The organism is Pseudodesulfovibrio mercurii (assembly GCF_000189295.2).
GTDB lineage: Bacteria > Desulfobacterota > Desulfovibrionia > Desulfovibrionales > Desulfovibrionaceae > Pseudodesulfovibrio > Pseudodesulfovibrio mercurii.
In genome coordinates this window covers 2,384,474-2,440,379 of sequence record NC_016803.1, presented here as the reverse complement: position 1 = coordinate 2,440,379, position 55,906 = coordinate 2,384,474, and the positions used below count along the sequence as shown (strand labels likewise).

Genomic DNA, 55,906 nt, shown 5'->3' with positions numbered 1-55,906 from the left:
GGAACCTTGCACGGTCTTCGGCACGAAAGGTTTCATCAAATGTATGTGAATCACGCGGGCTTTGAGCCGCCCAACCAGCACGAGAGCGTGCAGGTGTTCCAGGAGGCAGCCCAGGCAACGGTCGGGGACGAATGGCCCCGGCTCGACAACGAAGCGCGAGACGCCATCGAGGAAGCGGCAGGGCATTCCCCCGGTCGCCGTGACATATCGAACGCCTATCTGGGCAGTTCCTATTAGATGCGGCCCCGCCATTTCCCGGCGGGGTCGTTTTTTTATTCTTTTCCCCCTCCAGCCGTTTGACTTTGCGCATGCCGGGAGTGTTGAACTGGTGTGTTGAGCGTCAGGATGTCCGGCTCGACGAAACCGGTTGAAGGTCGTGAACGTGGATGATGTGTTGACGGTTAAACAAGTTGCCCAGCTTTTGGGAATTTCCGAAAGCCTTGTCAGGCGTCGCGATATGAAGGTCCGCCTGAAGGCCTTCATTGTCGGGTCGCGTGGAATCCGGTTTCGCCGGGAACACGTGGACGCCTACGAGGCACGGAACACAGTGGGAGCATCGGATCAGCCAGACGATATCCCCATGCCTAAAAAGCGGCAGCGGAAGAATTTGACCGACAAACACAAGCTATGGCAGCGTGAATCCCGGTAAGCGGCCTTCCCTATTAAGGAGAAAGGACAATGCCTTATAAGGAAGGAAAACGGTGGCGTGGGGCCGTGCGGTACACACCCACCGACGGGTCGCGGCAGATCAGGCGCACCCAGCTCTTTGACAAAATGAAAGACGCGGAAAAATGGGAAAACAAGACCCGAGAAGCCTTGGAGCTCGCCGATGCGGAAAAACGAAAGGACATGCATCGCGTGGGCCTGGAAGTCCTGGTCGGGGATTGGGCGAATGCCTACATGGATTACGCCACGGCCACATGGTCCAAGGGAAGCTGCTCGGACAAGCGCCTTGCGTTTCGACGGTTGTTCGAAATGACGGCAAGACCGACACAGCTGGTTCATGAGATCAGCCCTGTGGTGGCCCTGAACCACCTGAGTCGGCTCAAGCAGCAGACCACGGGGAACACGGCCAATCGGGACCGGAAAAACCTTGCCGCCGCCTGGAAGTGGGGTGCGCGGTATCTGGGAATGGACAAGACGAATCCGTTCCGATCCGTGGACAAGTTCCCAGAGCAGCGCCACCCGAGGTGGGTTCCGCCCCTTGAGGACTTCCGCAAGGTCGTGGATGCGGCAACGCCCTTGCAACGGCAACTGCTTCTGCTGGCGTTCCACACGGCTGCCCGCCGGGGCGAATTGTGGAAGCTCAAGTGCTCGGAAGTCAATCTGGCCACGGGCATGATCGGTTTCTGGACCAACAAGCGCAGAAGCGGGAATGCCGAGTTCGACGAGCTGCCCATTTCCGACATGCTCAGGGCGCACCTGGCGGAATGGATGCTGATGTCCAGGGACGAGGAACTGGTGTTCGGAAGCCGGTTCGAAGGCCTTCTGGACATCAACAACCGTTGGCTGCGGCGGCTGTGTGCCGATGTCGGCGTGAGGAACTTCGGTTATCACGGAATCCGCCACCTGTCCGCCAGCATCGCCATCCATAACGGGGCGACCATCGTGGAAGTGCAGCAGTTGCTTCGTCACAAGTCCATTGCGACGACCCAGCGATACATCCACAAGGTCAAGAAAAGCACCGGCGCGGTGGATGCCTTGGATGCGGCCTGGCGGAATGACGGGGACAGGGAATCGCCCGCCCTGAAGTTGGTCCGGTGATGCTGACGTGGCGCTCGAGCCACGCGGACGAGCCACGTAAACAAGAAACGGGTTACGGCATTCACCGTAACCCGTTGATTTGTCTTGGCGTCCCCAAGGGGGTTTGAACCCCTGTTGCCGGCGTGAGAGGCCGGAGTCCTAGGCCACTAGACGATGGGGACGCATTCTGGTGGGTCGTACTGGGCTCGAACCAGTGACTCTCTGCTTAAAAGGCAGATACTCTACCAACTGAGTTAACGACCCATGACCCTTCAGGGAAGGTATGAGTATCCATTTGGGATTGTGGTGTCAAGCATATTCTGCAACTTGCGGGAGATGTAATTTTGTCCTTGCAACTGATCGGAATATCTGTAAATTTAAAGTTTTTCTTGCAAAAATATTCTGCCGTGTTATAGTCCCGCTCCCCGTTCAAAACGGGTATCAAGCCACCAAGGAGCACACATATGACACGAAAAGACCGCACCGAGGGAATCTATTCCCGCCGCGAGGTGCTCGACGAGTCCGAGCGCAGGCAGTACTGCCAGTTGCAGCTGAAGGAGCTGCTCTCCTACGCCTACCGTTACTCCGAGGACGTCAAGAAGCGGTTCGACCGCGCCCAGTTCAACGTGGACAAGTTCCGCACCCTGAACGACCTGAAGCATATCCCCATCATCAAGAAAAAGGAACTCATCTTTCTCCAGTCCATGGGCCCCCGCCTCGGCGGGTTGCTGACCAAGGACCTGGGCGAGCTGCAGCGCGTGTTCCTTTCCCCCGGTCCGATCTTCGACCCCGAGGACCGCTCCGAGGACTACTGGGGCTGGACCGAAGGCTTCTACGCCGCGGGCTTCCGCTCCGGCGACCTGGCCCAGATCACCTTCAACTACCACCTCGCGCCCGCGGGCCTCATGTTCGAGGAACCCCTGCGCAACCTGTCCTGCGCCGTGGTGCCCGCCGGGCCCGGCAACACCAACTCCCAGATCGAGATCATGCAGAAGCTGCGCGTCACCGGCTACGTGGGCACGCCCAGCTACCTCATGCACCTGGCCCAGAAGGCCGAGGAAGCGGGCCTGTCCCTGCGCAAGGACCTGTTCCTCGAAGTGGCCTTCGTCACCGGCGAAAAGTTCTCCGAGAAGATGCGCTCCACCCTGGAAAAGAAGTTCGACTGCATCATGCGCCAGGGCTACGGCACCGCCGACGTGGGCTGCATCGGCTACGAATGCTTCCACAAGTCCGGCCTGCACCTGTCCAACCGCGCCTACGTGGAAATCTGCCACCCCGACACCGGCATCCCGCTCAAGGACGGCGAGGTCGGCGAGATCGTGGTCACCGCCTTCAACCGCACCTACCCGCTCATCCGCCTGGCCACCGGCGACCTCGGCTACCTGGACCGCGCCCCGTGCGCCTGCGGCCGCACCTCCCCGCGCCTGGGCGGCATCGTCGGTCGCGTGGACACCACCGCCCGCATCAAGGGCATGTTCGTCTACCCCCACCAGGTCGAGCAGGTCATGGCCCGGTTCGAAGAGGTCAAGCGCTGGCAGATCGAAGTCACCAACCCCGGCGGCATCGACGAGATGATCCTGTCCATCGAGGCGGGCCAGTTCAACCAGGAGGACGAACTCCTCCACCTCTTCCGCGAAAAGATCAAACTGCGCCCCATCCTCAAGGTCCTCGCCCCCGGCACCCTGCCCCCGCAGATCCGCCCCATCGAAGACAAACGCACCTGGGACTAACCGCGCACTGACGCTATCAATAAAACCCCGCCCGACGGCCAAGCCGTCGGGCGGGGGTTTTTTTTTGATGCCTACGAATGAGGACAGCAGCGATCGGCCAGGGGGGAACTTTGGGGAAAAGTTTCCCCCCTGGACCCCCCTTCCAAACTTTTTGTCGCCGCGTTCGCGGGGTCGGTCGCGGTGGGCCGTGCGGTTTTCGCGAACAGGTTTCCCGACCCGTTGATATCTTCGCCAATTCGCACGGTCCCCCGATTCCCGCCCCGCGAAGCGGCGCCAAAAAGTTTAGGAAGGGAGAGGGGATGGGGGGTCCGGGGGAAGGGGAGAGGGGAACCCTTTGAGAAAAGGGTTCCCCTCTCCCCTTCCCCCGGCCGCCGGAGGCATTCTTCCTCCTAAGCCGGTTGGTGGAGCATCTCTTCGGGCAGGCCGAAGACCTTGGGGGTGAAGCGGACGTACCAGGCGGCGGACTGGACCTGGACGATGTAGGCCATGGCGATGACCAGGGCGGCGTCCGAGCCCTGTGCGCCGAAGGCGTTGATGGCGATGGCCAGGGCGATGGACAGGTTGCGCATGACCGAGCCGTAGACCAGGGCGATGGCGTCGCCGCGCGGCAGCAGGGATTTGCCGATGACCGTGGAGAGCAGGAAGTTGAAGGCGTAGAGCAGGATCAGCGGCACCAGGATGTCCACGAGCACGCCGGGCGCGGCCGCGATGGTCTTGGCCTTGAGGGCCAGGGCCACAAACACGATGCCGAGCACGCCCACCGTGGACAGCCCCGGGAACTTCGGCCCTATGTCGCGCTGGAACGTCTGCTGCCCGTAGCGCTTCACCAGCAGCCGCTGGGTCAGGTAGCCCAGGAGCATGGGCAGGAAGACGATGAACAGGATCTGCTTGAACACGGCGGGCAGCTGCATCTCGATGGTCGCGCCCATGAGCGTCTTGACGTACAGCGGCGTGGCCAGGGACCCGACAATGAGCCCGATGACCGTCATCTTGACCGCGGCGGACATGTTGCCCTTGGCGAACCCGGTCCAGGAGATGGTCATGCCGCTGGTCGGCACCAGCCCGGCCAGGAGCAGCCCCAGGGCCATGTACGGGTTGTCCTTGAAGAAGAGGAGGCCGACGCCGAAGGTCAGGAAGGGAATCAGCCCGAAGTTGATGAGCTGGGTCAGGAATTGCGCCTTGGCGTCGCCCCCCTCGAAGACCTTCCGTACCTTGAGCGTGACCATCATGGGATAGACCATGAGGAAGGTGAACGGGATGATCGCGCTCTTCAGCCAGCCGGTGTCCGCCCACAACCCGTAGGCGAACCCGGCAAGCATCATCGCGGGAATGGCGTAGATCAGGTTCCTGGTCAGTTTCTGCAATAATTTGAACATGAAAACTCCTCGTAAAATCTATTCCTGGCCCGATCCGGCCATCTCGGTGGCGCGGCACTCGGGGTCGGAACAACAGGGGGCCTCGCCGTCGCGGTAGACGACCACCCCGCTGCGCACCGGCTCGACGATGTACCGCCTGGAACATTCCTCGCAATTGACGTAGAAGGGGGCGTAGCCGTCAAACTCGCCCGCCTCGCGGGCGGCGTTGCAGTACGGACAGTGAATGGTTGCGCTCATGGGGTCCTCCTTGCTTTTTCTCGTTTTCGCCCCCAAACTAGGCCCAAATCGCGCGTCACACATTGATCTCGATCAACGATCAGCATTTTTTCGGGGATTTTTATGCAGCCCATCGATCTCAAGAACGAAATCCGCGCCTTTCCCGTCTTCGCCCGGCTCGATGAGACCCAGCTCGACCGCATCGCCTCCCACGCCGAGGTCCTGCGCTTTCCCAAGCGCTCCCTGTTCTTCAGCGAGGACAACTCCGCCCAGGGACTGCACGTGCTCCTGTCCGGACAGGTCAAACTCTTCCGCCTGGCCGAGGACGGCAAGGAACAGACCATCTTCGTCTTCGGACCCGGCGAACCCTTCTGCCTCTGCTCCACCTTCTCCGACGGCAAACTGCCCGCCAACCTCGGCGCCCTCGAAGACAGCCGCGTCCTGTTCATCCGACCCAAGGAATACGAACGCCTCGTGCGCGAAGACCCGTCTATCCTCCTGACCATGATGCGGGTCATGTCCCGACGACTCAAGGACGCCATGGACATGATCGACTCCCTGTCCCTCAAACAGGTGCCCTCGCGACTCATGGCCTACTTCGAAAGTCGACACCAAAACGGCCGCGTCACCCTCGACCTCTCCCAACGCGAACTCGCCAAAATCATCGGCATCACCCCCGAAGCACTCTCCCGTACCCTGCGCAAAATGGCCGACAACGGCGAGATCGCCATGGACGGCAACGACATCCTCCTCCCCCACGCCGAGGCCTGACCTCCGCCACGGGGGATGCCTCCGGCGGCCGGGGCGCTGCCCCGGACCCCGCCAGAGAACCCTTTGAAAAGGGTTCTCTGGACTCTCCCAAACTTTTTGTGTGCCTTCGGCAGGGGCGTGCGGACGCGGGGAGGTGTGCGTGTGGGGAGAGGAGGGGTAGCGGAAGAGTGGGAGATCGTTGGCGGGGGATTGGCTGGGGGCGGGCAGGCGGTGTCCCGAAGGGTTCGCGCCGGGCGGCCCTCCGGGGCCCGTGGCCACCCGGCGCGAACCCTTCGGGACGGTTGCCAACGCCGCAGGCGGGGATGGCGGGACGCATTATGAAGGTTTAGCGGCGTTGGTAATCGGTGGCGAAGCGGTAGATATAGTGAGCTATTTCTTTCTTAAAGAAAAACACCCGCCCGAAATCGCGCACAGGCACGGCGGAAGGCGTCCCGCGCCAGCCTTCCTCCGCCGCACACACTCCGAGCGCAGCGAGGCAATGGGATTCTCAAGGCCCTCGGCCTTGAGCGGGGCCGCGTCGGGTCTTAGGCCGAGCTTGCTCGGTCTTAGAGCCGTCGACAGCAGCGATAGGGCAGCGCCCTGGTCTCCCCGAAGGGGCCGCCGGAGGCTCCCCCGGAAGGGGCTCCCGGAGGGCCGCCGGAGGCCTTCCCCGCACGCCGTCCCGTCCGTCTGCCCTGTTACAGGTCGACGAGTTCGACGTCTTTTTCGGCGATGGGGGTGCCGAGGAAGCGGGAGCCGGTGCGGGCGAAGCGGGGGACGTCGTCGGTGGTGAGGTAGCGGGTGGAGCCGCAGCCGTTTTCGGGCCGGTTGAGGCCGAGTCGGTCGAGTTCGCGGTACACGGTTTCGGCGGTGGTGGCGGCGGAGTCCACGATGGTGGTGTGTTCGGGGACGACGTTGCGGATGGCCGGTGCGAGCAGGGGGAAGTGGGTGCAGCCGAGCACGAGGGTGTCGGGGATGACGGGGTGTTCGGTGCCGGACGCGGGTTTGAAGATGGGGTCGAGGTAGCGGGCGGCCACGGCTTCGGGGACGTGTCCGTCGGTCCAGCCCTCTTCGGCCAGGGCGACGAACAGGGGGCAGGGGTGGCCAAGGATGCGGGCCTGGGGGTTGATGGCGTGGATGGCGCGCTGGTAGGCCCCGCCCGCGATGGTGGATTCCGTGGCGATGACGGCCACGGCCTGGTTGGTGGTGGCCTGGCAGGCGGCGCGCGCGCCGGGATCGACCACGCCGATGACGGGCACGCCGGGGTTGGCCTCGCGCAGGGCGTCCAGGGCCACGGCCGAGGCGGTGTTGCAGGCCACCACGAGCAGCTTGATGCCGCGTTTGATCAGTTCCGCGCCGCACTGCACGCCGTAGCGGGTGACGGTCTGGGGCGACTTGGTGCCGTAGGGCAGCCGCGCGGTATCGCCGAGATAGAGGACGTCCTCGCAGGGCATGCGTTCGCGCAGCGCCTTGAGCACGGTCAGCCCGCCCACGCCCGAATCGAACATGCCGATGGGCAACTTTGCCTGATTCTTCATCTTCTTTGACTCCCTGGGATGCGGTTTTCCGCCGCGCCCAAAAGTCTACACATTTCCATGAAAATGTCTAAACCAATCGTGGGCACGGGGTCGGGCCCGGCGGATCAGTCGTTCTTGGAGTAGCCGAGCGTCTTCTGGGCCCAGGTGCGGGCCTGGATGTAGAGCAGTTCGGCCTGTAGGGAGTCGATGGAGAGTTTCTTCAGGCGCTGGGTGGTCTCTCCCCACTGGCCGCGTTCGTAGCTGGTGGCCAGGCGCAGGAGGTCGTAGAGGTCGCCGGTGCCGTTCAGGGCCTGGGCCACGGATTCCTCCAGGGGCAGGGACTTGAGGATATCGTTCATGTGCATGCCGAGCATGGCGTCGAGCAGGGAGAACAGGCCGGTCATGAACAGGGTGTCGGGCTCGCACACGGGCCGGTTGGAGCAGGAACAGACGGATTCCAGGAATTTGGCCCGGTGCACGGCCAGGTAGGCCAGTTCCCCGGCCCTGGGCGACGGGTTGAGGTCGGCGATGATCACGCTGCGTAGCCACTGCTTGGCCCGGATCATGCCCATCATGTCCATGGCCCGCTTGGCCGAGGTGATTTTCTCGGCCAGGCCGAACCCGGCGGAGTTGACGTAGCGGAACAGGCGGTAGGTCAGGCTCGGGTCGGACTGGAGCACGGCGGCCAGGCGGGCGGGTTCGAAGTCCGGCTTGGCCAGTTCGCCGAGGATCTGGAGCTTGGTGGTCTCGTTGGCGGTCAGCTTGCGGCCGGGGATGATCTCCGGGCGGCTGAAGAAGAATCCCTGGAACAGGGTGAAGCCCATGTCGCGCAGGACCTTGAAGGTCTCGTTGTCCTCGACCTTTTCGGCCAACAGGGTGGTATCGGCGGGCAGGTCCCGGAGGGACCGGCCGATGCGCGCGGGGTCGCTGTTCTGGGCCAGGACGTCCACCTTGACGATGTCGGCCAGCTCCAGGAAGGGGCGCAGCTCGTCCTGTCCGACGAAGTCGTCCACGGCCAGGGTGTAGCCCGCGTCCTTGAGCCGCCGGGTGGCGGCCAGGGCGGCCCTGCTCGGCCGGACGTTCTCCAGGATCTCGACCACGCAGCGGTCCTTGGGCAGGGCGAACCCGGCGTCTTCCACGAGCAGTTTTTCCGGGAAGTTGATGAGGATGCGGGCGGCCTGGTCCATGCCATCGGTGGCCAGGGTCAGGCCGTCGGCGATGACCGAGGCCGTGGCCTGGGACTCGTCGCCGATCACGGCCACGTTGTCGCGGCCGGTGCGGAAGAGCAGTTCGTATCCCCACACGGACTCGTCGGGCGTGAAGACCGGCTGGCGGGCGATGAACATGGATTCGAAGGCCTGGGTGTCGCGGTTCATGCGTTGTCGTCTCCCTTGGTGGCCCGGCGGAACAGGGGCGGCCGGACGGCGGCCGTCAGCAGAGCGGTTCCTGGTTGTTGCTGCGGCGGAGTCTGGCCACGAATTCGTCCAGGTTCGCATTGCATTCGGCCAGTATCTTGTCCAGGTAGGCCAGGTTGCGGTCGATGGCCTCCCGGTAGAGGTCCTTGTCCACGTTGCGCCAGGACCGGAAGTAGGCGAGCATGTGGCGGTCCACGCCCTTGAATTCGCGGTCCAGCCGCGGGCGGGCCACGTCCTTGTAGAAGGAGCGGGTCTTGATCACCAGGTCGAAGGCGCTGTCGTAGCCGGGCAGCCTGGCCTCCTTGAATTCCTCGAAGAGCAGGAGGAGCTTTTCCAGGTAGTAGCGGTCCGCGATCTGGGCCAGCAGGTCGGCGGTGCCGGTGAAGTAGCCCATCAGGCGCATGGTCTCGGTGCGGAAGGCGATCCTGGAGGGCGGCATGGCCAGGATGGTGCAGCGGATGCAGTCGGCGATGTCCTCGATGTCCTGTTCGGACAGGACGTTGTCCAGGTAGCCGCGCATGAACAGGATGGACCGCTCCTCGTGGCCCACGGTGTGCTTGGCCCCGGTGCCCCGGGTGTCGTCCACGTCCTGGATGAGGCCCACGTCGTGGAAGAGCGAGGCCAGCAGTCCCTTGAGGCAGTCGGCCTCGGTCAGGGGCTCGCCCTGGACCATGGCCCCGTAGAGCAGGCGGGCCGAGGCCAGGACCACGGAGCAGGTGTGCTCGAAGTTGTGGTAGCGGGTGTTGCTCGCCCGGTAGCCGGGGTAGCGGCCCGCGAACAGGTCCTCCACGTCGGCGAAGGCGGTGCGGAACAGGGTGGCGTCGCAGTCGGGAAAGAGCGCCCGCATGAGGTCCTCGGTCTCCCGCCGGACGCACTCGGCGTCCACCGGATCGACGAAGTCGTACAGTTTCATGTCGGATATGGTCATGGGCCTACTTTTCCCGGACCTCCACCCACTTGTCGCGGATGGCCTTGATCACGTCGAAGATCTCCAGGAAGATTTCCACGACCTCGGGGTCGAAGTGGGTGCCCGCGTCCTTCTCCAGTATGTCCAGGCACTTCTCGTCCGGGAAGGGGTCCTTGTAGGACCGGGGCGAGGCCAGGGCGTCGTACACGTCGGCCACGGCGCAGATGCGCGCGGACAGGGGGATGTCCTCGCCGTTGAGGACGGCGCCGCCCAGGTCCGGGGACTCGTGCCAGACCTGGTCCAGGGGGATGGAGGGGTAGCCGGGTGCCGCCCATTTTTCGTGGTGGCACAGGGCGATCTCCATGGACATGCGGTCCAGCTCCGAGGTCTGGTTCCGGAAGAGCCGGGCCCCGTAGACCGTGTGCCATTTCATGATGTCGTATTCCTCGGCGGTCAGCTTGGCGGGCTTTTTGAGGATGGCGTCGGAGATGCCGACCTTGCCCACGTCGTGGAGCATGGCGGCCAGGCGCAGGTTGTCGCGGGTCCGCTTGATCTCCTTTGCCGAATGGCCCCGGCGGGCGGCCCAGGTGCCGTAGATCTCGGCGCAGTACGCGCCCACCCGCTGGACGTGGGCCCCGGTCTCCGAGGGGTCGCGCAGCTCGGCCATCTGCATCATGCGCAGGATGAGCTCGCGGTTCATGATGCCGCGTTCGATGGCCACGGCCGCGTTGTTGCAGAACAGCGGGATGTAGGTCCTGGCCGCGTCGGAGAAGGGCACCACCGCGCCGGACTCGTTCTTGGCGTTGATCAGCTGCATGACCCCGACCAGGCGGCTCTCCTGGGCGATGAGCGGGATGGTCAGCATGCTGGTGGTCCGGAAGCCGGACTTCTCGTCAAAGGACTTGTTGAAGGAGAAGGGCAGGGTCGGGTCGAGCTCGTAGGCGTCGTCGATGGCCAGGCTCCGCCGGGTCTTGGCCACGTAGCCCACGATGGACTGGTCGCCGATGGGGATGCCGAAGTTCTGGTACAGGGCGGCGTTGGCGGCCTCGGCCTTGAACAGGGTGTCGTTCTGGACGTAGCTGAAGATCAGCCGGTCGTCCTCCACCAGGTAGATGGACCCGGCGTCGGCCCCGGAGAACTGCCTGGACTCGTAGAGAATCTTGTCCAGGATGGTGTCCACGTCCTTGAGCTGGTTGACCTCGTCCGTGATCTTGAGAATCGTCAGGACCGCGTCGTCGCGCCCCGCCAGTCGTTCCATGTCCATGTCCTCTCTGCGTTGATGCTTCTTGAGATATTCCCCATTCCCGGAGGAAAATCAAATGATCCCTGGGCCGGACCGGGCATCCCGTCCGGACCGGCCCCTCGGATCACTCGGGGCGGCGTCCTAGATTTCGGGCACGCCCTTGGGGATGAGGCAGACCAGGACCATGGGGGTGTCGCCGGTGTTGACCACGTGGTGGACCTCGTCCGGGGCCACGTAGACCACGCTGCCGGGGCCGAGGGGCAGCTTCTCGCCGTCCCTGACCACGTAGCCGGTGCCCGCGTGGTAGAACTGCTGGTGCTCCCACGGGTGGGCATGGGGCGGGATCTGCGCACCGGGTTCGAGCTCGATGACCCGCATGCAGAAGTTCACGTCGTCGTCTGCCTTGCCGATGACCACCCGGCCGGTCACGCCCGGTCCGGCCACCTTCAGTTCCACGGGGTCCACGTCGGTATAGCGGATAACCTTCATTGTCTGCTCCTGTAGGGTTGGGGTTCGGCCTGGCCCGGAAACCGGGCGCGGCCGATCCAGGCTAGCACACCGGGGATGCGGACGCCAGCCGCGCGCACGGCCGGCCGACGGATGGCCGGGAGGCGGAAGTCGGACGGCGGGTGGGACGGAAAACGGGACGGACGGTCGGACGGGAGATCGGGCGAAATGGCGGACGGCCGTGGAAAACGGCCCGCCGGTCGGTACCGGCGGGCCGCGTTTCGTCTAGCCCAGGAGTTCGGCCAGGTCGGCCTCGGGGGTGGAGATGGGGGCGATGTTGTAGTTGTCCACCAGGTAGTGGAGGACGTTGGGGGTGATGAAGGACGGCAGGGAAGGGCCGAGCTTGATGTTCCTGATGCCCAGCGCCAGCAGGGACAGGAGGATGGCCACGGCCTTCTGCTCGTACCAGGACAGGACCAGGGAGAGAGGCAGGTCGTTGACCCCGCAGTCGAAGGCCTTGGCCAGGGCCAGGGCGATCTGCACGGCGGAGTAGGCGTCGTTGCACTGGCCGATGTCGAGCAGGCGCGGGATGCCGCCGATGTCGCCGAGCTGCTTGTCGAAGAAGCGGAACTTGCCGCAGGCGAGCGTCAGGATGACCGTGTCGGCCGGGGCCTGCTCCACGAACTCGGTGTAGTAGTTGCGGCCGGGCTTGGCCCCGTCGCAGCCGCCCACCAGGAAGAAGTGGCGGATGTCGCCGGACTTGACCGCGTCGATGACCTTGTCGGCCACGGACAGGACCGCGTTGCGGGCGAAGCCGGTCAGGACCGACCCCTTGTCCTCGTCCCCGGCGAAGCCGGGCATGGCCAGGGCGCGCTCGATGACCGGGGTGAAGTCGTCGTTCTTGACGTGGACCGCGCCGGGCCAGCCCACCAGGCCGGTGGTGAAGATGTTCTCGATGTAGTGTTTGGGGTCCTGGATGCAGTTGGTGGTCATCAGGATGGCCCCGGGGAAGGCGGCGAACTCCTTGCGCTGGTTCTGCCAGGCGGTGCCGTAGTGCCCGGCCAGGTGCGGGTACTTGTGCAGCTCGGGATAGCCGTGGCAGGGCAACATCTCGCCGTGGGTGTAGACGTTGATGCCCGTGCCCTGGGTCTGCTTGAGCAGGGTTTCGAGGTCCTTGAGGTCGTGGCCCGAGACCAGGATGGCCTTGCCCGCGGTGGGGCCGAGCTTGACCTCGGTCGGCACGGGGTGGCCGTAGGTGGAGGTGTTGGCGTCGTCCAGCAGCTCCATGGCCCGGATGTTGATGCGCCCGCACTCGAGCCCGGCCTCCACGGCCTGTTCCAGGGTCAGGTCCGTGGCCAGGGTGGCGGCCAGCAGGGACTGGATCTTGGCGTAGAGTTCGTTGTCCTCCCTGCCGAGGATGGCCGCGTGGTCGGCGTAGGCGGCCACGCCCTTGAGGCCGTAGGTCAGGGTGTGCTTGAGGGACTTGATGTCCGGGTCGGGCTCGGGGTCGTGCTCGATGCCGACCCGGCGGCCCTGCTCGATCAGGCCCAGGGTGTTGAGGGCGGGGACCAGCGCGGCCGGGCCGTCGAAGGCGACGCCGGAGAGCCGTGCCTTGAGCGCTTCGCGCAGGACCACGCATTCGTTGATCAGGGCGACGAACCGGGCGTCGTCGAAATTCACGTTGGTCAGGGTGGAGAAGACCGCCTTGACCGTGAAGCGGTTGACCTCGGGGTCCTCGATGCCCTGTTCGCGGGCGGCGCAGGCCACCTGGGAGAGACCTTTGGTCAGGTGGAGGAGGAGGTCCTGGAGGGTCGCGGTGGAATCGGTCTTGCCGCACACGCCGATCTTGGTACAACCGCCGTTGGCGGCTTGTTCGCATTGGTAACAAAACATGGGTTGGCTCCTTGGTTTCGGTTGGTTGCTTTCGCTGGGTCCAGGTGTAGGCCGGATGACGGGGCGGCGGTATGACTTGAGTCAAAAACGGGAAGAAAAATCGAAAAAAGAACCGCCATCCCCGCCCCCGCACGCCGGGTTGTGGAACGGGCGTGAAAGGGCTACCTTCCCGGCATGACGCGAACAATCACCGTATGCCTGGCGGACGCCTTCACCACGCAGCCCGGCAGGGGCAACCGCGCGGGCGTGGTCCTGAACGCGTCGGGACTGTCCGACGAGGCCATGCAGGCCGTGGCCGCCCTGGTCGGCGTGTCCGAGACCGCATTCCTGTCCCCCGCGCCCGATGGCGCGGACTTCGACCTGGTGCAGCGCTATTTTACGCCCGAGGTGGAGGTGCCCACCTGCGGACACGCCACCATCGGGTCGCACTTCGTACGCGCCCGGACCTTGGGCATGACCCACGGCCGGGTGCGCATCCGGACCGGTGCGGGCGTGCTGCCCATAGACATCGAGACCGTGGACGGCGCGCTCAAGGTAACCATGACCCAGGGCGCGGTCACCTTCACTCCGCCCTACGGCGCACGGACGCGCGAGGCCATCCTGGCCGCCCTGGGCCTGGGGCCGGACGACCCGGCGGAGGGGTTGCCCGTGCAGGAGGTCTCCACCGGCCACTCCAAGGTCATGGTCCCCATCCGGTCCGTGGCCGTGCTGGACCGGCTCGAACCGGACATGGCCGCCCTCAGGGCGCTCAGCCGCGAGATCGGCTGCAACGGCTATTTCGTCTTTGTCCTGAACGACGCGGGCGACGACTGCCTGACCAGCGGACGGATGTTCGCCCCGGCCGTGGGCATCGACGAGGACCCGGTCACGGGCAACGGCAACGGCCCGTGCGGGGCCTACCTCTCCCGGTACGGCGTCCTGCCCGACCGGCCGGTCTTCGGCTACCTGGGGCGCCAGGGCGTGGCCATGGGCCGGGAGGGCCTCATCGAGGTCACCGTGACCCGTGACGAAAAAGGCCCGTACAAGGTGCAGGTGGGCGGCACGGCCGTGGAGGCGGGGCGCATGGAGATCGAACTTTCCGACAATGACGGCAGACTTGCCGCACATATCCTGTAATACAAGCGAGGCATTGCATGCGGACCAGACTGGATCACATCGTCATCGCGGCCACGGACATGGAGCGGGGCGTGAGTTGGGCCGAGCGGGCGCTGGGCGTTCGCGTGCCGCGCGGCGGGGTGCACGAGACCATGGGCACGCGCAACCACGTCATGCGCATCGGCGAGGAGATGTTCCTGGAGATCATCGCCATCAACCCGGACGGGCCGGTCCCGGCCAAGCCGCGCTGGTTCGGCCTGGACGACCCGGCGGTGCGCGAGCGGCTGGACCGGTCGCCCGCCTTCCTGGCCTGGGTGGCCAACACCGACGACCTGGACGCCTTCCTGGGCGCGGCCACGGTGTCCTTCGGCAAGGCCACGCCGGTCAGCCGGGGGGAGCTGAACTGGCGGTTCGCCCTGCCCTCGGACGGGCGGCTGCTGGCCGGGGGCATGCTGCCCTACGCCATCCAGTGGCAGACCGAGGCCCATCCGGCCCTGGCCATGCCCGACCTGAACTGCCGGCTGCTCGGCCTGGACATCTACCACCCCTACCCCGAGTGGCTGGGGGCCATCCTGGACGCTGTGGGCCCGGTGGACATGGTCGAGGTGCATCCGCTGCCGCCCCTGGAGCTGCCGCGCATGGCCGCGCGCATCGACACCCCGGAGGGCGTCCGGCTGCTGGAGACCCTGCCCGGCCGGTGCGGCTGTCCGTCGCGTCGGGGCTAGTCGCGCGACGACTTTATTTATTTCCGCGCATTTGATAGAGAACGGACGATTCGCCTTGCCGCAGGGGTCGTCATGCTACAACCGGTTCGCTCCTCCCGGGCCCTGAGCCCCGTCCTGCTCGCCGTCCTGGCGCTCGCGCTTCTGCTCGCGCCCGTCGGGGGGCAGGCCTCGGAACGCAAACAGATCCTCCTGCTCAACTCCTATCACCAGGGCTTCACCTGGACCGACGAGGTCTGCCGGGGCCTGACGGACGTGCTCCGGCCCCGCGAGACGGGCATCGTGCTGCACGTGGAGTACATGGACACCAAGCGGGTGGAGTTCAACGACCACTACGAGGAGCAGCTCAAGAACGTCTACGCCCACAAGTACATGGGCGTGAAGCTCGACCTGATCCTGGCCACGGACAATGCGGCCTACGAGTTCCTGCGCCGCCATCACGACGAGCTGTTTTCGGGCATCCCGGTGATCTTCGGCGGAGTGAATTTCTTCCGGCCCGACCAGATCGAGCACTACCCCCTGTTCACGGGCGTGGCCGAGGTCCTGGACGCCCGGCAGACCATCGACTGCGCCCTGAAGCTCCACCCCGGCACCCGGACCGTGTACGTGGTCAACGACTATTCCTGCACGGGTCGGGCCGTGTGCAAGTCCATCCGCGAACAGCTCGTCGGCCTGGACCCGGCGGTCAGCGTGATCTTCAGCGAGAACACGGACCTGACCCACGTCCTGGAGCGTACGGCCGGGCTGTCGGGCGATGCCGTGATCCTGCTCGGCGTCTTCAACCGGGACGTGACGGGCCGGTTCTACGACAAGAACGAGGTGGCCGAGGCGGTCTCGGCCCGCGCCCAGGTGCCGGTCTACGGCATCCTCGACGCGGACCTGGGCCACGGCATCGTCGGCGGCATGCTCTCCAACGGCCACGACCAGGGCCAGGCCATGGCCCAGCTCGCCCTGCACGTCCTGGCCGGGCGCAGTCCCGACGAGATTCCGGTCATCCAGGGCAGCGTCTACGCCCCCAAGTTCGACTACGTCCAGCTCCGGCGGTTCGGCGTCAACCTGGCCGGGCTTCCGGCGGACAGCGCCATCATCAACCGGCCCAACTCCTTCTACCGCGAGCACTCGGCCGTGCTCCTGGCCGTGCTCGGGTTCGGCGCCCTGCAATTCCTGATCATCCTGGCTCTGGTCCTGAACATCACCCGCAGGCGGCGGGCCGAAAAGGAACTGCGCACGGCCCACCGCACCCTGGAGGAGCGGGTCAAGGAGCGGACCAGCAAGCTGCGCGAGTCCGAGGAGGTCCTGCGGACCGTCTTCGACTTCGCCTACGACGCCATCATCATCCACGACGGCCAGGGCCGCATCCTGGAGGTGAACCAGCGCATGATCGAGATGTTCGGCCTGGAGGGCATGGACCCCTCGGGCGTGTCCCTGGCCCAGGACCTGTCCAGTCCGGACAACCCCCTGCACGCCATGGCCGGGATCATGCGCGAGGTCCTGGACGGCAGGCCCCATCATCTGGAATGGCGCGTGCGCCGTTACCGGGACAGCCGGGAGTTCGACGTGGAGGTCCACCTGACCCGGATCACCTACCGGGGCGAGGAGGCCATCCTGGCCAACGTCCGCGACATCTCGGTGCGCAAGGAGTCGGAGAACTCCATCCGCCAGAACCTGGTCAAGTTCGAGGCCATCCTGGAGAATTCCCTCATGGGCATCGCCATGACCGTGGGCCGCCGGATCGTGACCATCAACCGGCGGGGCGCGGAGATCTTCGGCTACAGCCCGGAGGAGATGCAGGACAACACCCTGAACCTGCTCCTCGGCCACTACCAGACCCAGGACGAATTCGTCCTGGCGGCCAAGGCCGCCCTGGCCGAGCGCGGCGAGTTCAATACCGAGCAGGCCTTCCGGAGCAAGAACGGCTCCACGGTCTGGTGCCGCATGTACGCCAAGACCGTGGACCCCGGCGACCTGACCCGGGGCGTCATCTGGGCCTGGGACGACGTCACCGAGAACCGCAAGGCCCAGGAGGACCTGCTGCGCACCCGCGAGGACGCCGAGGCCGCCAACCGGGCCAAGTCCGAGTTCCTGGCCGCCATGAGCCACGAGATCCGCACCCCCATGAACGCCATCGTCGGCATGACCGAGATCACCCTGCAGACGGACCTGACCGACGACCAGCGCGATTACCTCAAGACCGTCAAGGACTCGGCCCAGCACCTCCTGTCCATCATCAACGACATCCTGGACCTGTCCAAGATCGAGGCGCGCAAGCTTGAGCTGGACCACGTGGACTTCGACCTGCCCTTCCACGTGCGCACGACCATCAAGGGGCTTGAGGTCCAGGCCCGCCAGAAGGGGCTGGACATGGTCCTGGAGATCGACGAGGCCGCGCCCAACTGCGTCAAGGGCGACCCCCTGTCGCTGAGGCAGGTGCTCGTCAACCTGGCGGGCAACGCCATCAAGTTCACCCACCGGGGGACCATCGCCATCCGCGTCGGACCCGGACAAGGCCCGGCCCCGGACGAGGCCCGCACCGTGGGCGTGGCCTTTGCCGTGGAGGACACGGGCATCGGCATCCCGCGCGAGTTTCTGGACTCCATCTTCCAGAGCTTTTCCCAGACCACCCGCGCCTTCGGCGGCACGGGCCTGGGACTGGCCATCTGCAAGCAGCTCATCTCCCTCATGGGCGGGGACATCGTGGTCGAGTCCACCGTGGGCAAGGGCAGCACCTTTTCCTTCACGGTCTGGTTCGAGCCCGGCTTCTCCTGCCCCATGCCCGTGGAGACCGAGGAGCGGCGGCCCGAAGGCCCCACCCGGCCCGTGCGCGTGCTCGTGGCCGAGGACAACGACGTCAACATCATGGTCACCACCCTCAAGCTTGAGGACATGGGCTATACCTACGCCGTGGCCAAGACCGGCCTGGAGGTCCTGGACCTGCTCAAGCGCGAGCCCTTCGACCTCATCCTCATGGACATCGAGATGCCCGTGCTGGACGGCATCTCCACCACCAAGGCCATCCGCTCGGCCGTGCCGGGCGGGCCCATCCCGGACCCGGACATCCCGATCATCGGGGTCACGGCCCACGCCCTGAAGGAGTTCCGGGACAAGAGCCTGGACGCGGGCATGGACGACTACGTGGCCAAGCCCGTGGACTTCCACGAGCTGGCAGTGATCATCAACCGCCTCATCGGGGCCGCGCCCGCGTCCGCGCCGCCGAACGCGAAGGCGGATGGGCCCGCGCCCGCGTCCCTGGACGCCCTGCCACCCTGGACCCCGGACGCGGCCATGGAGCACCTCGGCGTGGACGAGGCCATCTTTGCCGACTTCCTGGTCACGGCCCGGACCGAACTGGCGCTGCTGCTCGATGAGCTGGGGCAGGCGCTCGGCGCGGGCCACGCGGCCAAGGCCGAGGAACTGGCGGTCACGGCCCGGTCCGTGTGCACGGCCATCGGGGCCAACGGTGCGGCCCTGGCCGCGGGCTCCCTGGCCTCGGCCTGCCGGGGCGAGGGCGGCGCGGACGGCCTGCTCGACCGCTTCCGCGAGGAGGTGCGCGAGGTCATGAAAATCATGGACTAATGTTTGGTGGGACCCTATCCTGTTGATTAGATGAGCGGAATAGGGGGGTGTCGGCGTCGGGAGCATCCATTTTCCGAAAAGGGAGAAAGCCATGTCCGGCGAGGAGTTTGCAGAGTTACGGAAGTTCGTGGCCCCGGAATTCGTCTTCGGTCCGGGAGCGGCCATGCTGGCAGGACAGTACGCCGCCAACCTGTCCATCAAGAAGGCCCTGGTGGTGACGGCGCCGGCCCTGGAGTCCCTCGGCTGCACCGGCGCGGTGGTGGACACCCTGACCCGCGAGGGGGTGGCCTGCACCGTGTTCTCGGACGTGACCCCCAACCCCCGCCACGACGAGGTCATGGCCGGGGCCGAGGTCTTCCGCCGCGAGGGGTGCGACGCCATGGTGGCCGTGGGCGGCGGCACGCCCATGGACTGCGCCAAGGCCATCGGCATCGTCTGCACCAACAACCGCCACGTGCTCGAGTTCGAGGGCGTGGACAACGTGGAACGCCCCGGTCCGCCGCTCATCTGCATCCCGACCACGGCCGGGACCGCCGCGGACATCTCCCAATTCTGCATCATCAACGACACCAACCGGAAGGTCAAGATCGCCATCGTCTCCAAGACCATGGTCCCGGATGTGGCCCTCATCGACCCCCGGCTGACCCTGACCATGGACGCGGAGCTGACCGCCCACACCGGCCTGGACGCCCTGACCCACGCGGCCGAGGCCTTCGCCTCCAATGCGGCCTCGGCCATCACAGACCTGAACGCCCTGGAGGCCATGCGCCTCATCCGCCGGCACCTCCTGCGCGCCGTGGAGTACCCCGGCGACATGGAGGCGCGCACCGGCATGATGCTCGCCTCCACCTACGCGGGCCTGGCCTTCTCCAACGCCATCCTGGGCGCGGTCCACGCCATGGCCCACAGCCTGGGCGGTCTCCTGGACCTGCCCCACGGGTTGTGCAACGCCATCCTCCTGGACCACGTCATCGACTACAATTTCGACGCGGAACCCGAGAAATACCGCCGCCTGGGCGTGGCCCTGGGCGCGGACATCCCCCCGGACGCCCCGGACGACGAGGCCAGGGAAAAAACCCTCAAGGCCGTCCGCGACCTGAAGCGGAGCGTGGGCGTGACCGGCACCCTGTGCGAACTGGGCATGACCGAGGAGGACATGCCCCTGCTGGCGGAAAAGGCCCTGGCGGACGCCTGCATGCTGACCAACCCCAAACAACCGACAGCCGATGACCTCATCGAAATATTCAGGAAAAGCTGCTGATTCCGGCCGCGAACAGACCGGCGAGCGCGAAAAGCTCATCGGCCTGGGCAGGCGGTCCATCAGCAAGAGCTATTACCCGGAACTCAAGAGCCGTCTCGACGAGCTGGAGCACTTTCGCGCCCTGCTCGACAGGGTCAACGACGCCATCTTCGTGGTCGATGCGGACTCCGGCCGGATCCTGGACGTCTCGGGCGCGGCCGACGTCCTCCTGGGGTGCGACGCGGACCGGCTCCGGGGGTTGCGCTTCGCGGACATCCTGCCGCCGCACATCCGCCGCCACGCCGACAACCTCTTTCACAACGAGACCAAGACCGTGCGCATGGAGACGGAGTTCTCCTGCCCCCTGTGCCAGGGCAAGCCCCCGGTGCCCGTGGATCTGACCCTCAGCCTGGTCTCCTTCCGGAACGAGCGCCAGGCCATCATCGTGGCCCGCGACATCAGCGAGCGCAAACGCAACGAGCGCGCCCTCAAGCGCAGCCACGACCAGCTGGAGCTGCGCGTGCGCGAGCGGACCCGCGAGTTGGACCGCGCCAACCGGGCCAAGTCCGAGTTCCTGTCCACCGTGTCCCACGAGCTGCGCACCCCCCTGACCGCGGTGCTCGGCTTCGCCAAGGTGACCAGCCGGAAACTGGTCAACTCCATCTTTCCGGCCGTGGAGCGGCTCGCGGACCCGAACCTCAGGAAGGACATGGAGGTCGTCCGCCGGAACCTCGAGATCATCGCCGGGGAAGGGCAAAGGCTGACCCTGCTCATCAACGACGTCCTGGACCTGGCCAAGATGGAGGCCCACCGCGTTGAATACGTCATGGCCCCGGTCAGCCCCGAGGCCTTCATCCGCAAGAGCGTGGAGGTCACCTCCGCCCTGTTCGAGGACACGGACCTGACCCTGCGCCTCGACCTCGAACCGGACCTGCCCCTGGTCAACGGCGACGCGGACCGGCTCATGCAGGTCATGGTCAACCTCATCTCCAACGCCGTGAAGTTCACCCCGCAGGGCGTCATCACCTGCGCGGCCCACGTCGTGGACGGGACCGTGCGCGTGGGCGTGACCGACACGGGCGTGGGCATCCGGCCCGAACTCCTCCAGGCCATCTTCGAGGAATTCACCCAGGTCGGCGAACACCTGTCCGACCGCCCGGCGGGCACGGGCCTGGGCCTGACCATCTGCAAGCACATCGTCGAGGGGCACGGCGGCCACATCTGGGCCGAGAGCCGCCCCGGACACGGCAGCACGTTCCTCTTCACCCTGCCGGTGCTCAAGGGAAAGTAGGCCGGGGCGCTCCCGGTCCCCCGAATCGTTACAGGGCGATCCCCACCGCGCGGCAGGGGGAGGCTTCGCCGTCCGCGATCCTGAGCGGCAGGCAGCAGAACAGGAAGCTCTCGGCGGGCAGGTCGCCCAGGCGGGTCAGGTTCTCGACGATGACCAGGCCGTGGTCGAAGAGGATGCGGTGGGCGGGCAGCTCGCGGGAGTCCACGGGGTCGGGCGAGGGGGTGTCCAGGCCGACCCCCTTGAGCCCCAGTCCGCCCAGGAAGCGCGCCCCGGTCTCGTCCAGGGCCGGGAAATCCCGGTAATACCGCTCCGTCCCCCAGTGTTTGTCCCAGCCCGTGCGCAGCAGGGCGAAGTCCAGCCCCTCCACGTCGGCCAGGTGCGCCAGGTCGGCCTGGCCGATGACCGGGGCCGACAGGGCGGTCAAGTCGACCACCGCGCCCCAGCCCGTGAAGTTGTCCGGCCCGAGCCAGTCCAGCCCGGGCGCGTCCGCGAACAGGTGCGCGGCCGCGTCCACGTGGGTCCCGGCGTGGCTGGTCAGGTCCAGGGCGGTCTGGGCGAAGCCGTGCTTGTTGATGAAGTGGGTGCGCCGCACGTTGGGCGTCTCGTCGCCGGGAAAGACCGGCATGCCGGTGCGGATGACGTGGCTCAGGTCGATGGTCTGCATGGCTTCCCCTCCGTCAGATGTTGTAGAGACTGAAATTGGGCCGTCTGACCAGTTGCAGGTCGGGCGGTATGTGGTTTTGCGCCACGGAACGTATTTCATCCATGGTCTTGGCCTTGAGGAACCGGGATTGCAGGGCGTGGCCGAAGGTGAAGTTGGCCGCGAAGTAGATGGTGAACATCCGATACCGCTTGAGGGCCCGCACCGGGTCGAAGTGGCGGGAGAGCGCGTCGGCCAGGTTCAGGGCGTAGTCGCGGAAACAGGTCGCGGGCGGGGTCTGGCCCGTGGTCCACTGGGCGAACAGCCAGGGCCGGGCGATGGCCGTGCGGCCCACCGAGACCCCGGCGCAGCCCGTGGTCCGGAGCATGTCCAGGCAGTCTTCGGGCGAGACCACGTCGCCGTTGCCGAAGACCGGGATGGACACCGCGTCCACCACGGCCCTGATGTGCTCGCGCACCGGCGGCCGGGTGCGCTTGTCCGGGGCCACGCGCGGGTGGAAGACCAGGCAGTCCACGCCCGCGTCCTCGAAACGGCGGGCCAGCGCCACGGCGGGCCCGATGTCCGGGGTCCAGCCCGTGCGGAACTTGACGAACAGGGGGATGGAGATGGCCCGGCGCACGCCCTCGACCACGCGCAGGGCCGCGTCCGGGTCCCTGAGCAGGGCCGCGCCCGCGTTCTTCTTGATGATGCCCGAGACCGAGCAGCCCATGTTGATGTCGAAGCCGAAGAACCCGCACTCCTGCACGCGCCGGGCGGCCGGGATCATCTGCTCCGGGGTGGCCCCGGCCACCTGGCAGACCAGGCGGGGAAGCTCGGCCGCGCGCCAGCGGAAGACCGGCGAGACCAGCGGGCTCTCGGTGGGCAGGCTCTTGGCCCCGCACATCTCGGTGAACGTCAGCCCGCACCCGCCGTAGCCGTCCAGGACCTCGCGGAAGGCCACGTGGCTGAGCCCGGCCAGGGGCGCGAGCCACAGGCGGTTGGCCACGGTCCGGCCGCCGACGGTCAGGGGCCGGTTCAGACGTTCGGCCAGTTCGCCCTCAAGCGTGTCTTCGATCAGCTGCATCCCGCCGAATCTGCCTGGATTCGCCACCCTGTCAAGTTGCTTTTTCATACCTCTCGACTGTTTTTCCCTGACATTCTTCGACAAAACCGGGGTTGGCCAAAAACCCGTGGTACGGTCTGCTCACCCGGCCCGGAGGTCTCGCACCCGGCCCGGAGGCGGCAGGCGAACGGTTCGCCCGCCGACCCCGGACACCCGCGAAAGGACGCTGCTCGGATACCCGGTCTGAAGCAACCCGCAACGGACAAGGAGAAACCAATGTCCACGACCGTCAGCAACGCCTTTGTCACCCAGTACGTCGAGATGGTGCACCAGGCCTACCAGGCCCAGGGCTCCAAGATGCGCCAGACCGTGCGCCTCCAGACCGAGGTGGAAGGCTCCAAGTGCGTCTTCCAGAAGATCGGCAAGGGCGCGGCCGGGAAGAAGACCCGCCACGGCAACGTGCCGCTCATGAACCTCAACCACTCCAACGTGTCCTGCACCCTGTCCGACTGGTACGCCGCCGAGTACATCGACAAGCTCGACGAGCTCAAGGACAAGAGCGACGAGAAGCAGGTGGCCGCCAATGCGGGCGCCTGGGCGCTGGGCCGCAAGATCGACGAACTGCTCATCACCGAGCTCGACGGGGCCACCAACGTGGTCGGCGAGGCGGCCACCGGCCTGACCAAGGACAAGATCCTCCAGGCCTTCGGCACGCTCAACGCCAACGACGTGCCCGACGACGGCCACCGCTTCGCCGTGGTCGGCCCGCACCAGTGGAACGAGCTGCTGAACATCCAGGAGTTCAAGTCCAGCGACTACGCGGGCGAGCAGTACGCCTGGCTCAAGGGTACCGAGTCCCGCACCTGGCTGGGCATCACCTGGATGTTCCACACCGGCCTGCCCCTCGACGAGGCGGGCATGCGCAAGTGCTACATCTACCACCGCAACGCCGCGGGCCTGGCCGAGGGCCAGAAGGTCCAGGCCTTCGTGGACTGGGTCCCGGAAAAGGCCGCCCACCTGGTGGACCACATGCTCTCGGCCGGGGCCTGCCTCATCGACCCGGACGGCGTGGTCCAGATCCAGTGCGACGACGACGCCGCCATCGACTAGGACCGCAACCAACCGCAACCAACCGCAAAAGGAGAACGCAACCATGGCATATACCAGCGAAGACATGCGGCTCATGGGCGGAGTGCCCGGCCAGCAGCTGTTCATCTATCGTTCCGAGGACGACGCGGCCACCGTGGCCGGGTCGGGCTACTTCGACCAGGCGGTGGAGGACTACAACCTCGAAACCGGCGACATCGTCATCGCCTGCACCGGCGCGGGCATGGCCTCGGCCATCGACCTGATGGTCGCCGCCAACGCCGACGGCACGGTCACCGTGATCCCCGCCTAACCGCCGTCGATCCGCGACAAACCTAGGGGGGGCCTCTTCCTCCCCCCGCCCCAAGGGCCTCCTCCGGGAGGCCCTTTTCCAGGAAACAAGCAAATACGAGAGGAGAACCGATATGAACGATCTGTTGGAAAGCGACGCATTTACCCGTACTAGGATGGATACGTTCACCGGCGAACCCAAACGGCAGTGGCTCGAATACGCGGACGGCGTGATGGAGCCGGTCCGCAAGGAGGGCAGCCTGGGCAGGAAGTTCCACGGCAACGAGCGCTCCCTGGACTGGTGGACCGTGGACAAGCCGCTCGACCGGGACCCGGCCGAGGAGGGGAAGACGGTCTCCCTGAATCACGACTACGGCCGCCCGGGCGGGACCGCGAGCAAACAGACGAACGTGCCGACGAACCGGCCCGCGCCCGCCGGGAACCAGCCCGCGCCCCGCACCCTGCTCGCCATGGGCGGGCGGGCGGCGAAGGAGAGCGGGGCGGCCAAAGTGGCAGGAGGCGAAGGACCGTCTCCGGCCCGCCAACCAGGGGATAAGCCGGAGGCTTTCGGCAATCCTCAGTCGGTTTCAAGGGATAGTGGGAGTTCTTCAGGCAAAGAAGCCGCTGCCCCTGCTGGGGCTTTGGGCGGAATGGTTCAGTCCAACGGCCAGCACGGCAAAGGGAAGCTGGTATCGCAAGATCCTGCCGTTCGGAAATTGTTGGAAGAGCACGGTGGGGACCGATCAGGGTTCAAAGCGGCAGCGAAGCATGAACTTGATACCTTGAGCAAGCAGGCCAAGGAAGCTCAAACCCCCAAGGAACGGCAGAATCTGTTGAGGAGAAAGGATGCAATCAAGGGAGCGATCAAGCTTATGGACCGATTTTTTATGAAAGTACCTTTGATCACACCTTTTAACGAGGACCAATTGAGGAAACTCATACGAGGGTATGACCCGGAAAGCCCGGTGACGTAAAACAGTGGAGTTGCCTCAAGGCAACTCCACTGTTTTATTGTGTCGGTCTTTGAAAGACAATGCTGCGTCGGTGAAGAAAACGATGATTTCCTGATTGACGCCCCGGATGACATTGGTGGCGTCCTCCAGCCGTTTCAGCCAGGCGGCAATGCGCGGCAGGATGTCCTGCCGTTCCAGGAGGCGTCGTATCTCGGGGCGTTGGTTCGCAGGAACCGAGTACGCGCTGATCACGGGCGTGTTCCTGATTCGGTAACCTTGCTGCGACTCCCCCATGAGAAACACGCTCAGTACCTTCATGTCGGAATCGTCGTAGCGGGAGGAATAAAAAATCCGGCCTGGTTCATGAATTCCGGCCTGTTCGAGCGCGGCGTCGAGTTCGCTTCTCTTGACCGGATAGGAATAGCCCTTGATAAGTTTGGCGCGCCCCATGAATTCGTATCGGATCGGCATATCTCCTCCTTTGTCTGGACGATATCTGTTGTCATATGGATTCCGCAGCGTGAACCGAGACGGCAGTAACGATGCAGGACAAAATGAACGCACGCGGCAACAAGTGGATGCTCTACCTGATCGCGGTCATCCCCTTTCTCCTCAATAATCTCTATTGGGTCCGGGGCCCGGCGTACGGGCGGTGGGTGCTGGCGGACTATGCCTGCCGGGTGGGCGTGTTGGACGGGGGGTGGGCGCTGTCGGCGGTGGCCTAGGACCGGGGGCGTCCCAGTTCGTCCGCGCCTGATCCGGCGCGGTGCATTGATTCCGCCTAGAACTCCAGGCTCAGGCCGGAGCCCACTTCCCTGACCGGGCACTGGGCGGCCAGGGCGATCTTGGCGGCAAGATCCGTGCAGTGGCAGCACCACAGCCCCTCCAGATCGAGCGCGGCCAGGTAGTCCGCAGTGGGGCCGAGCCGCTCGGGTCCGGCCTTTTGCAGGTGGAAACCGCCCAGGACCGCGCGCACCCTGTCCACCCCCGTCACCTTTTTCGCCTGCTCCACGGTGTTGCAGATGCCCGTGTGGGCGCAGCCCGCGATGACCACCAGCCCCGTGTCCGTGACGTAGGTCAGGGCCGTGTCGTCCGGGAGGTCGTCCGGCACGAATTCGCCGTTTTCCAGCCGTTCGCCCAGGGTTGCGGGCGTCTCGAAGTCCATGGTCCGCTCGATCTCGCCCAGGCCGACCAGGGAGTCGGTCAGCCAGGTGGGCTCGGTCGTGAGCTTCAGGTCGAAATAGCTCGCCAGCTTGTCCCTGGACAGCAGGGGGCCGAATTCCATGATGCCTCGGTGCCGCTTGGTCTCCACGGCCTTGGGGTGGGCCAGCAGGTTCGCCCGGGGCAGGTCCCGGAGGCCGGATTCGCAATATTGGCGCAGCAACATGCCCAGCCCCCAGGTGTGGTCGAAGTGGCCGTGGGACAGGGCGATCCAATCCAGGCGCAGCAGGTCCACGCCCTTGCGCCGGGCATTGACCAGGAACGCGTCCGAATACCCGGTGTCGAACAGCACCCGTTGTCCGTCCGCCTCGATGAACATGGACAGCCCGGCCTCGGCCAGGTACTGGCTGCCCACCAGCGCGTTATTGTCTACCAGAAAAGTCAGTTTCATCAGGGCCTCCGGGCGGTTGGGATTCACTGGAACGGTTCGGGAAAAGAGTCTATGCTCCATGCATGCACCACCGCAACACCCTTTTCCCGCGCCTGTTCGTTCTCGCCATCTTCTGCGTCTGTCTCGGCGCCGGGCTCCTGCCCGCCTGCGCCCCGGCCGCCGACGACACGGCCCGGCTGGTCAAGGTCCTGGACGGCGACTCCTTTCGCGTGACGTACCGGGGAAGTACCCTGGAGGTCCGGCTCATCGGCGTGGACGCCCCGGAATATCGGCAGGAATACAGCCGCAAGGCCCGCGACTTCACCCGTGATTTCTGCCAGGGCAAGGGGTTGCGCCTGGAGTTCGACAAGGACCCCCGCGACCGCTACGGCCGGACCCTGGCCTATGTCTACGCCGACGGCGTCATGCTCAACGAGGCGCTCGTCCGCGCCGGGCTGGCCGTCCCCCTGGTGGTCAAACCCAACGTCCGCCATGCCGAGCGCATCCGGCAGGCCGAGGCCGAGGCCCGGCAGGCGCGGCGCGGCTTCTGGAGCAAGGGCGGCCTGGACATGACCCCCGCCCAGTGGCGCAGGTCGCACCCCAGGAAATAGCTAGGCCCGGCCCGCCGCCAGCACGTCGGCCAGCTCGCGGACCACGCCGTGGCCGCCCCTGGCCTCGGTCACGTAGTCGGCCAGGGCCAGGATGGACGGGTGGGCGTCGGCGGGAGCGACCCGGAATCCGGCCAGCCCCATGGCGTTGGCGTCGTTGATGTCGTTGCCCACGTACAGGATGGCGTTCATGGAGAGCTGATATTTCGCGGCCAGGTTGAGCAGGGCCGACCCCTTGTCGCGGATGCCGTGGAGCGCCTCCAGGCCGATCTTGCCGGCCCGGGCCTTGACCACGGGGTTGGCCTCGGTGGACAGGATGACCTGGCGGATGCCGAGCCGCTGGATGAGTCCCACGCCCAGGCCGTCGCTGCGGTTGGCCCGGATGGACTCGTGCCCGTTCTGGTCGGTGGTCACCTGGTTGTCCGTCATGACCCCGTCGAAGTCGTAGACCACCAGCCGGATGCGCTCCGCGCCCGACAGGCCGCGCCCGGTCAGGGCGAGCATCTCACCGTCAGGCCCCAGGTACAGCGGCTCGTCGCCCATCAGCTTCTCGGCCCGGCCGCCGCCGTTGTCCAGGATGGCCTCCACGGCCCGGCCCACGTCCGGGACCTCCAGGGTGACGATCACGCACCCACCGGCCGTGGCGTCACGGCCCTCCACCAGGCGCAGGGACTGGCCGTAGGGACCGACCAGCAGGCCGTTCCAGGCCAGGTCGAACCCCAGGGCGCTCTTGTAGAACCGGGCGGACTTGCCGATGTTTCGGACCAGCAGGGTGACGGGTGGAAAGGCGGCCATCGCGACTCCTTGGCTTCACGGTTTGCCGGTAAGCCTACCCTGCCCCGCCGCACCGCGCAAGATCGCGGGACACGCCTCCGGCATCCTCGGCTTCCCGTGCGCGGGCTAGAAGCGCAGCAGGTAGCGCCGGGCGATGGTCTTGTAGGTTCCGTCCTTGGCCATCTGGTCCAGGGCCCTTTCCAGGGCCTGGACCGTGCCGTCCCGGTCGGGCAGGTTCGCCGCCCTGGAAAACACGGCGTAGGACGGCTTGTCGGTCAGGAGCTTGCGGTCGAGGTAGACGATGGAGCTGGTCAGCCCCATGTCCTTGAGGCGGTAGTAGGTGACGTCGATGTTCCCGGCAAAGGCGTCGATCTCCCCGCCGAGCAGCCCGGCGATGATGGCCCGCATGTCGGGATATTCCTTGACGATCATGTCCCCCTTGGCGCGGGCGGCGGCAAAGTCCGGGCCGAGGTCCAGCCCGGCGGCCATGCCGATGACCTTGCCCGCCAAGTCGGGATAGCCGTTGAAGGCGAAGCGGTTGCCCACCTTGGTGAAGAGCACGTAGTCGCTGTAGTGGATCGGGGTGGCGTCCAGGAACAGGGCGTAGCGCTCGCGCTCGGGCGTGCGGAACAGGCCCAGCGCCCCGTCGCACTTGCCGTCCCGGACCATGGCCAGCACGGTTTCCAGGGGGTAGGTCTTGATCTCGACCTCGAGCCCGGCCCGGCGTGCGGCCTCGCTGAAGACGTCCACGTCGATGCCGCTCGGAGCGCCGTCGGTGACCATGGAATAGGGCGGAAGGTCCGCGTCCGCCACGAAGTGGAGGGGCCCGGCGGCCCCGGCGGTGGCGGCGAAAAGGAGCAGCAGGCAGACGGTCAGGATTGTTTTCATGCGGGGATTCTCCGGGGTAGGGATATGCGCGACACTAACCCGTTGCGGCCGTTTGCACAAGAACGGCCCCGAACCGATCCCGGTCTCGTGCCGGAACCAAACGCGCAACGACCGCAACAGCGTCACTTCGTTTATACTTTATATTCTAGACATTCTCCGGATTTTTACTAGCAATCGTCCGGGTAATATTATATGGAACCGTGAAATGGATACGAATCCTCGCGCCGCTCGGCCGGTATCCTACTTTCCCGTCTCTCCGGTAATGCTGTTTCCGGAAGCCCTTGGGAACTTCTCCGTCTACCTCTGGCAGGGTGGGGACTTTGTCCTTTATACCTCTTCCGGCCAGAAATTCACCACCCGCCACCGCCAGACCCTGCACAAGAACGGGGTCAAGGAAGTGTACGTCCAGGGCTCGGAGCGGGCGGAGTACGAGAAATACATCGAGCGCAACCTGGGCCGGATCCTGCTGGACGAGACCCTGCCCATCGAGGCGCGTTCGCGGATATTCTTCGAGGCCACCACGGTGGTCCTGCAGGACGTGTTCGACCGCAGGCTGCCGAGCGCGCTGCGGGCCCGGCATTTCGACCGCATCACCGAGATCGTGCGCAACTCCATCAAGTTTCTGGCCAAGGACAACTCCCTGTCCGCGGTGGCGCCGTTCATCTCTCACGACTACAAGACCTACACCCACTGCATGCACGTGTTCGTGTACTCCGTGGCCCTGTTCCAGACCTACAACATGACCGAGAGCGAGGTCTTCGAGTACGGGCTGGGCGCGCTGCTGCACGACGTGGGCAAGGCCAAGATTCCCAAGCGCATCCTGAACAAGCGCGGCCCGCTGACCACGGCGGAGCGCGAGATCATCAAGGAGCACCCGGTGCACGGGGTGTCCATGTGCGCGCACCTGCCCATGACCCAGAACACGATCAACTGTATCCTGTTCCACCACGAGACCATGGACGGCTCGGGCTATCCGGCGGGCATCAAGGGCGACAACGTGCCCATGCCCGTGCGCATCATCTCCCTGTCCGACATCTACGACGCCCTGACCACGGACCGTCCCTACGCCGAGGCCATGGAGCCCTACGAGGCCCTCTCCCTCATCAGAAACGAAATGCGCGAGAACGTGGACATGAACGTCTTCAAGCGGTTCGTCGCTGTTCTCAGCGGAGCTGAGATCATTTAGCGGGGGGCGGCTTCCGATAGCGGGCCATCTGCACATTTTTCCCGGCCGCGCCAATCCTCACGTAGAGGGCTATCGCTGCTGTCGTCATCTCTAAGACCGAGCAAGCTCGGCCTAAGAGATGATGCACGCTGCGGTTGTCGCGGCCGGAAGAAAATGCACAGCTGACCCACTCTCGAAAGCCTATTCCGAGGGCGGCAGGGCGGCAGGGGAGAGAGCCGCTGTCGGGTGCTGCGCAGCCAAATCGCTCCAAAGATTGAGAATGGAAGGCCTTCGACTCTTGTTGAGTCGGCGGCCTTTTTTGTGTGGCCCACCCCGCGGAGCGGCGATAAAAAGTTTGGGAAAAGGAGGGGATGGGGGTCCGGGGAAGGGAGAAGACCTTTCAAAGGGTTTTCCTCCCCTTCCCCCGGCCGCCGGAGGCAAAAAAAGGTCCCGTTCGGCGGAGCCGAGCGGGACCTTTTGGGGTGCGTTGAGGACCGGTTACTGGACGTGGACCTTGAGCTGCTGGCCCGCGTAGATGGTGGTCTTGGTGCTGATGGCGTTCCAGTGGCAGAGGTCGGAGACCTTGACGCCGAACTTGCGGGAGATGGAGTAGAGGTTGTCGCCGCGGCGGACCTTGTAGTTGACCACCTGGGTCTTGACCTTTTCGGCGTCCTTGACGGCCTGCTTGGTGGCCGCGTCCGTGCTGTTGGGGATGTACAGCTTCTGGCCGACCTTGAGGCGGTTGGAGCGCAATCCGTTGGACTTCTTGAGGGTGGCCACCGTGGTGTTGAAGGACTGGGCGATGGACCACAGGGTGTCGCCGGAGCGGACCACGTAGTTGCCGCGCTTGGCGGCGATGGCCCGGGTCTGGGCCGTGGACGAGGAGGCCGAGGACGCCGGGGAGGCCGACGGGGAGTCGCCCGCAGAGACCACGGCGGTCCGGCTCGAGCCGTTGCCCGGGACCATGACGTACTGGCCGGGGCGCAGGGTGTTGGAGCGGGTGTTGTTCACGCTCTTGAGCACGTTGATGGGCACGTTGTAGCGCCGGGAGATGACCCACCAGGAGTCGCCGGAGCGCACGCGGTGGCGGGTGTAGCCCGCATAGGGCTGCGCGCCGGGCTGGGCCAGGTAGGCGATCATCTTGTCCGCCTTGTCCGCGGGCAGGTAGGCGGTGGCCTCCATGTGCGGCGGGCTGACCTGGCGGCGGAAGGCGGGGTTCAGGTCGTGGAAGTCCGACCAGGTCATGCCCCCGGCCCGGGCCAGGGCGAGGAGGTCGGTGCCGCCGGGCACCTTGACCTCGGTCAGTTCGTACTCCATGTCCCAGGACACGGGCTCGAAGCCCAGGGTGTCGAGGTTCTGGAAGATCTTGGAAATGGCGATGAACTTGGGCACGTAGTGGCGCGTTTCCAGTTTGAGCCGGTTGCGCCGGGAGAGCTTGCGGTTCTGTTCGGTCAGTTCGAAGAAGTCGTCGCAGTTGGCCTGTTTCAGGGCCCGGGCGATCTTGCCCTCACCCGCGTTGTACGCGGCCAGGGCCAGGTACCAGTCGCCGAACTTGTCGTACAGGTCCCTCAGGTGCCGGGCGGCCGCGTCCGTGGCCTTGTAGGGGTCGCGGCGCTCGTCGATCCACCAGTCGGACGTCAGCCCGTAGAGCTTGCCCGTGCCGCGCATGAACTGCCACATGCCGCCCGCTCCGGCCCAGGAATAGGCCCGGACGTTGTAGCCGGACTCCACGAACGGGAGCAGGACCAGGTCCTGGGGCAGCCCGTACTTGGTGAACACGCGGCGCACGTAGGGCAGGTAGGGCTGGGAACGTTCCAGCCAGCGCTCCATGGTCTTGCGCGCCTTGTGGTTGTAGTAGGTGAAGAAGAGCTCGACCTCCTCGTTCTCGTGGGACTCGAGGTCGAACAGCAGGCCGAAGCGCTGGTTGAGCACGGCCTGTTCGGTCTGGGTCAGGTCCTCGCCCGGAGTGACCTCCGGAGCGGCCTCGATCTCGGGCTCGAGGGCCTCGGCGTCTTCCGGCACGAGGTTCTCGGTGACCTGTTCCTCCACGGGAGGGGCCGTCTCCTGGGGCGCCTTGGGGGCGCAACCGGCGGCCAGGCTCGCGATGAGCAGACCCACCGCCAGTAAATATGCATAGTTGAAAACTCTCAAGCGATCCTCCGACTTCGGCACACCATTATCAGATAAGTCCGGCTTTGAAAAGTCTAGAAAAAATCATGAGTGCCGGATGCGCGAGGCTTCCAGCTAGCCCACCTTGCCATGGATTGCAATAGGAGCCATAAACGCCTACTAGACCCCCTTGTCGAAGGCAACCATGTGCAACATTTTTCCGTGTTTATCATAAGGATGCGATAATGCAAGAACATGACCGGGACAAAAAAGATTCGAAAATCTACGTAGTTGGTAATAAGCCGGTCAAGGAACTTTTGCTGGATTCTCCACAAAAGGTGGATTTCGTCGCCTTCCGCAAGGGGCGGCGCGACCAGGCCATGGAGGAAATCCTCGACCTCTGCCGGACCGCCCAGGTGCCCTACAAGTCTGTTTCCGCCAAGGAATTGGACTACATGTTCCGGGGCAACCACCAGGGCGTGGCCGCCCGCTGCGCCGCCCTGGACTACACGCCCCTCGAACAACTCCTGGAGGAGGCTCTCCAGGCCCCCCTGCCGCTCATCGTCGCCCTGGACCAGGTCCAGGACACCGGCAACGTGGGCGTGCTCGCCCGCACGGTTTACGCCCTGGGCGGCGCGGGCCTCATCGTCTGCCAGCACCACGGGGCCTACATCGGGGCCGGGGCCGTGCGCTCCTCGGCCGGTGCCCTGAACAAGCTCCCGGTGGCCAAGGTCGGCAACCTGGCCAACGCCATGAAGGACTGCGTCAACTACGACTACACCCTGTACTGCGCCCGCCTGGCCCCGGATTCGGACAACGTCTACACCGCCGACCTGCAAACCCCGGCCGTGCTCATCCTGGGCAACGAGGAAAAGGGCATCCGGCCCGGCGTGGCCAAGTTCGCCCAGCACAGCCTGCACATCCCCTTCCTGCGGGAGTTCGACTCCCTCAACGTGGCCCAGGCCGGGGCCATCATCGTCTCGGAATTCGCCCGGCGGCTGGGATAGCGGGCCCCGCGCCCCTTTCCGAGAACCCGTCGGGACGCCCCCGGCCGTCCCCGAGACGCGCGCGTTGTCGCGCCCCGCTGTTGAGCGGGCGTGGCGGATGGGCTATGGTGGGCAATAAAACAGACATCGGAGGTCGCATGGTTCGCATCGAGACGGACAGCCTGGGCGAGGTCCGGGTGCCGGAAACGGCGTTGTGGGGCGCGCAGACGCAGCGGGCGCTGGAACTGTTCACCATTGACGGGGAGCTGATGCCCCGCGAGATGATCCGGGCCTACGCCATCCTCAAGAAGGGATGCGCCCGGGCCAACGGCGCGGCCGGGAAGCTGGACGACGGGCGGCGCGACCTGATCGTCGCGGTCTGCGACGAGATCCTGGCCGGGAAGCACGCGGACATGTTTCCGCTGCCGGTGTGGATCTCGGGCAGCGGCACGCAGTTCAACATGAACGTCAACGAGGTCATCGCCAACCGCTGCTCACAGCTGGCGGGCGAGCCCCTCGGCTCCAAGAAGCCGGTCCACCCCAACGATCACGTCAACCTCAGTCAGTCAACCAACGATAACTTTCCGACAGTCATGTATATGGCTGTGGCGACGGAAGTTATTGAACGGCTTATGCCGTCGCTGGCCGGGATGTTCGAGGCCCTTTCGGCCAAGAGCGAGGCCTGGGCGGACATCGTCAAGATCGGGCGCACGCACATGCAGGACGCCACGCCCCTGACCCTGGGCCAGGAATTTTCCGGGTACGCCGCCATGGTGGAGGACGACGGGCGGCGCATCCGCGAGGCCCTGGAGTCCGTGTTCGAGCTGCCCCTGGGCGGCACGGCGGTGGGCACCGGGGTGAACAGCTGGCCCGGTTTCGCCGAGGCGGCCGTGGGGCGCATCGCGGAGCTGACCGGGCTGCCCTTCGTTCCGGCGCGCAACCGGTTCGCGGCCCAGGGCAGCCATGACGCGCTGGTGCACCTGTCGGCGGCCCTCAAGACCCTGGCCAATTCCCTGCACAAGATCGCTTCGGATATCCGGCTGCTGGCCTGCGGGCCGCGCGCCGGGCTGGGCGAGTTGGTCATCCCGGCCAACGAGCCGGGCTCGTCGATCATGCCGGGCAAGGTCAACCCGACCCAGTGCGAGGCCCTGACCATGGTCGCCCTCCAGGTCGTGGCCAACGACCTGGCCGTGACCCTGGGCGGCACGTCCGGCAGCCTGGAGATGAACGCCTGCAAGCCGCTGATCATCCGCAACGCGCTGCACTCGGTGCGGCTGCTGGGCGACGGCATGCGCAGCTTCACCGAGCACCTGCTCAAGGGGCTCGAACCGGACCGGGAGCGCATCGCCGCCCACGTGGCCCATTCGCTCATGCTGGTCACGGCCCTGACCCCGGTCATCGGCTACGACAAGGCGGCCAGGATCGCCCTGCACGCCCACCGGACCGGGCAGAGCCTGCGCGAGGCGGCCCTGGAGCTCAAGCTGGTCTCGGCCGAGGAGTTCGACCGCGTGGTGGTGCCGGAGCTGATGATCCGCCCCAGGGGCTAGATGAACAGGGCGTAGGCCGTGGCCCCGACCATGACGGCCACGAGCACGCAGTTGACCGCGACGAGCACGCCGCCGGACTTGAGGGTGCGCAGGATCACGGCCCCGGCCAGCCCCCAGGTGGAGTGGAAGAGCACCTGGAAGAACAGGAAGGTGGGCACGAAGACCGCGACCTCGCGCCACAGGGCTACGGCCGGGTCGGCCAGCATGCTGAACCCGACCACGGACATGGCCCAGCTCTTGGGATTGAGCGGGTGCAGGACGACCCCCTCGGCAAAGGAGAACCGCCGGTCCACGGTCCGGGCGGACAGCGTCATCGAAAGCAGCTTCCAGCCGAGATACAGGATGTAGGACATCCCGACCACCTTCATGGCCAGCGCGAGGTTGGGAGAGGCCATGAACAGGCCGCCCAGGCCGAAGCAGACCAGGGTGTTCAGGGAGACCATGCCCACCGTGGTCCCGATGAGGAAGGGGACGGCGGACCGGAAGCCCGTGGTCTGGCCGATGCCCATCATGGTCAGGTTGCCCGCGCCGGGCGTGCCGGTCATGACGATGACGAAGAGGACGAAGGCGGCGTATGTTTCCAGGCTCATGGCGATGACTCCCCGGACCGCCGCCCAGGCTGGCGGTCCCGTTGCGATTTTTCGTCCTTCGATGCCTACGGTTGACTTTGTGTGGCGTCAATGAATATATTGTCCGCATGACAATATACGCACCCGCACTGGTCCGGGGCCAGGGCCCCCTGTACGTGGAATTGGCGGACGCCATCGAACGGGACATCGAGGCCGGGACGCTCGCGCCCGGCGAGCGGCTGCCCACCCACCGCGACCTGGCCGACGCCCTGGGCGTCAACGTGTCCACGGTGACGCGCGGCTACCGCGAGGCCGAGAAGCGCGGCCTGATCTCGGCCACGGTGGGGCGCGGAACCTTCGTCACCTCGGACGCGGTGACCAACTCCTCCATGGTCTCCTTCGAGCCGTGCGCCCCCGGCATGCTCGAACTCGGGCTCATCGCGCCCCTGGACCACCTGGACCCGGAGATCACCGAGGCCTTCCGGCGCATCGCCCGGCGCAGGGACCCGGCCTCGCTGCTGCGTTACTCCGACCCGCGCGGCCAGGCCGAACATCGGCGGGCGGGCGCGCTCTGGGCCGAGCGCTTCGGGGTCCCGGCCCAGGCCGAGGACGTCGTGGTCTGCGCCGGGTCCCAGCACGCCCTGACCTGCGCCCTGGGAGGCCTGCTGCGTCCCGGCGACCGGCTGGCCGTGGACGAGCTGACCTACCCCGGCCTCAAGACCCTGGCCGCCATGCTCGGCCTGCGCCTGGTGCCCATCCCCATGGACGAGCACGGCATGGACCCGGCGGGCCTGGACGCGGCCTGCCGCCGGGACGAGATCAAGGCCCTCTACCTCATGCCCGGCGTGCACAATCCCACCACCGCCACCCTGTCCGAGGCGCGGCGCAACGAGATCGCCCGCCTGGCCGACCGCCACGACCTGATCCTCATCGAGGACGACGCCTACGACCTGACGGACCCCGGCCGCATGGCCCCGGTGGGCAACCGCGCGCCGCACCGCCGCGTCTACATCGCGGGCATGTCCAAGTCCCTGGCCGCAGGGCTGCGCGTGGCCTTTGTGGTCGCCCCCCAGCACCTGGTCAAGCCCCTGGCCCAGGCCGTGCTGAACACCGTCTGGATGGCCCCGCCCCTCAATGTGGAGCTGGCCGCCATGTGGATTCACGACGGCACCGCCGACCGCGTGGTGGAGGCCAAGCGGGCCGAGGCCGCCCGCCGCTACATGCTCGCCTGCGACGTGCTCGACGGCCTGCGCTTCCGGGGCAAGCGCTCGGGCTTCTTCCTCTGGCTCGAACTCCCGGAGCCGTGGACCGGCCGCGCCCTGGAGCAGGCCGCCGCCGGCCGGGGGGTGAGCGTGTTCGGGGCCGAGAAGTTCACCGTGGGCCAGAGCCCCGCGCCCCGCGCCGCCCGCGTCTCCCTGACCGGCGCGGAATCGCCTGAGCGGCTGCGCGAAGGGCTGGTCATCCTGCGCGACATCCTCCGGGGCCGCCCCTAGGCCCCGCTCCCAGCCGTCCGTTCCGGGCGGAAAACAGACGACGCGAATTTTTTTCCACAGGCGGTCTTGACGATCGAAAAAGGGTGGCTATCTTCATTGCGAACGAACGAATAAGGAGGTGCCGTTCATGGTTATCGATTTCAATACGCTCTATAATTTCCCGTCCAGGTTGGACCGTGTCTTCGAGCAGATGCTGCGATCGCCCATGGGCGACGACCGGCGTTTGGCTTACCCCCCGCTCAATCTGAGCAACGACGACGAGAATATTTACGTCCGCGCGGAAGTGCCCGGAGTGACCATCGAAGACGTGGAACTGACGTTGACCGACAAGACGCTGGTCATCAAGGGCGAGCGCACCGCCCCGGAAGGCAAATTCTATCGGCAGGAGCGCCCGAGTGGCGTTTTCCACAGAGTTATCAACATCGGCGTGCCGGTCAACCGGGAGAAGGTTACCGCTTCCATGAAGGACGGTATCCTGACCGTGACCCTGCCCAAGTCCGAAGAGATCAAGCCGCGCACGATCAGCATCGACGTTGCCTAAGGAGGGTGTCATGAGCGAAGTCGCGAAGAAAGAGGAAGGCAAGGAATTGAGCCGCTTCCGTCCGGCCACGGACATCCTGGAGCGTGAGGACGGCTTTCACATCTTCATGGACATGCCCGGCGTGAGCAAGGGCGACATGTCCATCGACCTGGAAGAGGACGAACTGACCGTCACGGGCCGTTCGAGCCAGTGCCCGGCCCCGGGCGAGAAGTACGTGGAGGCGCAGTTCGGCGAGTGCGAGTACGTGCGCGCCATCTCCATCTCCGACATCGTGGACCGGGAGCGCATCAAGGCCTCCCTGGAAAACGGCGTCCTGGAACTGTTCCTGCCCAAGGTGGAGAAGATCCAGCCCAAGCGGATCACCATCGAAGCGCAATAGTTTCCCCAGTGATTCCATAACGAAAGAGCCCCCGGCAACCACGTTGCCGGGGGCTCTTTTTCGTCGGTCGGAACGGTCCCGCCATCCGTCTAGATGGCCCAGGTCTCGATGTCGATGAGGCCGAGGCGGGCGGCGTAGCGGACGAGCTCCACGGAGCTCTTGAGGCCGAGCTTCTTCATCAGGTTGGTGCGGTGGTTCTCCACGGTCTTGGGGGAGATGAACAGCTGCTCGGCCACGGCCTTGGCTGTCAGCCCCTCGGCGAGCATGCGCATGACCTCCTGCTCGCGCGGGGTCAGGGTGGCGTAGGGGTCGTCCTGGCCGTCGGCCTCGCCGGTCTTGGTCTGGAGCAGCTTGAAGACGACCTCCTGGGACAGGGCGCTGTCCAGGAAGAGGTTGCCGCCGGCCACGGTGTTCAGCCCCTTGAGGAGCTGTCCGGCGGCGGATTCCTTGATGATGTAGCCGGTGGCCCCGGCGCGGAAGGCCTCGACGATGTAGTCGGCCTCGGAGTGCATGGAGATGATCACGAACCGGGTCAGGGGCAGCTCGTCCTTGAGTTCGCGGATCATCTGGATGCCGCTCTTGTCGGGCATGGAGATGTCCACCAGGACGATGTCCGGCTTGTGCGTCCGGGCCAGGTTGACCCCCTCCTGGCCGGTGCCGGCCTCGGCGCAGACCGCGAAGTTCGCGTCCCGGCTGACGATGGTCTTGAGGCCCTCGCGAAAGAGGGGGTGGTCATCGACGATCATGATGTCCAAGGTGTTCGCTCCCATGCTAGCCATGTCTCCTCGCGCTTTCTATCGGTACCTTGAAGAGGATGCGGGTTCCGGTCCCGGTCAGGGTCTGGATCTCCAGGGAGCCGCCGATGAGGCGGGCTCGTTCCTCCATGCTTTGCAACCCCATGCGTTTTCCCGGGTCGGTCCGGGCCGGTCCATCCTCCGGGAATCCGCGGCCGTTGTCCTCGATGCGGATGAGGATGTCCGGGTGGCTCTTGACCAGGCGGATGACGGCCTTGGTCGCCCCCGCGTGGCGGCAGATGTTCCGGACGGCTTCCTGGACCATTCGATAGAGGTTGATTTCCACGTCGAAGTCCAAGGAAATATTCTCGATTCCGGTGGAAAAAAAGTCAACGTCAAAGCCATATCGGCTGCCCGCGTCATGGCACAGGTTGGTCAGGGCCTGGACCAGGCCGAGCTGATCCAGGGCCGGGGGGCGCAGGCCGTAGGCGATTTCCCGGACCGAGGCGATGGTGTTGCGCAGGACGTTGGCCACGGCCTCGCCCCGCCGGGCCAGCTCCGGGTCCGCGTCCGGGTGGCCGTCGAACAGGGTCTCCATCTTGAGCATGATGGACGACAGGTCCTGGGCCACGTTGTCGTGCAGGTCGCGGGAGATGCGCTGGCGCTCGTCCTCCTGCACGCGGATGAGCTGCTGGGTCAGGGCCTGGATGCGTTCCTGGGCCTTGCCCCGCTCCTCGGCCTCGGCCTTGAGCCGGACGTTGGCCTTGGACAGCTCGGCGGTCCGCTTGCGCACCCGGTTCTCCATCTGGGCGTGGGCGATGAGCAGTTCGGATTCCAGCGCCTTGTACCGGGTGATGTTGGTCAGGATGAGCATCTGGGCCTCGCGGCCGCCCCACATGATCGGCTTGACGCTCATGTTCACCCACTTGATCCCGCCGCTGCTGGTCAGGATGCGGAAGGAACCGAGCGATTCGTTCATCTCCCCGGAGTCGAGGCGGGCGAACTGGGGGGCGTGCTCGTTCCGGTCGCCGGGGTGGACCATGTCCGTGAAGTCCAGCTCCTCGAGTTCGCGGGCCGAGTAGCCGGTGATGCGCAGCATGGACTCGTTGACGTAGCGGGCCGTGCCGTTCTGCATGACGATGACCCCCTCCTGGGAGTTTTCGGCCAGCACGCGGTAGCGCTCCTCGGAGTCCATGAGGGCCTCTTCGGCCCGCCGCCTGGGGGTCACGTCGAGCAGGGAGACGATGACCCTGGACAGGGTGTCCTTGTACTCGTCCGGGACGAAGAAGTGGACCATGACCCAGATGGTCTCGCCGTCCAGGGTGCGGTTGGTGATCTCGCCGCAGTATTCGCGGCCGCCCGAGGCGAGCAGGATCATCTCCTCGGCGAAGGCGGCCATGGAGGACTCGGTCAGGACCTTGTCCAGGTTGCCGAACAGCTCCTCCTTGCTCGTCGCCCCGAGCAGGGACAGGGTGGCCTTGTTCACGTCCACCACGGTGACCAGGGCGGCGCACCGGGCCAGGCCCTCGGGGTTGTCGTAGAAGAACCGGCGGAAATCGGTGACGCCCCGCTCCCTGAGCTCGTCGAAATAGAACTTGAGCTTGGTCAGGTCCTCCTCCCACAGGGAGATGGGCGAGTCCTCGAACAGGGTGCGGAAGCGGGCCTCGCTGGCCAGGATGGCCTCCCCGGCCTCCCGGCGGATGGTCACGTCCCTGGACACGCCCTGGAACCCGCACGGGCGGCCCTTGTCGTCGAGCAGCCGCTTGATCACGGTCTCGGCCCAGAAGGTCCCGCCGTCCTTGTGGATGTGCTCCAGCTCCAGGCTGTTTATCAGGGAGTAGTCGCCCGTCCTCTCGGATTCCCGCCGCCGGACCAGGGCCTGGTCGAACCGGCGCAGGGACGGCCGGGTGATCATCCTGCGGAAGGACCGGCCCTGGAGCTCCTCCATGGTGTAGCCGCTGATGTCGACGATGGACGGGGTGGCGTAGGCCAGGCGGTAGTCGTTGTCCATGGTCCAGATGACGTCGGCGGTGTTCTCGGCCAGGAAGCGGTATTTTTCCTCGCTGGCCCGCAGCCGCTCCTCGGCCTCCTTGCGCGCGGTGATGTCCGTGGCTATGCCCTCCACGGCCACGGGCTCGCCGTTCTTGTCCCGGAGCAGGATCTGCCGCTGGCTGGCCCAGTGGACCTTGCCCGACTTGTGGATGAACTGGAATTCCAGCTCGTCGCGCACCGTGCCCGCGAGCATCTCCTCCATGATCACGTCCAGGTAGCCGTGCCAGTCCGGGTGGACGATCTTGCGCACGAGCATGGGGCACGCCTGGTACTCCCGGACGGTGTAGCCCGAGAACCGCTCCACCGAGGGGCTCAGGTAGTCGTAGAGCCCGGTGTGCAGGTTCAGGCGGAAGAAGATGTCGCTGGTGCAGTCGGAGATGAAGTTCAGGCTCTTTTCGGCCGCGCCCAGGGCCTCGCGCATGCGGATGACGTCGGACAGGTCCTGCTTGATGGCGATGACGTGGGTCACCTCGCCGGTCTCGTCGGCGATGGGGTCGAACCACCCTTTGACCGTGTGCAGGCTCCCGTCCCTGGCACGGATCACGTACTCCCCTTCCCAGGGGCGCCCCTTCCGGATGTTCGGCAGTACGCTGCTCCGGTACAGTTCCACGCTCTCGGGGGGCATGACCAGCTCGTGGGGCAGGTCCAGGATCTCGTCCACGGGGTAGCCCCAGAGGTCGGCGTAGGCCTGGTTCCCCCAGAGGGGGAAAAGGTTTTTGTCGTGGATGGACACGGCCATGCCCGAGGCCTCGATCAGGCTCCGGAACAGGGCGGGATCGCTTTCCATCAGCCGTTTGCGGGTCTCGGCGTCAGGGCGTGCTATGGTGTCGCGGTCGATCTTCACAAAACGTCCGGCGGGATGAAGTGGCGCACAGGCTCCTCAACGATGACGTACCGTAACGTATTTGTTGGTCGAATGGAAGGCGGAAGCCCCGGTTGGACCGGGCTCCGGAGATTATCTGAGGTTGTCGATCCAGGATGCGGCCAGGGCGGCGTGGTCGTCGGCCACCTGCTCGACCCAGGAGGAGCGGTTGCCCTCGGCCTCGAGGACCTCCCGGCTGGTCCTGGCCGGGGCGACCACGATGGTGAAGGCGCGCTTGTCCTTGTCGCGCAGGCTTTCGAGGGTGGTCAGCAGGGGCCGCCACCGGGCGGTTTCCCGGCCCGTGACCAGCCAGAACACGGGCAGCTTCAGGGCGGCCAGGGTCTCGCGGCCCGGCAGGTCGCCGGGGTCGAGCGCGTCGGTCAGCATGCAGACCAGGAAGCGCGGCCCGGCCTGGGCGGCGGCCCGGATGGCCGCGGGCACGCCCGGTCCGGCCCCCCAGATGCCCGCCCTGTCCGCGCCCACGGAGGGGTGGGCGGCCAGGAACGCGAAGGCGGCCTCGGTGTCCTCGGCCAGCTCCCCGGAGCCCGCCGGGGAGGGGGTCTCCAGCCCGCAGCCGCGCGGCTCGAAGGTCAGGGCGGCCAGGCCGTGCATGGACAGGGTCCGGGTGAAGGCCTGGACCATGCCGGGGTCGGCGCAGTCCGGCCCGTGGACCACCACCACGCCCGCGTGGCCCTCGTCGTAGGGCGGGCGGGAGAACTGGGCCGGAATCCGTCCGGCGGGTCCGTCGAAGGCCACCTCCTCCTCGCGCACGTGGACCTTGACCGGGTAGTGGGCGATGCGGTCGTCGTCCGTGACCAGGATGAACCGCTCGATGCGGTCGTCCTTGGCCAGGAAGGTGACCGAGCCCGTGACCGGCTCGTCGGCGTACACGGACGGGCCGATGGTGTAGACGTACTTGCCGAAGGCCTGCTTCAGGCGGCGCAGGGTCTTGTTTTTGGAATCGTAGATCAGAAACCGCCCGTATTTGGTGTTGCGGGCGTCGATGATGGAGATGACCCGGTCGTCCTTGGTCCGGAACTGGCCGGAGAACTCCTGGGCCGAGTAGGAGAAGTAGTCGCCCATCATGGCCCGGCCGAAGCGCGCCTCGGCCCCCCGGTGCACGGTGCCGTCCTTGCGCACGTAAATCTTCTTGGGCAGCCCGTCCTCGGCCAGCTCCTCCTCGGGCTTGGGCGGCTCCTCGGGAGGCAGGGTCTTGGTCGGGCTGATCTCGACCACATCGGGCTCGGGCTCCGGGGCGGGCGCGGGTTCGGCTTCGGCCTGGGGGGCGGGCTCGGGCGGCGGCGCGTCGTCCAGGACCACGGTCTTGTCCATGGGCAGGGGCGCGGCGGCCGGGGGCTCGGCCGGGCACTCGGGCTCGGGCGCGGGTGTGGGCACCGGGACGGGCGCGGGCATGGGGATGACCGGCTGCGGTTCCTCCACCTGGGTCAGCTCCACCTCCATCAGCTCCTCGGGCAGGGTCGGCGGCAGGCTCACGGAATGGAGCAGGGCCACCGCCGCCACGGCGTGGAAAAGGATGGAGAGTGTCCAGCTCAGTGCCCGTTGCATGCCGTGCCGCCCGCGTTCCCTATGACTTCCTGTCCGGCCTGGGCTCTTCGGCCACGATGCCGAGCTTGTCGATGCCCGCCGCCTTGATCTCGCCCATGACCTGCACCACGGTGCCGTAGGGCACCTCCTTGTCCGCGCGCAGGAAGAGCTGCTTCTTCTGCCCGGACACCAGCCGCTTCAGGTGGTCCTCCAGCTCGTCCATGGAGACCTGGTACTCGTCCAGGAATATCTTGCCGTCTTTCTTGACCGTCAGGACCAGATGTTCCGAATCCTGGGGCAGGTTGCGGACCGTGCGCGTGGTCGGCAGGTCCACCTCCACCCCCTGGGTCATGAGCGGGGCCGTGACCATGAAGATGATCAGCAGGACCAGCATCACGTCCACGAAGGGCGTGACGTTGATCTCGTTGAGGAACCCGCCGCCGGTCTTGATCGCCATGGCCGTCTCCTACGCCCGCTCGGGCTTGTCCGCCCAGGCGATCTCGCGCTCGGCGCGGTTCAGGAAGGCCCCGGCGAAGTCCACCATGCCGGACTCCACCTCGTTCAGCTTGCCCAGGAAATAGTTGTAGAAAATGGTCGCCGGGATGGCCACCAGCAGGCCGATGGCCGTGGCGATGAGGGCCTCGGAGATGCCCGGCGCCACCGTGGCCAGGGCCGCCGACTGGGCCATGCCGATGGAGTGGAACGAGTGCATGATGCCCCAGACCGTGCCGAACAGACCGATGAACGGGGCGGCGTTGGCGCAGGTGGCCAGGAACGGCAGGTTGCGGGTAAGCGAGCGCATTTCCTTGGAGATGCCCTGCTTGAGCACGCGCCGCAGGGTGTCCTTGACCAGCAGCCGCTTGCGCTCGCGGTTGACGCCCGCCTTTTCGAGCAGGCGGAACTCCTTGATGGCCAGGGACGCGACCCGGGCCAGGGGGGACTCCTGGTCGCCCAGGCTCTTGATGCCCTTGGCCAGGTCGCCCGCCGCCACAAAGGCCTCGTACCCCTGGATGACCTTCTTGCGGGCCGTGCCGATGGTGAAGAACTTGAGGAAGATGATGGTCCAGCTCCACAGGGACATGCACCCCAGGAAGAGCATGACCAGTTTGACCGCCAGGGTCGCCCCGGAGAGCAGGGTCAGAATGGAGTTGTCGGGCAGAAAGTTCATGATTGCACCTTCGGTTTGCGTTCGGGAAGGTTCCCGGTCGGGGAGGGCCAGTACTGTGTGTAATCCGCGTTCGGCCAGAAAGCAAGGGGGAGGGGAAATGGAAGGACTGTCTTTTCAGACGGTTGCACTCAGCTTTGCGCCCCGGCGGCCCGTTCTAACGGGACTGCGCGGACTTGGCGATCATGCTATGCACTTGTCCCGGGTCCCGTTTGTGGCGTAAGGGCAACGGGTAGGCGGCGGAAACGGTTCAAGTTTCGGAACGGCCACGGAGGCGATGCGTGAGAATACTGATCCTGGCGGGCAAGGATGTGGACGGGCGGGACCTGGACCTGCTCCCGGAGGGATGCGCGCGGACCGTGGTCCGCCTGACTTCGGTCTCGCGGGGCGTGCGCCGCCTGGAAAAGGACGACGCGGACCTGGTCCTGTTCGTGCCCGACGTCGGGGACGACTCCTGGCCCAGGGCCGTGACCCGCGTGCGCGGGGAATACGGGCGGCAGGCCATCGTCCTGGTCCGCGAGCCCGGCCTGGAGGCCGAGGCCCTGGCCCACGGCGCCTTCGACTGCTACGTCCTCGGGCCGGGGACGCGCGACTACCTGGCCCACGGCCTCCTGCACCTGGAGGGCCGCCTCTCCCTCGAGGCCCAGCTGGCGGACGAGCGGGCCATGCTCGACTGGATGGAGCGCACCGACGTCTTCGGCAGCTGGGTCATGGGCCGGGACGGGGACATCCGCTGGTCCGAGGGGTTGCACCGGATCTTCGGCCCGGAGGCCGAGCCCGGCCGCAGGCTGTCCGGCCTGCGCAGACACGTCCACCCGGACGACCTGGAGGTCTTCGACCGGGCCAACGAGGCCACCTTCGACCAGGGCTGGCCCCTGGACTTCGAGTACCGGGCGGTGGACGGGGACGGCAAGGTCCGCCACCTGCACGTCAACCGCGAGGTGGAGCTGGACCCGAACGGGGGCGTCAAACGCATCTGGGGCATGGCCCGCGACGTCTCCCTGCAAAAGGAATTCGAGGAGCTGCTCTTCCGGCGGGACGCCATCCTCCAGGTCCTGGCCAACTTCGCCAGCCGGTTCCTGCGCAAGGCGGACTGGAACGAGGGCGTGGGCGAGGCCCTGGCCAAGCTCGGCAAGGTCGCGGACGTGACCCGCATCTATCTTTTCAGGAAGGCCATCGACGCATCGGGCGCCGAGATTCTGGCCCTGCAGGACGAGTGGGAGGCGGACTGGATAGCGCCCCTGGGCGGCATGCCGGACCTCCTCGACCTGCCCATCTCGCCCCTCTACGACACCTGGCGCGGGGCCATGCTCAAGCGCAAGGTGGTCACGGGCCACGTCCGGCACTTCCGCAAGGAGGAGCGGGCGGTCTTCTCGTCCACCGGGGCCAAGTCGGTCATGATCGTGCCGGTCTTCGCCGGAAACGTCTGGTGGGGGTTCCTGGGGCTGTCCGAGCACCGCCGCGAGCGGGACTGGCTGCCCGTGGAGATCGAATCCATGATGCTGGCCGCCAACCTTTTCGGTTCGGCCATCCACTACGGCGAGATGAGCCGCAGGCTCGTGGAGGCCAACCGGTCCGCCGAGGAGGCCTCGTCCGCGGCCCTTGAGGCCAACATGGCCAAGTCCATGTTCCTGGCCAACATGAGCCACGAGATCCGCACGCCCATCAGCGGCATCCTGGGCATGGCCGAGATGATGGTCACCACCGGCCTGACCGAGGAGCAGCGCGAGCACATGGACATGATCCGCGACGCGGGCAAGTCCCTGCTGCACATCATCAACGACATCCTGGACATCTCCAAGATCGAGGCGGGCCGGATGGAGCTCAAGCCCCGTGACTTCACCTTCCGCTCGGCGCTGGAGACCAGCGTGCGCTCCTTCGGGCCCCAGGCCGAACTCAACGGCCTGGTCTTCCGCCACGACGTGGCCGACGACGTGCCGGCGCGGCTCAACGGCGATCCCGACCGCCTGGGCCAGGTCCTCTGGAACCTCATCGGCAACGCCATGAAGTTCACCCCGCGCGGCCTGGTGGAGCTGATCGTGGAGGTCGTCGCCCGCAAGGAGGGGCGCGTCTGCCTGCAATTCAAGGTCCGCGACACCGGCGTGGGCATCCCCGAGGACAAGCTCGACGCGGTCTTCGACAGCTTCACCCAGGCGGACAGCTCCCTGCGCAAGAAACACCAGGGCACCGGCCTGGGCCTGACCATCTCCCGCCAGCTGGTCAACATGATGGGCGGCGAGATCGGCGTGGAGTCCGCCGTGGGCAAGGGCAGCACCTTTTTCTTCACCGCCTGGTTCGGCCCGGCCGAGACCGCCGAGCCCGAACCCGTCCAGGCCCGGCCGCGTTCCCCGCGCGCCCTGCATCTGAATATCCTCCTGGCCGACGACAACCCCATGAACCGGAAGTACCTGCAACACTTCCTGACCATGTTCGGCCACACCGTGGTCACGGCCGAGAACGGGCTCGAGGCCCTGGAGGTGCTCCGCGACCGGGGCCGGACCGTGGACGTGGTCCTCATGGACGTCCAGATGCCCGAGATGAGCGGACTCGAGGCCACCCGCGCCATCCGCGAGTCCGACGGCCGCCAGTACGACCGCAGGATTCCGATCATCGCCCTGACCGCCTACGCCATGAAGGGCGACCGCGAACGCATGCTCGAGGCGGGCATGGACGACTACGTCAGCAAGCCCGTGGACATGCACGCCCTGTCCGAGGCCATCGTCCGCTGCACCGAGGACCGCGAGCCCTCCGGCGGCAGGGTCTGCCGCCCCGCCCCGCCCGAACCGGCGGCCAAGGCCCTCGAGGTCACCCTCGACGTGGACGGCCTGCGCAAGCGGTTCGAGGGCAACATGGACCTGTACCGGGACATCCTCGACCTCTTCCTGCTCGAGGCCAAGGTCAAGCGCGAGGCCCTGGAACAGGGGCTCGCGGACATGGACCCCAAGGGCACGGCCGCCGCCCTGCACTCCATCACCAACATCGCCAGCCACGTCCTGGCCATGGACCTGGTCCACCTCTCCCGGCAGCTGGAAAAAAAGTGTTATTGCGGTGAGATGGAGGCGGTCAAGGCGGGTGTCGCCGAACTCCTGCCGCGCTTCGACGCCCTGGTCCGGGCCGTGGCGAAAGAGGTCGCGCGGCTGTAATCCGTTGCAATTTGCGGACTTACGGGGTAGATATTGCATACCGTTTCCATCCCGGAAACCACTGTACAGGAGGAAGCCGATGCTGGTCAGAGACTGGATGACGGTCAACGTCATCGCCCTGGGAGTGAATTCTTCGGTGCTGGATGCGGCCGAGATTCTGCGTGAAAAGAACATCCGTCAGTTCCCGGTCATCGACAGCGCGGGCTCCCTGGTGGGCATCGTCTCCGACCGGGACATCCGCGACGCCATGCCCTCCAAGTTCATCCCCGGCGACGCCGTGGTTGAAAGCGGCGGCGGCCTGTACACGCTGACCGCGGGCGACATCATGACCCTGGACCCCATCTCCGTGCCCTCGGACGCGGCCATGACCGAAGTGGCCGACCTTCTGGTCAAGCACAAGGTCGGCGGCCTGCCCGTGGTGGACGGCGGCCGGCTGGAGGGGATCATCACCCAGCTCGACGTGCTCCGCTTCCTGTGCGCCTCGGCGGGCTCCGCGCGCGGCGGGGCCCAGTTCGGCATCCGCATGGACGGCCCCGAGGGCGCCCTGGCCGACCTGCTCTGCGACCTGCGCTCCAAGGGCATTGTCTTCACCAGCGTCTTCACCGCCGTGGACCCGGCCCGCACCGGCTCCCGCAACGCCTACGTGTCCATCGCCGACCTCGGCGACAAGCCTATCGAGAAGGTCGTCGAGCTGCTGCAACGTAAATACACTCTGTTATTCTACGTAGCCGAAGGTGTGACGGTAGACTTGGTTTAGGGACCCTACGCGGCTTCCGATAGCGGCGCATCTGCACATTTTTCCCGGCCGCGACAATCCTCACGTAGACGGCTATCGCTGCTGTCGTCATCTCTAAGACCGAGCAAGCTCGGCCTAAGAGCTGATGCACGCTGCGGTTGTCGCGGCCGGAAGAAAATGCATAGCTGCACCACTCTCGACAAATCCGCAGGACGGGGCGAATCAAAGCCTAGTGCGAGCGCGGAGAGCCGCTGTCGGACGGCTGCGCCGCCCGAATCGCTCCATGAAGAATGAAGAAGATGGCTCCTGACGCAGAATTGGTTAGGAGCCTTTTTTGTATGTTCCTGCCCCGCGAAGCGGCGATAAAAAGCTTTGAAGGGGGAGTCCAGAGGGGGAAACTTTCTCGAAAGTTTCCCCCTCTGGCCGCCGGAGGCGAAAAAGGTCCCCCCGGCCGCAGTGCGGCCGGGGGGACCTTTCTCACCTCATCTCGCCGGCCTAGTCGGTCAGGGCGTCGCGGACGACCTGGACGAGGCGGCGGGTGTCGATGGGCTTGGTGAAGGTGTCGACCACGTCGTAGACCTTGGCCAGTTCGACGATGGCCTCGGGGTTGAAGGCTTCGCCGCCGGAGATGGCGATGAACTTGTGGGCGCTGTCGGCCTTGATGAGTTCGCCCATGACCTGGAGTCCGCCCTTTTTGGGCAGGAAGATGTCGATGATGGACAGGTCGATGGGGGTGTCGTGGCAGATGCGGATGGCTTCTTCGCCGTCCGCCGCCTCGATCACGTTGAAGCCTTCGGCCTCGAGAACCGACTTGAGCAGTTCCCGGATCATGGGCGCGTCATCGACGACGAGGATGGTTTTCATCACGGTGCTCCTTACGTTTCGGGGAGGGTATCCGTTGTCCGGGCCTGAATGCCCGATACGTAGTCTAGCGCGGATCGGACGTCGGATTCAAGGATTTTCAATTCCTTTTCGGCGGAAGACAGATCCTGCTGGCGGCAGAGGTATTCCATCTGCTCGGCGATGGCCCCGAGACGGTGCGCGCCCACGGTGCGGGCCGAGCTTTTGATGGAGTGGGCCATGCGCTTGGCGTTGTTCCAGTCCCGTTTGGCGAAGTGGCCGGTCAGCTCCTCGAGTTCGCCGGGCACGTCGCGCAGGAATATCTGGTCCATGCGGGCCAGGAGTTCGGTCTTGCCGCCGAGCATTTCCAGGGCGGACTTGCGGTCGAAGGGCTTGCCCGGCGCGATCGGGACCGACGGTTCCGACTCCGGGGCCGGACCCGGGTTCGGACGGCCGTTCATGGCCCGGGCGATAGTGTGGTAGAAGTCCCGCATCTTGATGGGTTTGGCGATGTAGTCGTTCATGCCCGCGTCGAGGAACCGCTCGCGGTCGCCCTTGAGGGCGTGGGCGGTCAGGGCGATGATGGGCACGTTGGGGTTCAGGGCCCCGGAGTTGGGGTCGCGGATGGCGCGGGTGGCGGACACGCCGTCCATGATGGGCATCTGGACGTCCATGAGGACCAGGTCGAAGGGGGCCTCGCGCAGAGCGTTGAGGGCCTCGATGCCGTTTTTCACGGCCAGGACCCGGTGCCCCCGCTCGCTGAGCAGGGTGGTGGCCAGTTCGCGGTTGAGCGGGTTGTCGTCGGCCAGGAGCACGTTCAGGGGGGCCAGGGACGGGACCGGGGTCTCGGCCTCCAGGCGTTCCCGTTCCACGGCCGCGGGGTCGCCCACGGTGAGTTCGGTGGTGAAGGTGAAGGTGCTGCCCATGCCCTCCCGGCTTTCCAGGGTCAGCTCGCCGCCCATGAGTTCCACCAGGAGTTGGCAGATGGCCAGGCCCAGGCCCGTGCCGCCGTACTTGCGGGTGATGGAGTCGTCGGCCTGGAGAAAGGACTGGAAGATGTCCCGCTGCTTGTGTTCCGGGATGCCCACGCCGGTGTCGGTCACGGCGAAGACCAGGGTGATGGGGTCGCCGGGTTTGAGGTCGTCGGCCGGTGCGGCGGGCCTGACGGACACGGTCACGCCGCCGGTCTCGGTGAACTTGATGGCGTTGCCGATGAGGTTGATGAGGATCTGGCGCAGCCGCGAGGGGTCGCCCACCAGGGCCGGGGGCACGTCCTCGGCCACGCCGGCGCGCAGTTCGAGGCCCTTTTCCTCGGCCGCGATGAGGTGCAGGTCCAGGGTGCCCTCGATGGTCCGGCGCAGGTCGAAGTCGATGTTCTCCAGGGTCAGGCGGGCGGCCTCGATCTTGGAGAAGTCGAGGATGTCGTTGATCACCGAGAGGAGCGAGTTGCCCGCCTCCATGACCCGGTGCAGGTAGCGGTCCTTGCGGTCCTTGTCCGGGATGGACAGGGCCAGCTCGGACATGCCCAGGATGGCGTTCAGCGGGGTGCGGATTTCGTGGCTCATGTTGGCCAGGAACGAGGACTTGGCCCGTGTGGCGGCGTCGGCCTTCTCCATGGCGGTGACCAGGCGCTGGGACTTGCTGGTCAGCTCCACGTTGGCCCGCTCCAGCTCCACGGTGCGCTGTCGGACGCGGTCCTCCAACTTGTCGCGGGCCATTTTCAGGGCGTCCTCGGCCCGCTGGCGGGCGGTGATGTCGATGCCCAGGACCATGATCATGCGCTCGCCGTTGGAGTCGGTCATGGGGCTGCATTGCAGGTGGAAGGTCCGGCCCTGGTTGTCGGTCCAGTCCCATTCCACGGCCCGGTCGGTGTTCATGGCCTCCATGGGCGGACACAGGGAGCAGGAGGTGCCCGAGCAGTTCAGGGCCTCGCGGCAGTTGCGGTTGCGCGGGCTGCCGAAATAGCGCCGGAAGTAGCGGTTGGCGTAGCGGATGGTCTGGTCCGGGTAGAGGTGGTAGACGATGCCGGGCAGGGACTCCATGAAGAATATCTGGCGCTGTTGTTCGCGGCGCAGGTCCTCGTCGGTGCGGTGCAGCTTGGTCAGGTCCAGGGTGTGCACGGCCAGCCGGTTGACCTCGCCCCAGGGGTTGGCCACGGGCACGATGGAGTGGACCAGGGAGCGGCCGCCGATCTCCTCCTCGAAGCGCACGGCGCGCACGGTGCGGATGGCCTCCTCGATCTTGGCCCGGCGGGAGTCCGCGGCGTCGGCGGGCAGGAGGTCGTAGATGTTGGAGCGCTGCAGCCCCTGGCCGGGCTTGAGGTCGAACAGCTTGGCCGCGGCGTCGTTGGCGGCCAGCACGTAGCCGCTGACGTCCATGACGAAGGCGGATTCCACCGAGGAGTCCATCAAGGCCCTGGAGGTCTCGTCAAGTGCGACGTAGGAGGTCGGGCGGGCTGGTTTCTTTTCGAAGGGCATGCTGTTCGGGCGTCGATAGGTTCACTCTTGACTATCTAGTAAAAAACCCGGCCGGGTTGGTCAACGGGAAACCCCTGGCCGGTCATTATAAATTCACGGGCCCGGCCCGGCTTGCCATTTCCGGCCGTTGCCGTATCGTGGGCCCGTCCCCAGGGAGGGCGCATGGATCACCAGGGCATGATCATACGACCGCCGAGCGAGGCCGGGTCCATCCTGTTGCAGGTCACCCTGGGCTGCTCCCACGGCAAGTGCGCCTTTTGCGGCGCGTACCTGGGCAAGCGGTTCGGCATCAAGCCGCGCGAGGTGGTCTTCGGCGACATTGCCTGGGTCGCCCGCCACTGCCGGGACCAGCGCCGGGTCTTCCTGTGCGACGGCGACGCCGTGATCCTGCCCCAGGTGCGCCTGGTGGAGATTCTTACGCGCATCCGCGAGGACCTGCCGTGGGTCACCAGGGTGGGCGCCTACGCCGGCGCCAAGAGCCTGAAGCGCAAGACCGACGCCGAGCTGGCCGAGCTGCGCGGGCTGGGGCTCGGCATCGTCTACATGGGCCTCGAATCCGGCGACGACGCGATATTGCGGGCCATGGGCAAGAACGGCGACGCGGCCTGCATCGTGGAGCAGGGGCGGCGCGCCCGTGCGGCCGGGCTCAAGCTCAACGTCACGGTCATCAACGGGCTGGGCGGGGTGGAGCGGTCCGCCATCCACGCCGAGGCCACGGCCCGCGCCCTGACGCGCATGGACCCGGACCAGGTGGGGGCGCTCAGCCTCATGCTCGTGCCCGGCACCCCGCTCCACGACCGCTTCGAGCGCGGCGAGTTCGTCCCGCCGGACGCGCGCGGCATGCTTCGGGAGCTGCGTGCCCTGCTCGCCGGGACGGAGCTGACGCGCGGCCTGTTCCTGGCGGACCACGCCTCCAACTACCTGCCCCTCAAGGTCCGGCTGCCCTCGGGCAGGGACGCGGCGCTCACGCGCATCGACCGGGCCCTGGACGGCCTGACCCCGCTGCGGCCCGAGTCCGCCCGGCGGCTCTGATCCTCACCGAAATTCAGCGCACGAAGACCCCGTCCTTGACCACGTGCACGGGGTCTTGCAGCGCGTCCGGCGTGGGCGCGCCGCGCACCATGAGCAGGTCGGCGGCCAGGCCCGGCGCGATGCGCCCCCGGTCTTTGAGCCCGCACGCCTCGGCCGCCGTGGCCGTGGCCGCTTCGAGCACGTCCCTTTGGTCGAGCCCGGCCTCGGCCAGCAGGCGCATCTCGCGCACGGGCATGCCCGCGTCCGTGCGCCGGTAGGGAAAATCGTTGCCCAGCGCGATCCGCCCGCCCAGGGAGCGGAAGACGCGCACCGGCTCGAACAGGGCCGGGCCGTTCCACGGGGTGCGGGTGAAGACGTCCAGGGTCGGGGTCAGGATCACGCCGTCGCGGGCCATGCGTTCGAGCAGGCGCAGGTACTCCGGCACGGGCGCGTTGTCCGGGCCGAGCACCGGGCGGACGGTCCCTTGGTCGTGCAGGCGGTGCGGCACGTGCTCCACCGTGGTCACCCCGGCGTTGAGGGCGGGCGCGAGGCCGGACAGGTCCTCCACGTGGCAGCGCACGCCCAGGCCGAGCCTGCGGGCCGTGTCGCAGATGGCCGAGGCCGTGGCCGGGTCGAACAGGGGGTACGGTTCGGGCAGGACGCCCGGCTCGAAGGCGATCTTGATGCGCGTGACGCCGAGGTCCGCCAACCGGCGCACCGCGTCCGCCCCTTCCCGGGGGGAGGCGATGACCAGGGCGTGCTCCGGGCTGTGCACGGGCAGGGGGTAGCCGCCGGGCGGGCAGAGCATGGGCCCGCAGGCCGAGGGCGTGGCCGTCCGGCCCGGCGGGGAGTCGAGCAGCGCGGGCAGGCGGCGCAGCGGCGAGGCCGCGTCGCCGATGGACGTCACCCCGTGGAGCAGCCAGCGCTCGCGCCGCTCCCCGGCGGTGTGCAGGTCGTGGCAGTGGGCGTTGATGACGCCCGGCAGCACGGACGCGTTTTCAGGCGCGACCACCGGGCGGTCGGATACGGAATGCGCGGGGACGACGCCCTCGATGCGCCCGGCCCGGACGAGCACGGCGTGACCGGGCAGGACCGCTCCCCGGCCGGGGTGCACGGCGCCCGCCAGGGCGAAGATCCCGTCCGGCGGGGCCGGGGCGGCGTGCGCGCCGGGCGCGAGCATGCCGGACGCGAGCGGGCCGGTTCCGGCCAGCAGGGTCAGGAACTCGCGCCGGGACAGGGCCATGGGCCGGGCTAGGCGCCGGGCTTGGAGGAGAAGAAGGCGTCGGCCCAGGTGAAGGCGTGCTGGTAGCTGACGGCCACGGTGCCGGGCAGCAGGTTCAGGGCCGCGGCGCGCTTGCCCACCTCGTCCCAGTCCGAGGCCTCGATGGCCTTGGCCAGGTCGAGCCACGGGGTGTAGCGGGTCTTCTTGCCGCACAGGGTGGCCTTGACCTCGTCGTCCACGGGCAGGTGGTGGGTGATCTCCTTCATGTCCGTGTCGAGCATGGCGTCCAGCAGGGAGAAGAGGCCGACGATGAACAGGGTGTCGGAGTCGTCCTCGTAGCCGCTGCCCAGGGCGGCGGTCTCGAAGAGCTTGGCCCGGTGGGCCGAGATGTAGGCCAGCTCCAGGGTCTTTTCCGACGGGGTCAGGTCGGTCAGGATGATCAGCCGCAGCCAGTTGCGGATGGGCTTCCACCCGGTCAGGACCACGGCCTGCTTGATGGAGGTCACCTTGGTGGCGAAGCTGAAGTTGGCGGAGTTGAGGAAGTTGAGCAGCCGGTAGCTGATGGCCACGTCCGCCTCGATGGCCGGGGCCAGGGCGTCGAAGTTGGGCTCCTCCTTCTCGATGATCTCGAAGAGCTTGAGCCGGGTGGCCCTGGCCGAGTTGATCTTGCGCCCGGACTCGGTCTCGGGCCGCTTGAAGAAGAAGCCGTGGAACAGGTGGAAGCCCGCGTTCCTGACCTTGGCCAGGTCAACGGAGTTCTCCACCTTCTTGGCGACCATGCGGGTCACGCCGAACTTCTTGCCGCGGGTGACGATGGCCTCGAGTTCGGCCTGGTCCTTGCCCTCCACGTCGATGAGCAGGGTGTCGGCCAGCTCGGCCAGCCGCTCGCAGCCGGGCCTGCCCTCGAAGTTGTTGATGGCCAGCTCGTAGCCGTCGAGCATCAGGTCGCCCAGGGCCACGATCAGGGCCTCGTCCGGGTCCGCGATCTCCTCGAGGATGATGACCGTGTTGTCCCACGGGATGGCGTGGGGGATGCCCCGGACCACGGCCTCGGGGGTGAAGTGGATCAGGAACCGGGTCTTGGCGCTCTTGGGCATGTCGCACAGGGGCAGGTTCGCCACCAGGCTCATGGTCGCCTCGGAATTGTCGGTGAACACGGCGTGGTCCGCCTCCGCGCTGTCGCGGAAGAGCATCATGTAGCCCCAGGTGTCGTTCTGGGTATCGAGAATGGGCTGTCTGGCCACGAAGACGGATTCGTAGGTCTTCTCGTCGGTCATCGCTGTCCCCTTTTGGCAGGCAATCGAATGGTTCGTGGCGGTCCACGCGAGGCCGCACCCTGCCGAGAATAGGTGTTGGGTCGTCATTCGTCAACAACTCCGCATAAAAAGCGGCCGATAATCCGAACTTTTGCGCAGGGAATAGCGCTTTCCTCTTGGCCCGGTCTGTATTATGGGAACCGAGGTACCGCAAAGACCGCAACCGCCAGCAGCGAGGTGAACAATGCATATCGGCAAGGCCATTCGACTGGAGAGGATTTTCAACCGCAACACCGGGCGGACCATCATCGTGCCCATGGACCACGGCGTGACCGTGGGGCCCATCGCCGGGCTCGAGAAGATGCGCGACACGGTGACCAAGCTGGTGGCCGGCGGGGCCAACGCGGGGTTGGTCCACAAGGGCCAGGTCAAGCTCGGCCACCGCATGCAGGGCCGCGACTTCGGCTGCATCGTTCACCTGTCCGGGGGCACCTGCCTGTCGCCCTTTCCCAACGTCAAGCGGCTGGTGACCACCGTGGAGGAGGCCATTCGGCTGGGCGCGGACGCGGTCAGCGTGCACGTCAACCTCGGCGACGAGACCGAGGGCCAGATGCTCATGGACCTGGGCCGCGTGGCCGCCTCGGCCTCGGAGTGGGGCATGCCCCTGCTGGCCATGGTCTATGCGCGCGGCCCCAAGGTCCCGGACGAGTTCGACCCGGACATCGTGGCCCACTGCGCCCGCGTGGGCGCGGAGCTGGGCGCGGACGTGGTCAAGGTCAACTACCCCGGCAGCGCCGAGAGCTTCGCCCACGTGGTCCAGTGCGCGGGCGTGCCCGTGGTCATCGCGGGCGGGGCCAAGATGGACTCCACCAGGGATTTCCTGGACATGGTCCGCACCTCCCTGGACGCGGGCGGGGCCGGCCTGTCCGTGGGCCGCAACGTCTTCCAGCACCGCGACTCCACCCGGCTGGTGGAGGTCCTCAACCGGATCGTCCACGAGGACGCCTCGGTGGACGACGCGG

Annotated in this window: 50 protein-coding genes and 2 tRNA genes (2 of these 52 cut by a window edge); 25 read left to right on the top strand and 27 right to left on the bottom strand. The window is 66.4% G+C overall.

Going from position 1 to position 55,906, the window contains the following annotated elements; genetic code table 11:
• The 3 genes from DND132_RS11080 to DND132_RS11070 all read left to right on the top strand — a co-directional run.
• Positions 1–237, top strand: partial view of an integrase domain-containing protein gene (locus tag DND132_RS11080; protein WP_014322831.1) — the final stretch only. Its footprint begins 723 nt before the window's first position; the window shows 237 of its 960 coding nt (coding positions 724–960); its start codon lies off the left edge, out of view; its stop codon occupies positions 235–237.
• A 139-nt stretch (positions 238–376) separates the two neighbouring features.
• A complete protein-coding gene (locus DND132_RS18930) occupies positions 377–649 on the top strand; it encodes a helix-turn-helix domain-containing protein (protein ID WP_190275280.1) in 273 nt (90 codons plus the stop codon).
• Positions 650–678: 29 nt separating this feature from the next.
• Entirely contained in the window at positions 679–1,764 is a 1,086-nt protein-coding gene (locus DND132_RS11070) for a site-specific integrase (RefSeq protein ID WP_014322829.1), read from the top strand.
• A gap of 85 nt (positions 1,765–1,849) precedes the next feature.
• On the opposite strand, the gene DND132_RS11065 is transcribed toward DND132_RS11070, so the two are convergent.
• Both DND132_RS11065 and DND132_RS11060 read right to left on the bottom strand, forming a co-directional pair.
• Positions 1,850–1,925 (bottom strand) — tRNA-Glu (locus DND132_RS11065).
• Positions 1,926–1,931: 6 nt separating this feature from the next.
• A tRNA-Lys gene (locus tag DND132_RS11060) sits at positions 1,932–2,007 on the bottom strand.
• Positions 2,008–2,207: 200 nt separating this feature from the next.
• Here DND132_RS11060 and DND132_RS11055 point away from each other — a divergent pair.
• Positions 2,208–3,473, top strand: a complete 1,266-nt coding sequence (locus DND132_RS11055) for a phenylacetate--CoA ligase family protein (protein WP_014322828.1) — start codon at positions 2,208–2,210, stop codon at positions 3,471–3,473.
• A 389-nt stretch (positions 3,474–3,862) separates the two neighbouring features.
• Here the strand turns inward: DND132_RS11055 and DND132_RS11050 are convergent, their stop codons facing one another.
• Both DND132_RS11050 and DND132_RS11045 read right to left on the bottom strand, forming a co-directional pair.
• Entirely contained in the window at positions 3,863–4,849 is a 987-nt protein-coding gene (locus DND132_RS11050) for an arsenic resistance protein (RefSeq protein WP_014322827.1), read from the bottom strand.
• An 18-nt stretch (positions 4,850–4,867) separates the two neighbouring features.
• On the bottom strand, positions 4,868–5,086 hold the full coding sequence (locus tag DND132_RS11045) for a hypothetical protein (RefSeq protein WP_014322826.1): 219 nt from the start codon (positions 5,084–5,086) through the stop codon (positions 4,868–4,870).
• Between the two features lie 102 nt (positions 5,087–5,188).
• Between DND132_RS11045 and DND132_RS11040 the strand changes: the two genes are divergently transcribed.
• Positions 5,189–5,836: a Crp/Fnr family transcriptional regulator gene (locus DND132_RS11040; protein WP_014322825.1), complete on the top strand. Its 648-nt coding sequence runs from the start codon at positions 5,189–5,191 to the stop codon at positions 5,834–5,836.
• Positions 5,837–6,513: 677 nt separating this feature from the next.
• On the opposite strand, the gene murI is transcribed toward DND132_RS11040, so the two are convergent.
• From murI to hcp, 6 genes are all read right to left on the bottom strand, one after another.
• The gene (murI, locus tag DND132_RS11035) at positions 6,514–7,353 is read right to left on the bottom strand and encodes a glutamate racemase (protein WP_014322824.1); all 840 of its coding nucleotides are present in this window, start codon (positions 7,351–7,353) and stop codon (positions 6,514–6,516) included.
• Between the two features lie 104 nt (positions 7,354–7,457).
• Complete coding sequence (locus tag DND132_RS11030; RefSeq protein WP_014322823.1) at positions 7,458–8,708, bottom strand: EAL and HDOD domain-containing protein; 1,251 nt, start codon at positions 8,706–8,708, stop codon at positions 7,458–7,460.
• A gap of 55 nt (positions 8,709–8,763) precedes the next feature.
• Complete coding sequence (locus tag DND132_RS11025; protein WP_014322822.1) at positions 8,764–9,675, bottom strand: HD domain-containing protein; 912 nt, start codon at positions 9,673–9,675, stop codon at positions 8,764–8,766.
• Positions 9,676–9,679: 4 nt separating this feature from the next.
• A complete protein-coding gene (locus DND132_RS11020) occupies positions 9,680–10,912 on the bottom strand; it encodes a GAF and HD-GYP domain-containing protein (RefSeq protein ID WP_014322821.1) in 1,233 nt (410 codons plus the stop codon).
• Positions 10,913–11,038: 126 nt separating this feature from the next.
• Positions 11,039–11,386: a cupin domain-containing protein gene (locus tag DND132_RS11015; protein WP_014322820.1), complete on the bottom strand. Its 348-nt coding sequence runs from the start codon at positions 11,384–11,386 to the stop codon at positions 11,039–11,041.
• 243 nt (positions 11,387–11,629) lie between these two features.
• On the bottom strand, positions 11,630–13,237 hold the full coding sequence (hcp, locus tag DND132_RS11010; RefSeq protein WP_014322819.1) for a hydroxylamine reductase: 1,608 nt from the start codon (positions 13,235–13,237) through the stop codon (positions 11,630–11,632).
• Positions 13,238–13,411: 174 nt separating this feature from the next.
• Between hcp and DND132_RS11005 the strand changes: the two genes are divergently transcribed.
• The 5 genes from DND132_RS11005 (at position 13,412) to DND132_RS10985 (ending at position 21,158) form a co-directional block, all read left to right on the top strand.
• Entirely contained in the window at positions 13,412–14,353 is a 942-nt protein-coding gene (locus tag DND132_RS11005) for a PhzF family phenazine biosynthesis isomerase (protein ID WP_014322818.1), read from the top strand.
• Between the two features lie 17 nt (positions 14,354–14,370).
• Positions 14,371–15,057: a VOC family protein gene (locus DND132_RS11000; RefSeq protein ID WP_014322817.1), complete on the top strand. Its 687-nt coding sequence runs from the start codon at positions 14,371–14,373 to the stop codon at positions 15,055–15,057.
• A 72-nt stretch (positions 15,058–15,129) separates the two neighbouring features.
• Positions 15,130–18,627, top strand: coding sequence for a PAS domain S-box protein (locus DND132_RS10995; protein WP_014322816.1), 3,498 nt, complete (start codon positions 15,130–15,132; stop codon positions 18,625–18,627).
• A gap of 91 nt (positions 18,628–18,718) precedes the next feature.
• A complete protein-coding gene (ercA, locus tag DND132_RS10990; RefSeq protein ID WP_014322815.1) occupies positions 18,719–19,888 on the top strand; it encodes an alcohol dehydrogenase-like regulatory protein ErcA in 1,170 nt (389 codons plus the stop codon).
• The gene (locus DND132_RS10985) at positions 19,854–21,158 is read left to right on the top strand and encodes a sensor histidine kinase (RefSeq protein WP_014322814.1); all 1,305 of its coding nucleotides are present in this window, start codon (positions 19,854–19,856) and stop codon (positions 21,156–21,158) included. Before ercA ends, DND132_RS10985 begins: the two co-directional genes overlap by 35 nt.
• Before the next feature lie 28 nt (positions 21,159–21,186).
• Here DND132_RS10985 and DND132_RS10980 read toward each other — a convergent pair whose 3' ends face one another.
• A complete protein-coding gene (locus DND132_RS10980) occupies positions 21,187–21,822 on the bottom strand; it encodes a cyclase family protein (protein WP_014322813.1) in 636 nt (211 codons plus the stop codon).
• A gap of 13 nt (positions 21,823–21,835) precedes the next feature.
• Positions 21,836–22,882 (bottom strand): tRNA dihydrouridine synthase, encoded by a 1,047-nt coding sequence (locus tag DND132_RS10975; RefSeq protein ID WP_014322812.1) that lies wholly within the window; start codon positions 22,880–22,882, stop codon positions 21,836–21,838.
• A gap of 255 nt (positions 22,883–23,137) precedes the next feature.
• Between DND132_RS10975 and DND132_RS10970 the strand changes: the two genes are divergently transcribed.
• The 3 genes from DND132_RS10970 (at position 23,138) to DND132_RS10960 (ending at position 25,212) form a co-directional block, all read left to right on the top strand.
• Positions 23,138–23,971 carry a phage capsid protein gene (locus tag DND132_RS10970; protein WP_014322811.1) on the top strand — a complete coding sequence of 278 codons (834 nt, stop codon included), beginning with the start codon at positions 23,138–23,140 and terminating at the stop codon, positions 23,969–23,971.
• Between the two features lie 43 nt (positions 23,972–24,014).
• Positions 24,015–24,260 carry a hypothetical protein gene (locus DND132_RS10965; RefSeq protein ID WP_014322810.1) on the top strand — a complete coding sequence of 82 codons (246 nt, stop codon included), beginning with the start codon at positions 24,015–24,017 and terminating at the stop codon, positions 24,258–24,260.
• Positions 24,261–24,372: 112 nt separating this feature from the next.
• Positions 24,373–25,212, top strand: a complete 840-nt coding sequence (locus DND132_RS10960; protein ID WP_014322809.1) for a hypothetical protein — start codon at positions 24,373–24,375, stop codon at positions 25,210–25,212.
• A 15-nt stretch (positions 25,213–25,227) separates the two neighbouring features.
• On the opposite strand, the gene DND132_RS10955 is transcribed toward DND132_RS10960, so the two are convergent.
• Entirely contained in the window at positions 25,228–25,662 is a 435-nt protein-coding gene (locus tag DND132_RS10955) for a hypothetical protein (protein ID WP_014322808.1), read from the bottom strand.
• Positions 25,663–25,745: 83 nt separating this feature from the next.
• On the opposite strand from DND132_RS10955, the gene DND132_RS18520 reads away from it, so the two are divergent.
• Positions 25,746–25,916 (top strand): hypothetical protein, encoded by a 171-nt coding sequence (locus DND132_RS18520; protein WP_014322807.1) that lies wholly within the window; start codon positions 25,746–25,748, stop codon positions 25,914–25,916.
• Positions 25,917–25,972: 56 nt separating this feature from the next.
• Here DND132_RS18520 and DND132_RS10945 read toward each other — a convergent pair whose 3' ends face one another.
• Complete coding sequence (locus DND132_RS10945; protein WP_014322806.1) at positions 25,973–26,803, bottom strand: MBL fold metallo-hydrolase; 831 nt, start codon at positions 26,801–26,803, stop codon at positions 25,973–25,975.
• 62 nt (positions 26,804–26,865) lie between these two features.
• Here DND132_RS10945 and DND132_RS10940 point away from each other — a divergent pair, with 62 nt between their 5' ends.
• Positions 26,866–27,393: a thermonuclease family protein gene (locus DND132_RS10940; RefSeq protein WP_014322805.1), complete on the top strand. Its 528-nt coding sequence runs from the start codon at positions 26,866–26,868 to the stop codon at positions 27,391–27,393.
• Here the strand turns inward: DND132_RS10940 and DND132_RS18040 are convergent, their stop codons facing one another.
• Both DND132_RS18040 and DND132_RS10930 read right to left on the bottom strand, forming a co-directional pair.
• Positions 27,394–28,185 (bottom strand): HAD hydrolase family protein, encoded by a 792-nt coding sequence (locus tag DND132_RS18040; RefSeq protein WP_014322804.1) that lies wholly within the window; start codon positions 28,183–28,185, stop codon positions 27,394–27,396.
• Between the two features lie 105 nt (positions 28,186–28,290).
• Positions 28,291–29,052, bottom strand: a complete 762-nt coding sequence (locus DND132_RS10930; protein WP_014322803.1) for a substrate-binding periplasmic protein — start codon at positions 29,050–29,052, stop codon at positions 28,291–28,293.
• Positions 29,053–29,314: 262 nt separating this feature from the next.
• On the opposite strand from DND132_RS10930, the gene DND132_RS10925 reads away from it, so the two are divergent.
• Positions 29,315–30,238, top strand: a complete 924-nt coding sequence (locus DND132_RS10925) for an HD-GYP domain-containing protein (protein WP_238528164.1) — start codon at positions 29,315–29,317, stop codon at positions 30,236–30,238.
• A gap of 477 nt (positions 30,239–30,715) precedes the next feature.
• On the opposite strand, the gene DND132_RS10920 is transcribed toward DND132_RS10925, so the two are convergent.
• Positions 30,716–32,368, bottom strand: a complete 1,653-nt coding sequence (locus DND132_RS10920; RefSeq protein WP_014322801.1) for a lytic transglycosylase domain-containing protein — start codon at positions 32,366–32,368, stop codon at positions 30,716–30,718.
• A 203-nt stretch (positions 32,369–32,571) separates the two neighbouring features.
• Between DND132_RS10920 and DND132_RS10915 the strand changes: the two genes are divergently transcribed.
• Together DND132_RS10915 and DND132_RS10910 are read left to right on the top strand one after the other, a co-directional pair.
• On the top strand, positions 32,572–33,333 hold the full coding sequence (locus tag DND132_RS10915) for a TrmH family RNA methyltransferase (protein ID WP_014322800.1): 762 nt from the start codon (positions 32,572–32,574) through the stop codon (positions 33,331–33,333).
• A gap of 137 nt (positions 33,334–33,470) precedes the next feature.
• On the top strand, positions 33,471–34,859 hold the full coding sequence (locus DND132_RS10910) for a class II fumarate hydratase (RefSeq protein ID WP_014322799.1): 1,389 nt from the start codon (positions 33,471–33,473) through the stop codon (positions 34,857–34,859).
• Here the strand turns inward: DND132_RS10910 and DND132_RS10905 are convergent.
• Positions 34,856–35,449, bottom strand: coding sequence for a LysE family translocator (locus DND132_RS10905; protein WP_014322798.1), 594 nt, complete (start codon positions 35,447–35,449; stop codon positions 34,856–34,858). The genes DND132_RS10910 and DND132_RS10905 overlap by 4 nt on opposite strands.
• Before the next feature lie 107 nt (positions 35,450–35,556).
• On the opposite strand from DND132_RS10905, the gene DND132_RS10900 reads away from it, so the two are divergent.
• The 3 genes from DND132_RS10900 to DND132_RS10890 all read left to right on the top strand — a co-directional run bounded on the left by DND132_RS10900 (position 35,557) and on the right by DND132_RS10890 (position 37,841).
• Positions 35,557–36,921 carry an aminotransferase-like domain-containing protein gene (locus DND132_RS10900; protein WP_014322797.1) on the top strand — a complete coding sequence of 455 codons (1,365 nt, stop codon included), beginning with the start codon at positions 35,557–35,559 and terminating at the stop codon, positions 36,919–36,921.
• A 127-nt stretch (positions 36,922–37,048) separates the two neighbouring features.
• Positions 37,049–37,462 (top strand): Hsp20/alpha crystallin family protein, encoded by a 414-nt coding sequence (locus DND132_RS10895; RefSeq protein ID WP_014322796.1) that lies wholly within the window; start codon positions 37,049–37,051, stop codon positions 37,460–37,462.
• A gap of 10 nt (positions 37,463–37,472) precedes the next feature.
• Positions 37,473–37,841, top strand: a complete 369-nt coding sequence (locus DND132_RS10890) for an Hsp20/alpha crystallin family protein (protein WP_014322795.1) — start codon at positions 37,473–37,475, stop codon at positions 37,839–37,841.
• A gap of 89 nt (positions 37,842–37,930) precedes the next feature.
• Here the strand turns inward: DND132_RS10890 and DND132_RS10885 are convergent, their stop codons facing one another.
• From DND132_RS10885 to DND132_RS10865, 5 genes are all read right to left on the bottom strand, one after another.
• Positions 37,931–38,611 (bottom strand): response regulator, encoded by a 681-nt coding sequence (locus DND132_RS10885; protein ID WP_014322794.1) that lies wholly within the window; start codon positions 38,609–38,611, stop codon positions 37,931–37,933.
• 1 nt (position 38,612) lies between these two features.
• Positions 38,613–41,471, bottom strand: coding sequence for a PAS domain-containing sensor histidine kinase (locus DND132_RS10880; RefSeq protein WP_014322793.1), 2,859 nt, complete (start codon positions 41,469–41,471; stop codon positions 38,613–38,615).
• Positions 41,472–41,582: 111 nt separating this feature from the next.
• Positions 41,583–43,055 carry an alpha/beta hydrolase family protein gene (locus DND132_RS18295; protein WP_014322792.1) on the bottom strand — a complete coding sequence of 491 codons (1,473 nt, stop codon included), beginning with the start codon at positions 43,053–43,055 and terminating at the stop codon, positions 41,583–41,585.
• A 19-nt stretch (positions 43,056–43,074) separates the two neighbouring features.
• On the bottom strand, positions 43,075–43,491 hold the full coding sequence (gene tolR / locus DND132_RS10870; RefSeq protein WP_014322791.1) for a protein TolR: 417 nt from the start codon (positions 43,489–43,491) through the stop codon (positions 43,075–43,077).
• Between the two features lie 9 nt (positions 43,492–43,500).
• Positions 43,501–44,202, bottom strand: coding sequence for a MotA/TolQ/ExbB proton channel family protein (locus tag DND132_RS10865; RefSeq protein WP_014321253.1), 702 nt, complete (start codon positions 44,200–44,202; stop codon positions 43,501–43,503).
• A 278-nt stretch (positions 44,203–44,480) separates the two neighbouring features.
• On the opposite strand from DND132_RS10865, the gene DND132_RS17695 reads away from it, so the two are divergent.
• Positions 44,481–47,342, top strand: a complete 2,862-nt coding sequence (locus tag DND132_RS17695) for a hybrid sensor histidine kinase/response regulator (RefSeq protein WP_014322790.1) — start codon at positions 44,481–44,483, stop codon at positions 47,340–47,342.
• A gap of 79 nt (positions 47,343–47,421) precedes the next feature.
• Positions 47,422–48,099 carry a CBS domain-containing protein gene (locus tag DND132_RS10855; RefSeq protein WP_014322789.1) on the top strand — a complete coding sequence of 226 codons (678 nt, stop codon included), beginning with the start codon at positions 47,422–47,424 and terminating at the stop codon, positions 48,097–48,099.
• Between the two features lie 474 nt (positions 48,100–48,573).
• On the opposite strand, the gene DND132_RS10850 is transcribed toward DND132_RS10855, so the two are convergent.
• A complete protein-coding gene (locus tag DND132_RS10850; RefSeq protein WP_014322788.1) occupies positions 48,574–48,942 on the bottom strand; it encodes a response regulator in 369 nt (122 codons plus the stop codon).
• An 11-nt stretch (positions 48,943–48,953) separates the two neighbouring features.
• Entirely contained in the window at positions 48,954–51,395 is a 2,442-nt protein-coding gene (locus DND132_RS10845) for a PAS domain-containing hybrid sensor histidine kinase/response regulator (protein ID WP_014322787.1), read from the bottom strand.
• A gap of 177 nt (positions 51,396–51,572) precedes the next feature.
• Between DND132_RS10845 and DND132_RS10840 the strand changes: the two genes are divergently transcribed.
• A complete protein-coding gene (locus DND132_RS10840; RefSeq protein WP_238528163.1) occupies positions 51,573–52,427 on the top strand; it encodes a radical SAM protein in 855 nt (284 codons plus the stop codon).
• A gap of 13 nt (positions 52,428–52,440) precedes the next feature.
• Here DND132_RS10840 and DND132_RS10835 read toward each other — a convergent pair whose 3' ends face one another.
• Together DND132_RS10835 and DND132_RS18865 are read right to left on the bottom strand one after the other, a co-directional pair.
• Positions 52,441–53,649 carry an amidohydrolase family protein gene (locus tag DND132_RS10835; protein ID WP_014322785.1) on the bottom strand — a complete coding sequence of 403 codons (1,209 nt, stop codon included), beginning with the start codon at positions 53,647–53,649 and terminating at the stop codon, positions 52,441–52,443.
• A gap of 8 nt (positions 53,650–53,657) precedes the next feature.
• Positions 53,658–54,905: an EAL and HDOD domain-containing protein gene (locus DND132_RS18865; RefSeq protein ID WP_014322784.1), complete on the bottom strand. Its 1,248-nt coding sequence runs from the start codon at positions 54,903–54,905 to the stop codon at positions 53,658–53,660.
• A gap of 223 nt (positions 54,906–55,128) precedes the next feature.
• Between DND132_RS18865 and DND132_RS10825 the strand changes: the two genes are divergently transcribed.
• Positions 55,129–55,906: the 5' portion of a 2-amino-3,7-dideoxy-D-threo-hept-6-ulosonate synthase gene (locus DND132_RS10825; protein WP_014322783.1), read on the top strand. Its footprint extends 26 nt past the window's final position; only the first 778 of its 804 coding nucleotides appear in the window; the start codon lies at positions 55,129–55,131; its stop codon lies off the right edge, out of view.

What these genes read in the sequence shown, in the direction of transcription:
- DND132_RS11070 (WP_014322829.1), top strand. Translation starts at nt 679, where the DNA reads ATGCCTTATAAGGAAGGAAAACGGTGGCGTGGGGCCGTGCGGTACACA.
- DND132_RS11055 (WP_014322828.1), top strand. Translation starts at nt 2,208, where the DNA reads ATGACACGAAAAGACCGCACCGAGGGAATCTATTCCCGCCGCGAGGTG.
- DND132_RS11050 (WP_014322827.1), bottom strand. Translation starts at nt 4,849, where the DNA reads ATGTTCAAATTATTGCAGAAACTGACCAGGAACCTGATCTACGCCATT.
- DND132_RS11045 (WP_014322826.1), bottom strand. Translation starts at nt 5,086, where the DNA reads ATGAGCGCAACCATTCACTGTCCGTACTGCAACGCCGCCCGCGAGGCG.
- DND132_RS11040 (WP_014322825.1), top strand. Translation starts at nt 5,189, where the DNA reads ATGCAGCCCATCGATCTCAAGAACGAAATCCGCGCCTTTCCCGTCTTC.
- murI (WP_014322824.1), bottom strand. Translation starts at nt 7,353, where the DNA reads ATGAAGAATCAGGCAAAGTTGCCCATCGGCATGTTCGATTCGGGCGTG.
- DND132_RS11030 (WP_014322823.1), bottom strand. Translation starts at nt 8,708, where the DNA reads ATGAACCGCGACACCCAGGCCTTCGAATCCATGTTCATCGCCCGCCAG.
- DND132_RS11025 (WP_014322822.1), bottom strand. Translation starts at nt 9,675, where the DNA reads ATGACCATATCCGACATGAAACTGTACGACTTCGTCGATCCGGTGGAC.
- DND132_RS11020 (WP_014322821.1), bottom strand. Translation starts at nt 10,912, where the DNA reads ATGGAACGACTGGCGGGGCGCGACGACGCGGTCCTGACGATTCTCAAG.
- DND132_RS11015 (WP_014322820.1), bottom strand. Translation starts at nt 11,386, where the DNA reads ATGAAGGTTATCCGCTATACCGACGTGGACCCCGTGGAACTGAAGGTG.
- hcp (WP_014322819.1), bottom strand. Translation starts at nt 13,237, where the DNA reads ATGTTTTGTTACCAATGCGAACAAGCCGCCAACGGCGGTTGTACCAAG.
- DND132_RS11005 (WP_014322818.1), top strand. Translation starts at nt 13,412, where the DNA reads ATGACGCGAACAATCACCGTATGCCTGGCGGACGCCTTCACCACGCAG.
- DND132_RS11000 (WP_014322817.1), top strand. Translation starts at nt 14,371, where the DNA reads ATGCGGACCAGACTGGATCACATCGTCATCGCGGCCACGGACATGGAG.
- DND132_RS10995 (WP_014322816.1), top strand. Translation starts at nt 15,130, where the DNA reads ATGCTACAACCGGTTCGCTCCTCCCGGGCCCTGAGCCCCGTCCTGCTC.
- ercA (WP_014322815.1), top strand. Translation starts at nt 18,719, where the DNA reads ATGTCCGGCGAGGAGTTTGCAGAGTTACGGAAGTTCGTGGCCCCGGAA.
- DND132_RS10985 (WP_014322814.1), top strand. Translation starts at nt 19,854, where the DNA reads ATGACCTCATCGAAATATTCAGGAAAAGCTGCTGATTCCGGCCGCGAA.
- DND132_RS10980 (WP_014322813.1), bottom strand. Translation starts at nt 21,822, where the DNA reads ATGCAGACCATCGACCTGAGCCACGTCATCCGCACCGGCATGCCGGTC.
- DND132_RS10975 (WP_014322812.1), bottom strand. Translation starts at nt 22,882, where the DNA reads ATGCAGCTGATCGAAGACACGCTTGAGGGCGAACTGGCCGAACGTCTG.
- DND132_RS10970 (WP_014322811.1), top strand. Translation starts at nt 23,138, where the DNA reads ATGTCCACGACCGTCAGCAACGCCTTTGTCACCCAGTACGTCGAGATG.
- DND132_RS10965 (WP_014322810.1), top strand. Translation starts at nt 24,015, where the DNA reads ATGGCATATACCAGCGAAGACATGCGGCTCATGGGCGGAGTGCCCGGC.
- DND132_RS10960 (WP_014322809.1), top strand. Translation starts at nt 24,373, where the DNA reads ATGAACGATCTGTTGGAAAGCGACGCATTTACCCGTACTAGGATGGAT.
- DND132_RS10955 (WP_014322808.1), bottom strand. Translation starts at nt 25,662, where the DNA reads ATGCCGATCCGATACGAATTCATGGGGCGCGCCAAACTTATCAAGGGC.
- DND132_RS18520 (WP_014322807.1), top strand. Translation starts at nt 25,746, where the DNA reads ATGAACGCACGCGGCAACAAGTGGATGCTCTACCTGATCGCGGTCATC.
- DND132_RS10945 (WP_014322806.1), bottom strand. Translation starts at nt 26,803, where the DNA reads ATGAAACTGACTTTTCTGGTAGACAATAACGCGCTGGTGGGCAGCCAG.
- DND132_RS10940 (WP_014322805.1), top strand. Translation starts at nt 26,866, where the DNA reads ATGCACCACCGCAACACCCTTTTCCCGCGCCTGTTCGTTCTCGCCATC.
- DND132_RS18040 (WP_014322804.1), bottom strand. Translation starts at nt 28,185, where the DNA reads ATGGCCGCCTTTCCACCCGTCACCCTGCTGGTCCGAAACATCGGCAAG.
- DND132_RS10930 (WP_014322803.1), bottom strand. Translation starts at nt 29,052, where the DNA reads ATGAAAACAATCCTGACCGTCTGCCTGCTGCTCCTTTTCGCCGCCACC.
- DND132_RS10925 (WP_238528164.1), top strand. Translation starts at nt 29,315, where the DNA reads ATGCTGTTTCCGGAAGCCCTTGGGAACTTCTCCGTCTACCTCTGGCAG.
- DND132_RS10915 (WP_014322800.1), top strand. Translation starts at nt 32,572, where the DNA reads ATGCAAGAACATGACCGGGACAAAAAAGATTCGAAAATCTACGTAGTT.
- DND132_RS10910 (WP_014322799.1), top strand. Translation starts at nt 33,471, where the DNA reads ATGGTTCGCATCGAGACGGACAGCCTGGGCGAGGTCCGGGTGCCGGAA.
- DND132_RS10905 (WP_014322798.1), bottom strand. Translation starts at nt 35,449, where the DNA reads ATGAGCCTGGAAACATACGCCGCCTTCGTCCTCTTCGTCATCGTCATG.
- DND132_RS10900 (WP_014322797.1), top strand. Translation starts at nt 35,557, where the DNA reads ATGACAATATACGCACCCGCACTGGTCCGGGGCCAGGGCCCCCTGTAC.
- DND132_RS10895 (WP_014322796.1), top strand. Translation starts at nt 37,049, where the DNA reads ATGGTTATCGATTTCAATACGCTCTATAATTTCCCGTCCAGGTTGGAC.
- DND132_RS10890 (WP_014322795.1), top strand. Translation starts at nt 37,473, where the DNA reads ATGAGCGAAGTCGCGAAGAAAGAGGAAGGCAAGGAATTGAGCCGCTTC.
- DND132_RS10885 (WP_014322794.1), bottom strand. Translation starts at nt 38,611, where the DNA reads ATGGGAGCGAACACCTTGGACATCATGATCGTCGATGACCACCCCCTC.
- DND132_RS18295 (WP_014322792.1), bottom strand. Translation starts at nt 43,055, where the DNA reads ATGCAACGGGCACTGAGCTGGACACTCTCCATCCTTTTCCACGCCGTG.
- tolR (WP_014322791.1), bottom strand. Translation starts at nt 43,491, where the DNA reads ATGGCGATCAAGACCGGCGGCGGGTTCCTCAACGAGATCAACGTCACG.
- DND132_RS10865 (WP_014321253.1), bottom strand. Translation starts at nt 44,202, where the DNA reads ATGAACTTTCTGCCCGACAACTCCATTCTGACCCTGCTCTCCGGGGCG.
- DND132_RS10855 (WP_014322789.1), top strand. Translation starts at nt 47,422, where the DNA reads ATGCTGGTCAGAGACTGGATGACGGTCAACGTCATCGCCCTGGGAGTG.
- DND132_RS10850 (WP_014322788.1), bottom strand. Translation starts at nt 48,942, where the DNA reads ATGAAAACCATCCTCGTCGTCGATGACGCGCCCATGATCCGGGAACTG.
- DND132_RS10845 (WP_014322787.1), bottom strand. Translation starts at nt 51,395, where the DNA reads ATGCCCTTCGAAAAGAAACCAGCCCGCCCGACCTCCTACGTCGCACTT.
- DND132_RS10840 (WP_238528163.1), top strand. Translation starts at nt 51,573, where the DNA reads ATGATCATACGACCGCCGAGCGAGGCCGGGTCCATCCTGTTGCAGGTC.
- DND132_RS10835 (WP_014322785.1), bottom strand. Translation starts at nt 53,649, where the DNA reads ATGGCCCTGTCCCGGCGCGAGTTCCTGACCCTGCTGGCCGGAACCGGC.
- DND132_RS18865 (WP_014322784.1), bottom strand. Translation starts at nt 54,905, where the DNA reads ATGACCGACGAGAAGACCTACGAATCCGTCTTCGTGGCCAGACAGCCC.